This is a genomic window from Acetobacter sp., from assembly GCF_052102375.1.
GTDB lineage: Bacteria > Pseudomonadota > Alphaproteobacteria > Acetobacterales > Acetobacteraceae > Acetobacter.
This window is the reverse complement of sequence record NZ_JBQDXI010000008.1, coordinates 1-57,671: the sequence shown is the minus strand read 5'-3', so window position 1 is coordinate 57,671 and position 57,671 is coordinate 1. Positions and strand designations below refer to the sequence as shown.

Here is a 57,671-nt window from a genome sequence, read left to right as displayed (position 1 = left end):
GCAACGGTGCGTAGTTATTTTTACTTTCAAACTGTGGCACAAAAAGCATTATAAAAAGGCGGTAGAAAAAAACTGAACCAGAAATACCTAAAAAGGCTGCCTGCGTTTTTACGCAATGCAGCCGTTTTGTTTGTTCTTTAATAGCGATGGTGTGTTAATTAATTTTTGCTTGATCATAGGGACGGGCTATCAGGCTTGCACTCAGGCCAAAAACTGCCGCAACAGCAAGCCACGCGCCGGGAATGGCATTATTCCCGGTTGTATGGATCAACCATGTGCAGAGTGTGGGGGTGAAGCCCCCAACACAGGTTGCCAAACTATAGGCAAGCGCAAAACCTGTTGTGCGGATACGTGGCGGTACAATTTCAGTCAGGTAAACCACCGCAGCACCATTATAGAGGCTGTAAATTATAGCCAACCACAATTCTACCACGAGCAGGCGCAGGAAAGAGGGTTCGGTTACCAGCCACAGCATGGCGGGATAGGCGGTTAAAATTGCCAATACTGTTGCTGAAACAAGCAGTTTTTTGCGGCCAACTTTATCTGAGAGTGCGCCAAAAACAGGAATGAGCAGAAAGTTGCACATCCCCACGCATAACGTAACAACAAGGCTGCTTATTTTTGAAAGATGAAGAACAGAACTGCCGAATGACGGCGTATAGGCGGTAATGACATAAAAGGATGTTGTGGTCATGATAACCATGCACAGCCCAGTGGAAATAATCCGCCATTCTTTACAAACAGTTTGAAGAATTTCCCGGAACTTTGGCGGGGTGTGCTGCTTTTCAAAAGCTTCTGTTTCTTGCAGGTTGCGGCGCAGAAAAAACAGAACTGGCACAATAAGACAGCCAATCAGCAAAGGAATACGCCACCCCCAGGCGACCATTTGCTCGGGAGACAGCATAGACGCCATAAAAACGCCAAGTGCCGCGGCGCCCATCACAGCGACCTGTTGTGAGGCTGACTGGAAGGAGACGATAAACCCCTTGTTATGAGGTTTAGCAATTTCTGCCAGATACACAGAGGTTGAACCGAGCTCCACCCCTGCGGAAAAACCCTGTAGCAACCTACCGGCAAGGACCATAAGCGGTGCCAGAATGCCTATCGTTGCGTAGCTGGGTGTCAGGGTAAGAGCCAGCGTGCCGAGCGCCATGAGAGAGAGGGTTAGAATTAACCCTTTGCGGCGACCAATACGGTCTACATATGCGCCAAGGATTAAAGCCCCAAGGGGACGCATGAGGAAACCGGCGCCAAAGGTAGCAAAAGACAGCAAGAGTTCTGCATAAGGATCTGATGATGGGAAAAATGCATGCCCAATGGCAGAGGCGTAGTAGCCAAATACCATAAAGTCATACATTTCCAGCATATTACCGCTGGCAACCTGCATGGCTGCTTTCATACGCTGGCCCGTTGTCTGCGGAGAGCCAGTTGGTGCATGTGTCTCTACATTTTCTCTCAACGCGCTAACCTCGGGGCTGATAGTATTTCTGCTGCTGTTTATCATGGCGTATTATTCTTACTTCTTTTTGCATGAAGCTTTTACTGCACGACACTGTACGAACAGCAACGTCTTCCACCCTTATCATGGTATGTAACCCGGCATAGAGAGCAGATGGTCAAAATGAAGTGAGATCAATGCGTTTGTTAAATAAAAGGAAGCCAAATAGGCTCTTTTGGGTTTATGGAATGGTTTTGGTGCGAATATCTTTAGAAAAACTATTTCCCGGCACGGCATTTGCAGGGCGGTAAAGACGACTTGCCTGCTTGAGAGCCGGGAAGCTCAGGCCATGTGTCTGGAGCAACCCAAGATCATAAGCAAGAGAAGCCGTGTAACCACTCAGCAGAACCCGCCAGTCTAGCCGGTAACGCCATTTGGCTTGCGCACGGGTAAGAATGCCCGTGGTGCAGTTGTCTGTAAGCGTATTGTACCATGCTGGCTGAAGAGTCAGACGATGGATTTCTGCCAGATAGCTCAGGAGCAACCGCTCACGAGCCTGAGGAGACAAAGTAAGGGTGTAGAGGTAAACACGCTCTTTACGAATATCGGTTCGGACACCAATCAAATCCCGCTCATCAGCAGCGACATAAAATGTCTCATAATGGTGGAAAAAACCGGCAATGGCAGAATAGGCAAACGTTTTTTGTCTGCGCGTTTCTATGGAAAGGGCTAAATGCCTACCATCTTTGAAGCCAAAGCTCAGAAAGACATGCGCGATCGTTTCTCCAGCCCAATAGGATGTGACTAAATCTAGTGAACTGAGATCATCCAGATTATAATCTGCATCATAATAATGGGGCGTGTAATCTTCGGTGGTACGGTAGGTAAAATTTCTGACGTGCTCGATATGCGCCACGCGTCCATTGAGTGTTGCGTTGGCGGGTAGAGCATATTCGCCTGCCCAATCGCGGTCATTGCGTGGTGGATCTGTTAAATACCAACCCCAGAAAATAATAAATATCGTTGCAAGAGATGCTGGAGCAAGGATGTAACGACGTCCTAAAAATGCAGCTAAAATACTTGTTGGACATAAAACAGTAAGTGAAATGCGTAGGGCCGCTGGCTCCACTGTAGAATAAAATAGGGCGGCCGTGGCAAAAGCTGTCATGAGGACAAGAAAAAACCAACCGATGCCATGCAGGAGACGTTTCATACTCATTGTGCAGCCTCTGCCTGTTGTGTGTGTTCAGGCTGCTGGTACAGGCCGCCCATCGTGCTGATATCCTGCTTTGTTAAGGTTTCTGTGGTGGAGTTGTTCTGTAAATTTTCAAGTAAAATACGACGAACTTCTGCAATGGTGATTGGATTTGACTGCGTTGAGTGACCGGAATGTGGCACCACAAGTTCAGACTTAACATACGGCACATGTGCGCTTTTATAAGTCACAACGCCATCATCAGCTTTTTCAAGGTTCTGGCCGGCGCCCGTAACAGGAATAATGGAGTGGGCTGTAATGTCGGGCGTGACCGGAATGGGAGATAAGGAGCGAATAAAGGCACTGCGGGGTGACATGCCGTACACGCTACCAACTCGCCATGGGCGCATGTTTAACCGGCGTAGTGCGGGGTCACTGGCAAGCACGGCCCGAGTTGCTTCTGTCACTGTCAGGGGGAAGGACACCATGCGTCCCACCATGTGTGCAAGAGAAAAGCCAGCCAGATAACTGCCGCGCTGCGGGGTGGAGATAAATACAACGCTTTTAATCTGCGGTAGCGGTGAGGGGAAAAGAGTTTCATGAAGAAATTGTTTGTATTTATCAGATATTTTTAGAGAATTTAAAGGCTTTGGCACCATGCTGTTCCATAATTTGTCTTCGGCTTGGATAGCTAAAAGTTTTATGAGTAATCCCCCCTGACTATGACCAATCAGGGTCATCTCTCCCAAGGCGGGGTCTGCTTGTGTGCCGCCAAGCTGTTGGATGGTATGCAAAAGGGACTGCCGTAACTGTAGTGCAGAGTAGGGAATAGGGTTTCCTGTTGCATAAGAAAAAAACCAGAATTCGTAATTTTGTCGAATAATCGGGTCTTCCATCAAGTCATTGACCATACTGGCCCAGCGTGCCGCACTGGAGGCTGTGCCGTGTACGAGAATAACCGGTCTGTGCCCATATTGGTGGGGTTCAATGGCAAAAAGCTGCGCTGCGTTTGTTTGATCAAATAAACGGCCATCCAGAAAGCCTTTATATTCTAAAGACCAGTCCATGGTTTCGTCCAGACTGACAGCCCGCGCAGCTGTCTGATCATATTGCAGCGGGTTCGGTGCGTTGGGTGGCTTTGCCTCGTCCATAGCTGTTAGCGCAAGATGACCCTGAAGCGTATTTGAGAGAATTTGCGTGCGTGGAGAAGGCAGGAGCACTTGTAGATTGAGGGGTACCCGGAGCTTGTCTGAAATTGTGAAGGAGTGGTCTTCCGCATTGCTTAGACGGGGCAGGCCACCCACGGGTTCGCCCAGACCTGCTTGAGAATAGATATTTTCAATTCCTGTAATAGATAAACGCGCCAAGGGGCGTAAATCAGTCAGGTTATGCCCGTGCCACTGGTAAGAGCTAGGAACGCCGTCTAGGTTTAACGTACCAAAAGGCAGCGTCCAATGTTGTGACGAAACATGAACAGGAGAGCCTAAAGCCTCTGTCAGGCTTAGCATGTAAATGTCGCACGCTTGCCGGAAGTGTTGGCTGAAGGGGCTAGGGCGCTCATTAGCCGGAGCTTGCGGGTTAAGGTAAGCATAGGCGTAAAGCGCCGCCGCCATAAAGTAAGCTTTGTCGTGCGTTTTGCGGGCGTACAGATAACTAAGCTCGGACAATGTAAAAAGCTGATCTGCCAGATTTTGTGCGTAAAACTGGCGCTGTGTCATACTACGCAGACGGTTTATGGCGTCCGGCGGGCTCTGCCGCCATGTGCCCAGTAGATTTTGCCGCCGTAGCTTTGTCTGGCTGGTTGTGCTCAGCGTATTGCTCATCAATGCACTCTGGTTGCGTGCCTTGTAAGCCTGCGTAAGGGAGCGCTCCGTTACCGTGATAGGCGCTGCACATCCAGACAGAAAAACCAAAATGCCTGAACAAAGAAAGATTTTGCGTGGGAAGAGAGATTTTGGGGGCACAGGCACAATCAATAGCATTATGGTTTCTGGCTGGACGTTGATGTGTCTTTAGACGCGCTTGAAAAAGACACCCACTTAGCCTTTTAGGAGGATTGAGTTTAGCATGCTCTAACGCAGAATGAAATAATTGACACATGTGACAATATTTCTAATTTGAAAAAAAGATCTAAGCGAACTTTTGACAGCCAAATGAGCGCGTAAACATCTTGACCCTTATGTTTTGCAGAAATGGGTAATGGAGGTCGGTCCTGTAACTGGCTGTATCGCTCAGTAACAGCATCTATGTTTGGAATGTCTATAAAGTCTTCATAATGGCGTAGAGGGCTGCGCGTGATCATCCAGTCGGTAGTAATCTGTATGGCGTCACAACAATACTCCAGTCGAAATAAGCGAAAATTTAACGTGGGACATCTCGTGGTGTTATCGTGTTTTGTGGCATAGACAGATGGCTCTCTTGAAGCGGAAGAGAGGTTTTCAGAATATGCATTCTCGCAAGGCATCGTTTCCCACATGGTTTTTAAATTGTTCCGGATTAATAATGTCCTGTCCACGGTAGGGTGTGCAACTCTCGCTCTGTTGTCTGGCTGCACAAACACAGGGAGTGAGGGAAAGGCCCAGCCGGTCAATCTTGAGCAGTTCACAACGGGTGCGGACCGTTTTGCCGTCATGAGCACGGTTGGCCAACCGGAGGGACAGGTGCAGCATGACAACCGACAATGCGATATTTATAAGCTTTATACATCGGGTTTTGGCGTTGGTGGGAAAGCTGCTGTAGCTGCTGCGGAAATGCTGACAGGTATGAGCACCTTTGGCTTATCAGAGGCTCTATGGGCACCCGTTAAGGCAGGGATGAACCCCAACTTGCACACAGTGCTGTTTTGCTACGCCAAAAATGAACAGCTTGTTGATATATATGATAAAAACCCTACCAGTCTCTCGTTGGCTGAACATCGCATTGTGAATGCACAACTCTACGCAGCTTCTCTTGTTGCGCCGACCGGAGCTACTCAAAATAGTAAAGCTGCTGACATTCCCGGTCAGGTTGCCGCCCCTGTTACAAAACCAGCGGGAACGTCTGAACCAGTGTCTGCAACAGGGGTGGTGACTGGGGCGCAGACATCTACGCCAGTGGTACCTACCCTTAAGAGTACAGCAGATGAATTGAATAACTTGAGCCATCAGGCGCTTCAGGCGATGGGTAAGGCGGCTATAGATCGGATTACTGCTGTGCCACCGGTTCCCGTTACACAGCCGGATGTGCTTGATGCGGTGCACCCGGTTGCACAATAGCAAAACTCCGGCTGTCGGGTTGGCGACAGCCGGAGTTTTTTCGTTTCTTGGTCGAGAGGCTGGGGCGTTTTAGGCGGAGAAGCGGCCTGTAATGCCAGCTATCCGCTGCCCATAAGCGACTGCGGTATCCAGATGGCCTTGTGGAATTTCATCCACGCTGGCATCTGCCGGGCTTTGTACAATCAGGCCCACCGAGCCACCCAGAGTGTTGGGGTCAGTCGGCTGAGCCGCTTTGGTGTTGCTGGGTAGCTGGCCGAGACTGACCCAGATACCGCCATGCTGGGAGGCCAGAGTTTGGAGGGCAGCAAGCGTTGTGCCCTTATCCCCAACCGGGCTGGCGCTATTGGTAAAGCCGCCAAAAATTTTGTCCTGCCAGCCGCGATTGTACCAGATACGGGACGTGGCATCCGTAAATTTCTTAAACTGCCAGCTTACATTGCCCATATAGGTTGGTGTGCCAAAAATAATGGCTTTGGCGGCATTAAGCTTTTCCCACTCTGCTTCAGTCAGGTCACCTGTTTCTGAAATGGCAATAAGGTCTGCATTTGCGCCTTGAGCAACATGCTCTGCCACTTTGCGGGTGTGGCCAAAGCCTGAATGGTAAACAACAACAATATCAGCCATGGCTTTTTCTCCATAGAAGCGTGGAATGGCAGCTTAAGAGGGCACTGCCATAATGTATGAGGCAGAATGGCTAGTGGATGCCCGTATGATAATCAGCTTTATTGAAAAATCATTTCATACTCATGGTGTGAGATTGCGGCAGCGCTGAGTGTGCTTTGTAGAAATTTAGTGTCGAGACCACGCAGGTCCGTGCATGATGGCTCTAGACCACGAAAGACATAGAGGTAGACCATGAAGAACAGGCGTTTCACACCCAAAAAGCAAAGCGTGTATGCGATTGGCTTTGCAGCAGCATGTGCCGTTATGCCGTTATCCGGCTTTATGGCTCACCCCGCGCTGGCCGCGTTGGCGGAGAACGCGCAGGCCCCGGCCTTTACGGCGCATGGTGCGCTGGACGGTAAAGCTATTTCGTTTTCATTACAGGAGGCCCTCAAGAAAGGGCCTGTAGTGCTGTATTTCTTTCCGGCAGCCTTTACCCCCGGCTGCACGCTGGAAGCCCATGCCTTTGCTGATGCAACAGATGACTTTGCAAAGCTGAAGGCAACTGTTGTGGGTATTACAGCCGGGAATGTTGACCGTGTGGCGGCATTTTCCAAAGAAGAATGCCGGGGCAAATTTGCTGTGCTGGCAGACCCGGATGCCAAAGTGGCCTCCCTTTACAAAACCAGCAGCACACATGGTAATTTTTTGCTTTCTGACCGGACATCCTATGTCATTGCGCCAGATGGCAAAATACTTTTGGCTTTCACAAGTTCATACCCACAGGCGCATGTTCATCGCACAATGGCAGCCGTTACGGCGTGGTATGCTATGCACTCCTAAGAGCGCCATGCTGTAAGGCTGCCGTGAAGGCCTGCCAGTCTGTGTGGGTCTGTGCAGCATAGGCTACGGAAAATTCTGCAATAGCTTTGGCAAAGGCTGGTCCTTTGCCAACGTAGCCCGCAATAAGGCTGGTATTACCAGAGCGCGCGTGGGCACGGGCCAATGTGATACCGCATAAGGTTGCGTAGTCTGTGAGGCCGTCCTGTGCGACATCACTGCCCACGGCGGCCAACCTGCTGTCTTTCAGGCGGCGGACATAGAACTGGCGGCCAGACCCCGTAAGGTCAGGCGTATCTGCGGTATTGGCGGCGCTGGTATGGGTCCACCCCAAAAAGGTATCTGATACAGCCTGCATAATCCGTTGCCCCGTAACAACCCGCTCCCCTTGGTTTGCAAAGGGGGAGGGACCTGCCGCAGGTGCTAGAATAGAGGGTTGTGCCTCCTTGATTTGCAGAAGCAAAGGTTCGCCATCCGCTGTGGTAAAGAGGCCGATGGCGCAAAAAGTCCCAACACTGCCGATACCAACAACTTTGAAAATGACATCCTGCAAGCGGTAATGTTGCAGCAGGATTGCGCGTTCAGGCGGCTGGGTTGCTACATAGCGGGCAAAAGCGGTTCTGACAGCGCTTTCCTGTTCAGGAATACGCATAATCAACGGTGGTTTTTCTTTAAAACGCGGTGTGGTCTGGTCATCTGCCACAAGGCCGAAATGTGTTTTTGCAGATTCCAGCCTTTGCGCCAGCAGTTTCTCTGTTTGGCTGCGCACTTTGGTATTTTTGAAGTTGGCCAGAGCTGCTGTCAGATCAATTTTACTGGCCCATATCTGTAACGGGCTAAGGGTCGAAAGCTGCGTAATTTGGCGGCAATAGGCCAGAGTCATGCTTTCTGCCAGTTGATGAGCTGCCTTGTTGGAAAAACCCCCTTCCAAACCGGCCAGCACCAACGACGTGCCAAGTCTTTTGATGTCCCATTCAAATGGAGCATCCAGCGTTTCATCAAAATCGTTAATGTCAAAAACGGGCACACCTTCGGGGGAGGCGTAGCTGCCAAAATTGGCAAGGTGGCAATCGCCACAAGATTGCACCCTGATGCCGGACGTTGGCGTGCTGGCAAGGTCAGAAGCCATAACAACAGCCGCACCACGAAGGAACGTAAAGGGAGAGGCCTTCATGCGGTCATAGCGTACAGGCAGCAGCGCCTGAATACGGCTCAGACCTTGCGTGGCGAGTAGGGCAACGGGGTCAGCCCGATGTTCGGGCACGTTCCATGTAGCATGTGCTGCTCGTGGCACGGATTTGCGGCGTGTCGCACCCAGTTGCGCACTTTGTTTGCGTGTAGGGTATGGCGTAGTGTTCTGGGCAGGCATGGTAAGGACCACTCTGGCAGGTTGGGAAGCAACTTGATGCCAGTGTAGAAAGCCAATCAGATTTTTGTCGAGTGGAAACAGCTATGCCAAAAGGCCTGAGGGCAATAGTCGTGCCGTCAGGCCTGAGACATATCGTTAAATTTGCACAATTGTCGAAAAATCAAAATCCTGCCCTTTGGGGTTTTCCCCAAGCCGGATTGTGGTGGGTGTTGGCATAAAATAGGGCGGTACCGGCAGATTGTAGGGTGCCGGTGCGCCCTTGAACACGCGGCCAGCTAGGTCAAATTTGGAGCCGTGGCAGGGGCAGGCATAACCGCCCGGAGGTGTGGCTGTGCCCTCTGCTGTAGTAGGCGTACTGGCAGCCACTGCTGGCGCGTAAGACGGCACACAGCCCAGATGCGTACACACCCCGACATAGACGCCATATTCCGGCGTAAGGGAGCGGTGCCAGTTCTCAGCATATGCCGGTTGTTGATGGTCTTTGGAGTTGGGGTCCCGCAGTGTATCGGCCAAAGTGGCCTCCTGCAATTTTGCCATATCCTGCGGTGTGCGGCGCAGAATGAAAACAGGCTTACCCTGCCAGACCACAGTTGTCTGTTGCCCCGGTGCCAGTTTGGAGATGTCCACATCCACCGGGGCGTGGGCTGAGGCACTTTCCTGCGGGGTCAGGCTTTGTAGAAACGGAATGGCGCACGCCGCCGCACCCGTTACAACTCCTGCAGTCGTGACCATGCCCAGAAAATCCCGGCGCTGTGGATCCTGCCCTGTGGGGGGGGGCTCTGGTGTTTCAGGTGTCATGGGGGATGTCTTGTCCATGTGCGTTCAGGCTCCGTGCAGGCGTTTCCAGATCTTCTTCTTCCACGCGTAAGCCAGCAGAAGCAGAACAATCAGGTAAAGCACAACCCCTTTGCCAATATGGTGGCGTGCATTGCGGTGCGGGTCAGATGCCCAGACCAGAAATGTTGTAACATCTTTGGCCTGCTGCTCAACCGTGGCGGGTGTGCCATCTGGGAAGGTGACGGCACCGTTCATGAGCGGCGGGGGCATCCCCACAAGGTGGCCATCTGCCCACTCATTATAGAACTTGCCGGGCGCTGAGGGCGCGCCCGGCGGAGCAGGCATACGATACCCTGTCAGGAAAGCATAAAGCCAGTCCGCCCCGTGGGGTTTGATGAGCGCTAGACGGGACTGGTCGGGCGGGGCAACGCCTCCCATCATGGCGGCGGCTGCGGCGTCACTCGGGAAGGGGGACTTGAAATGATCATCCGGAGTGCCGGGGCGTGTTGTTGGCTGGCCATCTTCATCCAGCGGGCCCGGGAACTGCTTGCTGTGGGCCAGATCACCAATTGCTTTCTGGCTTAAGCCTATGCCTGCAAGGTCATTATAGGTCAGACTACGCATGCCGTGGCAGGTTGAGCAGATACGGTCATACACAACAAACCCACGCTGTAGGCTACCTTGGTCAAAAGTGCCCAGAGGGCCGTCAAAACGCCATGAGTGATGGGGGGGAGTGGCTGCGGGTTCTGCGGCACACACGGGTGTGGCCAGGCAGAGACCGGCCAGCATCGCAAAGTTTTTCAGTGTGGCGTGGTGAGGCATCAGCCCTCTCCCTGTGCGGCGGCAATGGAGGCGGGAAGAGGGCGTGTTTTTTCAATGCGGCTGGCAAGCGGCAGCAGCACAAGAAAATAGCAGTAATAGTAAAGCAGGGCGGCACGGCCAAGCAGCATCCAGCCACCGGCGGCATGGTGTTCCCCCACAACGCCGAGAAGCACAAAAGACACCACAAGCCCTATAAGACCAATCCGGCATAGCGGGCGGAAGCGGGCAGAGCGCACAGGGGAGCGGTCCAGCCAAGGGAGTGCGAATAGCACCAGCAGGGAGCCTGCGGCAGCAAGTAAGCCACCAAATTTGGACGGGATAGACTGCAACATGCCGTAAAACGGCAGGAAGTACCATTCGGGCTCAATATCCGCCGGGGTGTGCATGGGGTCAGCCGGTGCGTAGTTATCTGGCTCCATCAGCAAACCGGGCCAGAAGAAGAGCAGCAGCGCAAAAACCAGCGCAAAGAGCACAAGGCCAAACAGGTCCTTACTCGTAAAATATGGATGGAAGGGTACCGTGTCCTTGGGCGTTTTCGGCTCAATTCCCAACGGGTTATTAGAACCTGAGACATGCACCGTAGCAACATGCAGGCCAACGACCCCCACCACCAGAAACGCCAGAATGAAGTGCAGCACGAAAAAACGATGCAGGAAAATATCGCCCAGATACTCTCCCCCGGCCAGAATATGCTCTAGCGTCCCACCAATAACGGGCACAGCCCCCACAGCCTTACTGATGACATCTGCCCCCCAGTAGGACATTTGCCCCCACGGCAGAATATATCCCGCAAACGCGGTTGCCATGACCATGACCAGCAACAGCAGGCCTGTCAGCCACAAAAGCTCACGCGGGGCTTTGTAGGAGCCGTAATAAAGGCCGCGAAAAAGATGCACATACAGAGCTGCCAGAAACAGATTGGCTCCGACCATGTGCATGGCCCGTAATAGCCACCCCCCGGCAAGTTGCCTGTCTATGGCTTCAACGGACAAAAAGGCTTCAGCCGTTGTAGGGGTGTAGTGCATGGCCAAAAAAGTGCCGGTTGCCAGCATGAGCAGCAGCACAATGGTTAAAATGGCCCCAAAATTCCAAAGCCCGTTTAGATTACGGGGCATACGAAAATGAATGTATTCGGTCTTGAAAGCACTGATGATGGGTAGGCGCTGATCAATCCACCCAGAAAGTCCGGTGCTTTCTGGCGCAGGAGGGGCGGGCTTATGCCCCGGCGTAATGGGTTGGGTCATGGGTCTTCCATTGTGAGCGTCTCAAGGCCAGAAGCCGGTGCGCCATGCTAGCGGCATCAGTCAGGTGGAGCTAGCGCCGTAAACAACCTTTGGGAAGTCCTGCACAGACGCAAAGCAGCCTTTCGGAAAAACATAACCAAATCGAAACATTTTGCAAGCATCGAGAGGCTCACGTCTCGCCCAGTTTGGGGGAATAAGCGTACTGCGTCCTAAACGCAACAGGCTGGTAGTGTAACGGTGCAACAATTTATACAGAAAGCACTGTAAAATGCGGCTGAAGGGTTTCCTTTTTCGAGAATTTTTGCACTAAAGCACGGCCATTACGAACGCTTCTTTGTTGAGGAAAACGCACGTCAATGGTTCCCACAAAAACACAGCATGGTCGGTTTGTTGCCGCTATTCTCAGCAGCACCATCCTGTTCTGTGACTATGGTTATGCTGCAACACATAAACAGGCCAGCCGGAAAGGTGGGGTACCGGCCAACGTTCGCAAGACTTCTCAAAGTGTGGCGCCTCAGCGGGTGCGGCATCCGTCAGGCCCCCTTAAAAGCCGGGCCGGGGAAGAGATTATGGTTGCTGTCAGCCGTGCAGGCGGGGGAGGTATGATGCGGCATGAAACAGCCCCTCGGGCCGTGCAGACCGTGACCAAGCGTTACATTGCCATGCAAAACCCAACCAGCACGGCGCTGGATCTGGTCAAGAACTTACCGAGCGTGAGTGTCTCTGCTAACGATTCGTCCGGTATTCTGGGTGGCACCATGAACATCCGCAGCCTTACGGATTCCGACATGGGCATCCTCCTCAACGGTGTGCCCGTCGCTACGGCTTATTATCTGAACCAGAATGTAGATTCTGAAAATCTGGACCATGTGAGTGTTACGCCGGGTTCTGCCGCCATAAACCTGCCGGTAACAACAGCGGCCGCAGGCGTAATGGACGCAGGAACCATAACACCAGACCACAAATTTGGTGGCACGACAGACTTTTCCTATGGGTCCAACAACATGTCCCGCGAGTTCTTGCGGGTAAATAGTGGAGATATCGGGAGCAGTGGCGTGCGCGGCTATCTGTCCTTCTCACATGAGCATGCCCGGAACTGGATTGGCCCAGGCACCAATGAGCGCCGCCATCTCGATTTTGGAGCCCGCAAGGACTTTGATAACGGCTCCTATATTGACCTGTTCGCAAGCTGGAACCACCAGTTTACGTCCATGCCGCTTTACCCGACAGCCCAGCAGTTTCTGGATAAAAAGCACGGCAACGGAACATTCACCTATTCCTCACAATACAACTCTAACATGCCATCCCGTTATGTCGGGCTGGTTGGTAATATGTGGGACCAGTTCTTTATTACTGCTCCGGTGCATGTTGTGTTGCCAAGCCGCTTTAGTTTCGATTTCAAGCCCTACTACGTTTATAATGGTGGCTACTCGTATAACGGTTCACTGTTCAATGCAGACAAGGTGGCCGTAACACAGGGTGCCAACGGTGCGGCGTTAAGCGGGCAGGTGCCTGCAACATCCACCTATAGCGTTTATCGCCCGCATGCAGGGGCTGTGGCACAACTGAATTATCAGATAGACCGGCATAACACCGTGTCTCTTGGGTATTGGTTTGATTATCAGGATAATCAGGTCAACAACCTCTATTCAGTTGCGACGGAAGATGGCCGCAAAAATTACCCTTACGCAGAGGGTACCGGACTTTTCCAGAATGGCTCACGCTATATGCCGTATCAGGGAGATGCTGGCTGGTATAACCATTCCCTGTTCGTGCACGATGTAAGCCGGTATTTTGATAACCGCTTGCAGGTTGATGCAGGCTTTAAAGTGTCCATGATCAACCGCTATAGCCAGAACTACGCCAGTCGTGCGCCACACATGCAGGAAAACACGGTTGTACCGCTCCCGCAGCTGGGTATTGGCTACAAGATTGACGAGCATAACCAGATTTATATTAATGCTGAGGGGGACTATCGTATGCCAGACCCCGGCTCCCTCTCAGCGGTGTTTGATGCTCAAAGCGGCAGTTATGTTGGCAACCCTTACAACGCCAAACCGCAATATCTGATCAAGGAAGAGTTAGGGTGGCGCTTTAACAACAGCTACCTGATGGCTGATCTGAGCTTCTTTAACTACTCCATTACCAATCGGTTGGTCTCAACCAGTGTTTATGTGAACAATCAGGCTATCAGCACCACCATCAATGCCGGGAACCAGACGGCGCGTGGGTTTGATGCCATGGTGGCGGCACATCCCATCCACCATTTTAGTCCGTATGCGTCGATTGAATATCTCAACACGTCAATGGATTCTAACCTTCCCACCACCGGACATCTTAACGGTGCGATAGTGTCTGACCTGCTACCCACAAAAGGACGCCGGGCGGTGATGGCCCCCCATGTGCTGGCAAATATCGGCCTGACATATGATGACGGAAAGCTGTTTGGCAATTTTGCAGTGCATTATACGTCAGCCCAGTACACGACCTTTATGAATGACGAAAAAATGCCCGGCTATTTTACGGACTCCATCGCTGTGGGCTATCGTTTCCCGAGTTTTGGGTTTGTTAAAACACCTGTTTTCCGCATGAATTTTAACAACATAACGGGCAGTTTTGTTCGTACGGGTGCCTATGGGTTAACCAATAACGCCCATGCCACAACAGGCGTTTACGGCAGCGCTGTATCTGCCAGTGGTTCTCCTACTTATTATCTGTACCCACGCTTCAACATGACCGGAACACTCTCCGTTTCGTTCTGACCTTGATATGCGCCCCACTCTTTAGGGTGGGGGCTGCGGGCCTTCGGTAAGCCCATACGCAAAGGTGTGATGTGTTTCTCTCTTGCACTCCAGCGTGATTATACCCATAGTAACGGATGTATCCGTGGTTTAAGCGGGTACGACGTTCTCAGGGCAGGGTGTAACTCCCTACCGGCGGTAAGTGGTGCAAACCATAAGCCCGCGAGCGCCTGCCAATGGCAGGGTCAGCAGATCCGGTGCAATTCCGGGGCCGACGGTCATAGTCCGGATGAGAGAGAACGGTAGCATCATGGCTTTTTGCGCTGTTTGTGCAGCGTGGAGAGGCGTGAAAGCTTCCCTGTGCCCTAAGTTCGTCTGGTTTATGGCTGAGACAACCAAGGGGTTAGGGCGTTGCAAAACTCCCCCTTAACTACAGTGCCAGAGTTTGTGCCAGAGCAGGTGAAACGTGCGTTTCAGGCTGCTGTGGCCGAGGCTTTTCGTTTTGTTGGTCAGACCGCTCCTAACCCTGCGGTAGGGTGCGTCCTGCTTGGGGAAGAAGGCGAGGTACTGAGCCTTGCCGCCCACCACAAGGCGGGCCAGTTGCATGCAGAACGTCTGGCATGTGAACAGGCACGGGCTGCCGGTGTGCTGGACCGCGTCCGGACTGCCATCGTGACGTTGGAGCCCTGTAATCACACAGGCCGTACACCGCCCTGTACCGAGGCCCTGCTGGAAACACCAGTCAAGGATATCTGGATTGGGTCTGCGGACCCTAACCCCCATGTGGCAGGCGGTGGGGCTGAGGTTTTGGCCGCTGCCGGGCGTGCGGTGCACTGGCTGGAGCAGGCCCCTAATGGCGCAGCACTTTTTGCGCAGTGCAAGGCGTTGCTTGCGCCTTTTGTTCAGAAAACAACACAGGGCAGACCGTGGATAACGGTGAAGCAGGCCCTTAACAGTGCAGGCACTATGGTACCGCCCGCTGGCCAGACAACATTTACCACGCCGGAATCCCTTACGTTTGCCCATACCCTGCGCCGTGCGACAGATGGCATTATAACTGGCACAGGCACCATTGCTGCCGACCAGCCGGGTTTTACTGTGCGGCATGTGCCTGACCATGCAAACCGGCACCGGTTATTGGTTGTGTGCGGGCAAAAAGCCAATGTTGCTGCGCAGTGGGTAGCACAGGCCGAAAAACGGTTTGATGTGCTTTTTTGCCCTAACAGCGAAGCTCTGCCAGAGCTTCTGGCCCAGACTGATGCACTGTGGCTGATGGTAGAGGCAGGCCCAAAACTTCTCTCCGCCCTGCAAGAGCAGAACCTTTGGGATGACTGGCTGACTATTCGTCAGAAAGCTGCCGGGGTGGACCATTTTTCAGTTTCAACACGACAGGATGTAACCCCCCTTGCTCTGTTTCCGGAGTGGGTACGGTGTACGCAGGAGCAAGCATGTTTTCCGGAATAATTGAATCCCTCGGTCATGTTCTCAAGGCAGATGCGGGAGACCAGTCGCTCGTCATAGATGTTGATACTGGCCTGAAAGATATTGCTGAAGGGGAAAGCATTGCTGTCAATGGCGTGTGTTTGACCGCGGTAGAGCCTGCGGCCACAGGCCATGCCCGATTTTTCATCAGCAGTGAAACACTCGACCGTTCAACCTTGGGTGCATTAAAGGCAGGCAGCAGTGTTAACCTTGAGCGCGCCGTAACGCCTGCTACCCGCCTGTCGGGTCATATTGTGCAGGGCCATGTGGATGGCACGGCACGTTATGCAGCCTGCACACCATCCGGGGATGCGCGCCGTGTGGTGTTTGAGGTGCCAGAAACGCTGCGCCGCTACATGGTGGAAAAAGGCTCCATCACGCTGGATGGCATCAGCCTGACGCTGAACGAAATTGGGCCGGTGCAGAACGGGGTTTTCACCATTGCACTCATGATTATTCCGCACACATGGACGCACACCACACTTGGCACACTTGCGATTGGTGACGCCGTGAATGTTGAAGTGGACGTTATTGCCAAATACGTGGAGGTTCTATGCCAGACCAAGTGAACAAGGTGGCCAATGCTTCCCAGCCATCCGTAGCGCTGCTGAAAGCTGTCGCAGCGCTTCGTGCGGGCCGTATGGTTATTATGGTCGATGACGAAGACCGTGAGAACGAGGGTGATCTGGTCATGGCTGCGGAGTTCATGACTCCGCAAGCCATGAACTTCATGATTACCAATGCCCGTGGTCTGGTCTGCCTCCCGCTTACGCCTGCGCATGTGGACCGGCTTGGCCTGCCCATGATGGTCACCAACAACACGGCTCGCCACAGCACGGGCTTTACGGTCTCAATTGAAGCCAAAGAAGGCGTTACGACCGGTATTTCCGCAGCAGACCGTGCCCACACCATTCTGACAGCCATTGCCGATACCGCACAGCCGGCTGACCTTGCGACGCCCGGCCATATTTTCCCGCTGCGGGCCAAGCCGGGCGGTGTGCTGGAACGTATTGGCCACACGGAAGGCTCCATTGACCTTGTGCGTCTGGCCGGTTTGCAACCTGCAGCGGTTATCTGCGAAATTCTGAACGAGGACGGCACCATGGCGCGCCGCCCGCAACTGGAAGTGTATGGGGCCAGATACGACATGCCCATTATCTCCATTGCGGAGCTGGTGGAGTGGGTGAAAGAGCATGGTCTGGCGGCACTGCCTGATGCGACACCCCAAGCAGACGCAGTGCCGGATCAGGAAACCATTGCTGATCTGGCAGAAGCTGCCTTGCCAAGTGCCTATGGCGGGGAAGACCTGATGATCCATGCCTTCCGTGACCGTTTGGGTGTGGAGCATGTGGCACTGGTAAAAGGTAACCCGGCAGCGGCTGGCGCTGTGCCGGTTGTGCGTATGCATTCCGAATGTGTGACGGGGGATGCCCTTGGGTCTTTACGGTGTGACTGCGGAACCCAGCTTCATGCAGCGTTAAGGGCTATTGGGCAGGCAGAAAGCGGGGTGCTGGTTTATGTGCGTGGCCATGAAGGACGCGGCATAGGTCTGGCCAACAAAATCCGGGCCTACGAGTTGCAGGATGCAGGGCTGGATACGGTGGATGCCAACCATAAGCTGGGTTTTGCAACAGATGCGCGGGACTGGACAGCCGCCGCCGCTATCCTGCGGGAACTGGGCGTAGGCCAGTTAGATCTGCTGACCAACAATCCGGACAAAGTACGAGCCTTAGAAGCCCGTGGGTTTTTGGTGCGCCAGAGAATCGGTCTTGAAACACCGGTTAATCCTTTTAACCGTGCGTACCTGCATGCCAAGCGGCAGCGTATGGGGCACCGGTTGAGTAATTTTTCTGTGAGTGATGCCCCGGCCGGGGTATCTGCTTGATGCAAGCCTTTTAAGGAGAAGAATAACTTTATGAGCACACATCTTCCAGCGTCCCTGCCAGATCTCAAACTGGTGCCTGCGCCCCGTCTGGCAATTATCGTGAGCCGTTTTAACGAGGACGTGACAGGCGGCCTGCGGAACGGAGCTATTGAATGGCTGGGTGAGCACAATATTAGTGTCGCGGCCTCCGATATTTTTGCAGCTCCCGGCGCGTTTGAAATGCCATTACTGGCGCAAACCCTTGCAAAATCAGGCCGTTATGAAGGTGTTATCTGCCTTGGCTGCGTGATTAAGGGTGATACCGCACATTTCGAATTTATCAGCCTTGGTACTACGGTTGGCCTCATGCAGGCGTCTCTGGCCACAGAAGTGCCAATCGCGTTTGGCGTTCTGACAACATATACGGATGAGCAGGCGGAACTTCGGTCTCGTTCTGACATTCATAACAAAGGGCGTGAAGCTGCCGCCGCCTGCGTGGAGTCACTTGCTTTGCTGCGTCAGATCAAGATGTGATCTGATAAAGGCTGCACGGCAATGAAGGAGTGCAGCCTTGCAAGGTGAGGGAATGAATGAAGCGGGTTGCTGTCATTGCAGGTCTTTTAGGGCTGGGGCTGACTGTCTGGATGTTAGCCCAGTTCGGAGCTGGTGCCATTTTCTCGCTCGTCATGGCAGGTGGCTGGGGTATTCTGGCAGCAATAGTATTCCATACCGTGCAGGTTCTACTCTCCGCACAGGCATGGCGGGTTATTTCCGGCCCTAAGCCTGACAAACTGCCCCCGTCTACCCTGACCTTAAAAGACTACTTTGCCCTACGCTGTGTAAGAGAAGGGGTGAACAACCTTTTGCCTGTTGCACAGGTGGGGGGAGAGGTTTGCTCTACGCGTCTGCTTAACCGGCGAGGTCTGGGTGCAAAGCGCGCCGCAGCAGCAACGATATGCGACCTTACGCTTGAACTCCTCAGCCAGGTTCTGTTCACGGTGCTCGGGCTTATCGTTCTGCTCACACTGGTGCAACGGTCTGCCGTGACGGATGAATTGCTGGAGAGTGCTTTGGTTGCTCTTGCCATTGGTCTGGCTGTTTTTATCAGCCAATGGCTTGGTGCCGTGGCCCTTGTTGAAAAGCTTTTACTGAAAATAGCAGACAATCTTGGCTGGCGCGGTGCTGAAAGCATACGCGGGCTGCATCAGCAAGTATTGGCACTTTATATGGCCAAACGCGCTACGGTATGGGCTTTTACCTTACAATTTGTTGCTTGGGCGCTTGGAGCGGTTGAGGTCTGCCTTATCTTGCACTTTATGGGATATGACTGCTCGTTAGCCGTAGGATTTGTGATTGAAGGCGTGGGCGAGGCCGCAAAATCCGTTGGCTTTGCCGTGCCGGGTGCTCTGGGCGTTTCTGAAGGCGGATATGTTCTGGTTGGCGGGCTGTTTGGTGTCCCACCCCAGGTGGCAATGGCCCTGTCCCTTATTAAACGTGTACGCGAAATTGTGTGGGGTTTACCCTCCCTTATTCTCTGGCAGTGGCTGGAGCATGCATGGTGCCCGGAAAGCCCGGCACATGAGGGCGAATGTGCTCCAATGCTGTGCAAGAACTCAGTTTCTGACGTTCGTTTATGAAGGCAAAAACAGTCATTGCTATATCCCTGCTTGCATGAAGCAGGTGGGTTGGGCCAAACCAAAACAACTTTGAGCCTTCGATGGCCTAAAATTTATCAGGAACTGACAGCTCGCCATGCTTTCTGCCTTCATCGGTCGTTTCATCATGCTTTGCGCACGTCATGCTTATGCGGTCGTGGCAGTGTTTTTCATTCTCTCCGCTGGAGCAGTTTTTGCTGGGGTCAATTATCTGGGGGTCACCACAGATACGAGCAAAATGCTCTCGCCACGGCTTGAGTGGAAGCAACGTTCGGACGAGATGGCCCGTCTGTTCCCTCAAAAGGAAAACCTGCTGGTTGCCGTAATTGAAGCAGACCTGCCGGAAGAGGGACGCGAAACTGCTCGTCTGCTGGCAGAGCGCTTGGCCGCAGACCATAAAAATTTCAACTTTGCTGAGCGCCCGGACGCAGACCCGTACCTTGTACGCAATGGCCTGATGTTTCTGGACGCCAAACCGCTCGGGCAGTTACTGGATGACACAATAGCCGCCCAGCCGTTTCTGGGCGCTTTGGCGCAGGACCCCTCAGCGCGGGGCCTGTTCGGTGCTCTGTCACTTATTGCAGAAGGTGTGAAGCAGGGGCAGGCGGACCTGACAGGCTTTCAGCCAGCGCTAAAAGGTTTCGCTGATAATCTTGAGCAGGCACTGGCGGGCAAACCCCAGCCCCTGTCTTGGGAACGTCTGTTAGGTGGGCAGCTCACTGACCTTGCCGGGCGTTATCAGTTTGTTATCACCAAACCCAAACTGGACTATGGCTCCTTCCAGCCGGGGGGCGATGCGGCAAATGCCATGCGTCGTGCTGCGGATAGCATTGACTATGTCAGAACTGGCCACGCCAAGGTGCACATGACCGGGCAGGTGCAGCTTGATGATGAAGAATTTGCCACTGTTGCAGAAGGGATGGTGGCGGGCCTTCTGGGGTCTCTGGCTCTGGTGACCATCTGGCTTATGCTGGCTGTACGGTCCTGGCGTGTGGTGCTGCCTATTGTGGTAACGCTGGTTGTAGGCCTGCTGCTGACGACCGGTTTTGCCGCTGTGGCCGTTGGTACGCTTAATCTGATCTCCGTTGCCTTTGCTATCCTGTTTGTTGGCATTGCAGTGGATTTTGCCATCCAGTTCTCTGTGCGTTTCCGGGCCCAACATCAGGATAGCCAGAATGAGCAGGGTATCCTCGCAGCCTTGGCAGAAACCGGGGAGGAGACAGGCCATCAGATTTTGGTGGCGGCTCTGGCAACATCAGCGGGCTTTCTGGCATTTACGCCCACAGCCTTTCTGGGTGTGGCGCAGCTTGGGCTTATTGCCGGTATTGGCATGATGGTTGCATTCGTTTGCACCACAACTCTGTTGCCCGCCTTGTTGCGTATTTTTCATCCGCCGTTGGACTGCCCGAGCATGGGCTATGCCTTCATGCAGCCTGTGGATGTTAAAATCCGTCAGATGCGCAAGTCACTGCTGATTGTTTTTGGCCTTGTGGCTCTGGCAGGCCTTGTTCTGGTGCCGCGCCTCAATTTTGATGGCGACCCACTGCACACAAAAAATCCGAACTCCGAGGGCATGAAGGCCCTGCACCTGCTCATGACCAACCCGCAGTCTTCTCCCTATGGGGCAGAATTACTGGTGCCGTCTTTGGACGATGCCAAACGGGAGGCCGAGCGTCTGGCCAAAGTGCCTGGTGTGCATGACGCCATGTGGCTGGGGTCTTTTGTGCCGGAAAACCAGCCTGAAAAACTGGCGCTTATTCAGGATGCAGCCAATATTCTGCTGCCTACTCTTATTGTGCCAACCCCCAAGCCAGAACCCGATGCGCAGGCCCTGCGTGATGCCGCGCAGAGCACCGCAACCGCGCTGGGTGGGGTGATGGACAAGCTGAGTGCCACAGACCCACTGCGCCGTATTCAGGCAGCCCTTGCCAAAATGGCCTCAGCGCCGGACAACATTGTGGTGGATGCTAACCACGCTCTTGTTCGTTTTCTACCTGCTGAGCTGGACCAGCTTCGCACCATGTTACAGGCAACACCTGTCACGCTTAAGGATGTTCCGCAGTCTATAGCCAGAAACTATCTGCTGCCCGATGGTCGCGCCTTGGTGGAGGTCCATCCAAATGGCGTTATGTCCAACAGCAATGCTCTGCGCAGCTTTGTGACCTCCCTGCAAAAAATCGAACCAAAGATGGCAGGCAGTGCGGTTGATATTGTTGAAAGCGCACGCTCCATCGTCAAGGCATTTGAACAGGCTGCTGTTGCCGCTATTGGCATGATTGCGCTTATTCTGTTTCTGGCGCTGCGCCGCCGCCTGACAGACATGATGCTTGTTCTGGCGCCCCTGATGCTCTCAGCTCTCATGACCGTTATTCTGATTGTGCTGCTGCCTGAGACACTGAACTTTGCAAATATTATCGCTCTGCCGCTGCTGTTGGGCGTTGGGGTGTCCTTCAATATCTACTTCGTCATGAACTGGCGTGATGGTGTTAAGCACCCGCTGGCGTCCCCCACAGCGCGGGCGGTGCTGTTCTCTGCACTGACAACGGGTACGGCATTTGGCTCTCTGGCGTTGTCGCACCATCCGGGTACGGCCAGCATGGGGCGGCTCCTGCTGCTGTCTCTGGGGTGCACCTTGCTGGCAACGCTGGTTTTTGTGCCAGCTCTCCTGCCAAAGCGAGACATAGACGAAAACTGATCCCACGAAAAACGCCCCATAACGGGGCGTTTTTTTATTCAGCTCGGTTTTATAGAAATAGGGGGTTCAGGCTGGTTTGGCCCTTAAAACAGCCATAGCAATGCAGGCCAAAACCACACCTGTGCCAATAATGGCAAACGCGCCTCCGGCAGGAAGAACCAGCCCGCCTACCAAGGCTCCTGTCCCAATGCCAGCATTAAACCCGGTGACACAAAAGGATGCCGCAGCCTCGTGCTGGTTGGGGGCAAGTTCCAGTGCGTAGCTTTGCATGGCAAGATTTATCAGCGCCGCAATAATGCCCCAGAGCGCCAGCACCAGCCAGATGGCAGATGTGGCGTAGGTTGACCCAACAAGCAGGCCATAGCTCAGCACAAGGCCTACCAGTGACAGCCCGACAGTTCGCCCGGCTGAAAAGGGCAACCTGCCGCCAATCCAGTTGCCGATAACGCCAGCCCCACCAAACACCAGCAGCATGAGCGGAATTTGAGCATCAGGTGCCAGAACCAATTTCTTTAAAAGCGGTACAATGTAGGTGTAGGCCGTAAAATGGGCCGTTACCGCACAGGCTGTCAGAATGGCAATGTAGCGTAACACGGGCTGGCGCAGTAGATGGCGGATATCAATATGCCGGCGTACACCCGGCATGGGCGGGAGCAGGACCAGTACGCCAGCCAGAACACCAACCCCCAGAACCCCTGTAAGCGAAAATGCAGCCCGCCATCCGGCCCAGTGCCCTATGGCGGAAGCCAGAGGAATACCACCAGCAAAAGCTACGGCTACACCGGTAAACGCCATGCCCGTAACTCTGGCAATGGGCAGTTGTGGTGCAAGCCGCACCGCCAGACTGGAGAGGATGGACCAGAAAACCCCATGCCCCAGCGCCAATGCCACCCGCAGTAAAGCCATGACTGTGTAATTAGGTGTCAGGGCAGAGAGCAGATTGACACTTCCTACCAAAGCCATAAGGGCCGCCACCAGAATGCGCCGGTCTACGCCGGAGCAGGCAATGGTGAGGGGAATGGCTGTCAGGGCTACAAGCCACGCATACCCGGTTACCAAAAGGCCAATTTGAGATTCAGACACATTCAGCCCGTGGGCAATGTCGGTCAGGAGCCCGATTGGCAATATTTCAGTAACCTGCCAGACGAACGCGCCCAGAGACAAAATAAGAATACGAAAAATCATGCTTGGCCTCCCTGAACAGGCTGTTGCGGAGCCGGGCAGAAAGAGCGAGAGCAAAAATGGAGCGTGTAGACGTTGGGTGTCTGGTGTTTCACGAGGCATCCCTGTGGCAAGAGGCAAAAATAAACCGGGCAGCAGGCCCACGGCGTCTAACCGGAAGCAGAGTTTACACTTCCGGCCTGCTAAGGTGCGGGCGAGACGCTAAGTACCGATAGCATAGCGCTACGGTGGTGTGTCCAATCCGAACTACAGGAAATAGAGGGATGGCGAAACGCTTTGGCAGCTAAGGCGCGGTACTTTTTGTAGCACTCAGCAAGGAGCCTGCGCTCTGTTTAAGCAGAAAAGGGGGATGAGGCCGCTACAGGCTATTTCTCTGGTTTGTCAGGAGCGTCTCTTGTTCACTGCCACATAGGCAGATCAGGAAAGCTAGGTGCAAGGAGGGGTAGTTGATTTCTGGTTCAATGTCCTGCAGGCAGAAAACATCTGTTCAACTAAAAACCCCCAGCCTTTTCCGGCTGGGGGTTTTTAGTTGAATTAGTCGTCGAGTATTGAAAAGTCAGGATTTAGACCATTCCGGGTGGTGCGGCACGGTAATATCCCGGCCTTTTAGCATCATGTCCCAATATACCCGTGGGAAGACTGTTGTTTTCAGGAACCATGCAAAGCGGCTTGGTTTGCGCTGGTCATAGGGGAAGCTGGGTGCGGGTTTGCCGCCATACAGGAATTCAGCCAGAACAATCTTACCGTAACCCACGGTCAGTGGGCAGGCCCCATAACCGTCATAAGCGCCACCGAATGGTTTGCCATCAAGGGACGCCAGCAGGTTGGCAACAACAACCGGGGTCTGGGCGCGGGCTGCTGCCATGGTTTTGGCGTTGGATGTGCCAATAACGTCCCCCAGCCCAAACACCAGCGGATATTGGGTGTGCTGGAGTGTTGCGGGATCTACGGCCAGCCATCCGCCTTCGTTCGCCAGCGGGCTTTGCTTGATAAAGTCTGGCGCGCTCTGGGGCGGGGTCACATGCAGCATGTCAAAGTCTTTGACAACATGCTCCGTTTTGCCTTCGGGATTGGTGACGGCAAATGTGGCTTTGCGTTCTGGGCCATTCACGGCAACCAGTGTGTGTTTATATTGCAGGTTAATGCCGTAGTAATCGACGGCTTCCTGCAAAGCTGGACGGAAATACGCCACACCAAACAGGGCGTCACCTGCCAGACAAAATTCTACATTCGTGCGGAATAGCGTTCCGTGCTTGCGCCAGTAGTCAGAGGCCAGATACGCAATTTTCTGGGGAGCGCCAGCGCATTTAATAGGCATGGGCGGCTGGGTAAACAGCGCTGTACCACCGGAAAGGGACTGGATGCAGGTCCAAGTATAATCGACCGTATCTTTGGAGTAATTGCTGCATACACCATTGCGGCCCAGCGTTTCCTTCAGGCCTTCAATCTTATCCCAATCCAGTTGCAGGCCGGGGCACACAACTAGGCGGTGGTAAGCAACAATACGGCCATCAGCAAGCGTTACGGTGTTATCATCTGGCTGAAATGTTGCCGCTGCTGCACGGATCCATGTGCAGCCTTTTGGAATAAGCCCGCCTTCCTGCCGGAGCGTGCTTTTAAGGGACATGGCACCTGCACCAACCAGTGTCCAGCCGGGTTGGTAGGCATGGGTGGTTGATGGTTCAATAAGGGCAACATCAAGGGAAGGCCGCTCATGCAGCAACCGTGCGGCAACGGCAATGCCAGCGGCACCACCCCCTACAATAACAACAGTGTAGCGGAGGTCCGGCGTCTTGCCGGGTTCTGGCTGGGCCATGTGCGGTCTCCCTTGAATGGTGCGTCAATAGTTAATGATTCAATCTAACACACCTCATCATTTAATGTAATTCGTTAATTGATGGGGTGCCCTGCGTTTATCAGGCTTCGTCTTTAACCCAAACTTCAACCGGGCCTTGAAGTTTCATGGTCAGGGGGTTGCCTTTACGGTCAACAGTTTTGCCAACGGCAACACGCACCCAGCCTTCGCTGATGCAATATTCTTCAACATTGGTTTTTTCTACGCCTTTGAAGCGTACACCAATGCCGCGCTCCAGCAGTTTTTCATCGTAAAAAGGGCTTTCCGGGTTAACGGACAGGCGGTCTGGCACTGTTGGGGTGTCTGACATGATAGGCTCCTGATCTCTGCACTGCCTGGAGGCAGTTTGATATGGTGTTCAGACTGTCCGGCATGGACCATGCCCTGCCGGACTGCTGCACTGCCTTTAGCCGTTTTTGCACGGAAACACCAATGCCCCGGCGGCTAGGTGCGCGGAAGAGGCTTGGCCCCTGTCATACGCCCAAAAAGCCGACCGATACGGCGTAGTGTGCGGCTAAACCAGGCACTCAGCCTATGCATGAGCAAATAAACCACGGGTGTGGAGTACAGTGTAAGCAACTGGCTGGTAGCCAGCCCGCCAATAACAGCGATACCGAGCGGGCGGCGCAGTTCCGCCCCATACCCATGCCCAAACACCAGAGGAACAGCGCCAAAGGCGGCGGCAAGAGTGGTCATCAGAATAGGGCGGAAGCGCGTCAGACATGCGGAGTAAATTGCGTCATACGGGGAGAGGCCCTGATCTCGCTCCACATGCAGGGCAAAATCAATCATCAGAATGGCATTTTTCTTCACAATACCAATTAGAAGAATAACGCCAATCATGGCAATCAGGGAGAAAGGTTGCCCGCAAACCCAAAGAGTCAGCATGGCACCTACCGCGGCAGACGGCAGGGTGGAGAGAATGGTGAGGGGCTGAATGTAGCTCTCGTACAGCACACCCAGCGTAACGTACATGGTCACCAGTGCCGCCACAAAAACCAGCAACTCGTTAATCAGGTTTTTCTTCATGTCGCCCGCCTGGCCGGTAAACCCGCCATGCAGCGCCAGAGGTGTGTGCAGAGAGACCATGACTTTCTGGATCTCTTTTTCTGCGTCATCCACAGTTTTTTTGTCGGCAAGGTCAAAGGAGATACTGCCGGAAATAAAGCCGTTCTCATGGCTGACTTCCAGCGGGGTAGGGGTTGTAACCAGCCGGGCAATTGTTGGTAGCGGCACCATTGTTTCGGACGAAGACGAGACGGCAGACCCGTTAGAGGCACCAGCACCTCCGCCCGCCAGCCTATTGGCAATGGCGTTACGGAAAGACTGCTCGCTCAGCGTTGTTGCGCGGGAGGCTGATGCCCCAGTAGGCATTTTCACCCGAACGGTGTTGGACGCTATCGCCCCGGAGGCTGTGCCCCCAGCCGTTGAAACCCAGAGTGTTTTGAGAATTTCCGGATTTTCACGGAAGGCTTTTTCCACTTCCATGACCACGTAATATGTTGTCAGCGGGGTGGAGATGGCAGAAGCTGTTCTCTGGCCGTATGCATCGTACAACGCATTGCCAATCAACTGCGGGGTTATCATGTAGCGGGCAGCCGTATCACGCTGGATCAGCACATGCATGGCTGCACCTTTGCTGGACAGGTGGCTGCTTACCCCAACAACGACAGGGTTTTTGCGGAGCGCCTCTGTAATACGGGGCACCCATGTATAAATGTCGTCATCATTATCGCTCTGAAACACATAGCTATATGTGCCTTCATGCTGGCGCTGTCCGCCCCCATTGATATCGCCCGAGTTAGAGATGCTGGCAGTAAGCCCCGGCACATCCTTGACGCGGTTGCGAACACGGGCCGCAATTTGCTCCGGTGTGGACGTGCGGGAGGCCTTGTCTGTCAGCTGTGCAAAAACCTGCGCATTGTTGGCGGCATCTTCCCCTGCAAACCCCAGAACGGCTTCCACATCCGGGTCCGCCATCATGGCGTCAATCACTTTGCGGGCTTTGCCTGATGTAGCGGTAAAGGAGCTGGTTTGGTCTGTGCTTAAAAAACTTTCAATCAGCGAGATATCTTCAGCCGGAAGAATGGTTTTTGGCATAATGACCAGAATGGCAATGGTCGCAAAAAAGCTGAGCGGAAGAGTGGAAAGCGTGATCCATGGATGGCGCAGGGCCCAGCGTAGCGAGCACCTGTAACCGCGCAAGACCCATTCAAGGCCTGCATCTGTTGCATCTGCCAACCCGTGCGCGGCGCGCACCATAATATTGGCGCGGGCAGGCTCTGCGGCCGCCTCTGCGCCTTCATGATGCACGGTGAGCATATAGGCGCACATCATAGGCGTGAGGGAGATAGACAGAAAAAACGACACAGACACAGCGGTTGTCAGCGTCATGGCAAATTCAAAAAAGATCTTACCCGGTACCCCACCCAGCAGCAGAAGCGGGAGAAAGACGGCAATAAGCGAAATGGTGATGGACAGAATGGTAAATGCAATCTCGCGCGAGCCAAGAAGCGTCGCTTCCATCCGGCCCATGCCTTGCTCCATGTGGCGGGCAATATTTTCCACCACCACAATGGCATCATCCACCACAAAGCCTGTGGCAATAGTCAGCGCCATAAGAGACAGCGTGTCGAGTGAGAACCCCATGAGATGCATGATGGCGAGAGAGCCCGCCAGAGAAATGGGCACCGTAATGGCGGGAATAAGAGTAGAGCGCCAACTGCGGAGGAACGCCAACACCACCACAACTACCAGCAGGACGGAGATAAGCAGCGTATATTGCGTATCTTCCAGTGCTCCACGAATGGAGACTGACCGGTCAGAAACCAGTTTGAAACTGACATCGGAGGGTAGGGCATTACTAAGAAGTACTGCGCGAGCACGGATGGCATCCGTCACTTCAATGACATTTGCGCCGGGTTGCGGGCGAATGACGGTAATGATGGCGGGTTTTGTATCGTACCACCCGGCCTTCCGTTCGTCCTGCGGGCCATCCCGTATTGTGGCCACGTCGGTTAATCGGACGGGGCGGCCATTGCGGTAACCAATCACCAGTTCACGGTATTGCTCGGCTGTCCGCGCCTGATCATTCGTGTCCAGTGTAAAACGCTGCCCGCCGGATTCAATAAACCCTTTGGGGGTGTTGGCATTGGCAGATGCCAATGCAGAGCGGACGTCTTCAAACCCAATACCGTACTTATACAGCATGGCCGGGTTCATTTCCACGCGCACGGCGGGTTTGGATGCCCCCACAAGCTCAACCCAACCAACCCCTTTAACCCCGGCCAACAGGGGTTTCAGGCGTGTTTCCGCAAGGTCTCTCAAGGCTGTGGGAGAGCGTGTGTCGGATGTCATGGCTGCCAGCATGATGGGGCTGTCAGACGGGTTGGCCTTGAAATATTGCGGTGTCATAAGCAACGTGTTGGGCATATCCCGTCGGGCGGCCTGCAAGGCGGCCTCAACGTCACGTGCGGCACCGTTAATATCCCGGCTGTCATCAAAAAACAGCAAGACAAAGGAGTCTTTGTCTGTCGACTCAGAGCGCATGCTGCTCAGGCCCGCTATCTGGCCAAGGTGGCGTTCCAGCGGTGTGGTAAGGGAACTTGCCATTTGCTGCGGAGAGCTACCGGGCTGGGTGGCCACAACATAGATAACCGGCACGGAAATGTTGGGCAGGTCAGCAACCGGCATGGCCCTGTAAGCAAAAACCCCTGCCAATACAAAGGCCATAGCCATAAGAATGGTGCCGACGGGGCGCATGATGAAAAGCCGGCAAAGAGACAAGCCTGAGTTTCCTTGGATAGAAAAAAAGCCACCCCACAAGGCGCAGCACAAAACACCCCATGTAAGGTTATGGGGCGGTCTGCGCTTATCTCACACTCTGCCTAATGTTGTCATTCAGGAACAATAAAAACGTGGCCGCCGTGCTAAAAACACCACATGGCCAATAGCTTACTGCGGTGCCGGAATAACCGTAACATGCGTGGAGCGCGCAGGTGGCGGAGGGGCGGCGGCATCAGGAATAATCTTGCCGCTTCCGTCCCGCTGTGTCGCCAGTGTGTCTCCCACTTTGTCCACAATAATATTGCCGCTGGACATAATGTGGAACACGCCAACATCTGTCTCACCATGCATCACGGCATCTCCCGTGCTGTCGGAGGTAATTTCCAGTGCCTGTAGGTGGCCTGCCTGTCCGTCAAATGTAGCGGAGCCCCCCAAATAGAGGGCAATGGCAGGTGCCGTGATTTTCCTGATTGTAACTGGTGCGGCTTTTTCTGAGCGAATGCGAGCGGAGTCAGAAAGGGTACGGATGGTCAGTGGGCCTGTGGAGGCTGAAACTAGCCCCAATTCTCCAGCCTTACCCATTTCAACAGGCCCGGAGCCTGCACGGATAAAAACGGTTCCGGTTCGGTCGTCCAGCAGAACAGCGGAGCGACCTGCCTCTGCTATGGTCAGGGGTAGGTCGGGGTGCGTGGTGATGGTCAGACTGCTGGTGAGGGGGGCTGTTGCCGTGCAGCCATTCTGGGAGACGGTGATTGTGCCATCCTGTCCCGCAGTCGCGCTGATACCACGGGGCAGAGGCTGCTCAATCAGGACCGCTTCCGGTAGCGTATCTGAGGTTGTGATATGCAATTTGCTTAGACAGGGCGCGGTGATGACCAGTGCCCGGCCTTTAAGGTTGGTGGCGGCGTGAGCGGGCACGCTGAGCGCCAGTAGCATGGCTGCACTACACACCATCTGTGAGCCAGACCAGAAACGCGAAAATGAGCACATCATGACAGTCTCCGTGCCAGCCCCGTGCTGCATTGTCCAGAGGCTGCACCCCTCGTCATGCAGCCTAGTTATGGAGCAGCGGGTTAATTCCTGTTGCCGCTGCCTCCGGTGCCACCCAGCAATGTGTCATGCAGGCGGTCAAAGACTTCGGTCAGGGTATCGTGCGCGCGTTTACCTTTGCTGCCAACTACGGTCACGGTGGTGGTCATGCCTGCGGCTAGCTGGGTGCCGGGGGGAATGCTGTCTATATGCACCCGGACAGGAATACGTTGTGCCAGCCGGACCCAAGTGTACACAGGGTCAACCGAGGGCAACCCCTGAGTAGAGGGTGTGGCGTTAGGTGTTGCAATGCCGCGGGTGATACTGACCACATGGCCCCACATAGGGGCACGATAGCCCATCAGGTCCATACGCACCCGATCACCAATGTGAATGGCCCGTATTTTTGTTTCTTCAAAATAGCCGTCCACCCAGTAGGAGGAGGCATCAATCACCTGCACGTTGGGTTTGCCTGCGGTTGCAAAGTCACCCACCCGCATAATCAGGTTGTTCACATAGCCCGTAACGGTGCTGCGTACTTCCGTACGATCAAGGTTGATCTTGGCTTGGGACAGCGCTGCCATGGCATCCGCATATTGGGCCTTGGCCATATCGGCTGTGGCCTGAAAAACCTGCTTTTCCTCGCGGGAGGCTGCAACTTCGGTCAGTCTGTCACGGCGGTTTTGCTGGGCGTCTTTCAGCACCATGTCTGCCTGCCGCTCATTCACTTTGGCTGTGGCTGTGGCAACGGCTACCTTGAAGTCGAACGGGTCAATTTCATACAGAATGTCACCAGCGTGAACAAACTGGTTATCCTTCACACGTACGGCAATAATCTGGCCAGACACACGGGGGGCAATATCCGCCACCTGTACGCGCACCTGCCCGTTACGGGTCCAGGGGGCAGCGGTATAGTAGTCCCATAAAACAAGGCCAACAATGGCAGCTACAGCAAGGATTGTCCCGGTCGTAACAAATTGCAGGGCGCGGCGGGCGCGTTCAAACACGGTCGGAAAATCCTCTCACAAGACAAGCGTATAAAAGCCGATCAGGCACACAAGCAGCCCGAATTCAGCCAAAGGCACATTCCAGATCACCCGCCGTGCCCCTACTTTGGCCAGCAGGGGGTTGAGCACCAGCAGCGTGACAATAGCCAGCCCGGCATGCACCACAAAAGACGAGACAAGCAGCCCCCCGATATCCAGAACAGGTCTCAGACTGTCTTCCATTAGAAGGCTTTCCAGCGTTGGTCAGGCACAGGGAGCAGGTCATACAGATGTATGGCCGAGCGATTGTGTTCCAGCAGACGAATGGCCCCCACCATGGCCGATACGGCAGCAAGGGCTGTAGCCATTTGCCCATGTGGCAGGTCAATGCTGTGGTCCAGCAGCAGCCGCGCCTTGTGGCGCATACGGTAGAGCGCTGCATCAATATTGTAGATGACGGTTGAGCGATACGCGGCCTCCGCGTCAGCACGGATGGCGGGAATAGTGGCAGCACGCTGAAGGTGGCGGCGTGCCCGTGCGATCTCCACATTCAATTCGTCAAGGCTGGAGAGGCGTGTGAAAACGCGGGTTTTTGCGGCATTGGAGGGGAGGTAGCTGTTCCATTCCAGAATACGGCAAAGGCGATGATAATGGCGGCTGATCAGGGCGGAGCCAGCCTGCTCTCCCTGGCCCTCAAACTGTTTGCGCAGATCATGCCCGATTGTGATGGCCACCCGGAAGCGCCGCTTGTTGGCGGAAGGGGGCAGCAGCAACACGAGAGCAATAAAGATGACAATGGCTGAAAACAGATAGAGCACATTGCGGTCAATAAAGCTGGCGGGTTCGTAGTTCTGCTCGTTGGCAATGCCGAGAATAACAAAAAAGAATACCCCGGCATTAAAGCCTACCGTTGCGGTTTTAGGGTTCATCATCAACAGGCAACCACCGAAAATAACGGGAATGATGGCCATAGCCAGAAACGGCATATCCGCTCCGTGCGGCAGCACGGCAAAGTTCAGGACTGCGGCTACGGCAATTGCCAGCGGGGTACCAATAAGAGCCCCCATGCCATAACCCCGCGCATTGTAGGTGGTTGCCGCGAGCGTGAGGATAATTGCGACCTGAGAGAGCGCAGTGAACGTGCTGGGAATGTTAGAAATAATGCACAGCCCTGCTGCAACACTAAACCCTACCAGAGTGCGTAATCCCGCCAGAAGCCCAGCTATCACGTCCTGATGCTGCTCAATCTTGAGGTCAGGGGCTGTCGTGCGGGCACGGCGGCCATTTTCAAAAGCATCAATGCCATCCACTGCCCAGCGCGTGTCAGACAGCAGTGCCATGGAGCGTTCAATCAGCCAGGCCTCATCCAGCGTGGGGCCACGGGCGCCTTCAGTGGCGTGCGCTTCCCGTGCCAGATCCTCAAGGTCTCTGACCGCCTGACGGGTGGAGGTGGTTGGTGTACCATCACCATACGCCGTGCGGATATGGTTCAGCACCGGGCCGGAAATTTCTCCGCTCCGCAGCACGTAGGCAATAGCTCGGCTACAGCTTAACATTTCCAACAGGGCCACCATGGCGGAGCGGGCACCTGCAAGCCTTATGTTGGCGTCCGGCAGTTCTGTCTTGGCGTAGGAGACCTGAGTGGTCAGGGCAATAATTTCCCCGGCCAGCCCGGCACAGGCGGCTTCGTCCGGTATGCCGTGGCCAGCTATGGCCTCCTGCGCAATACGGCGGACCATGCTGGCGGTACGGTTAAGGTTTGCTGCCAGCTTTTCCCACGCCGTTGGGGAGCCGAAAAAGTCATTCACGGCAGCCGTGGCAGCAATGCCCACAATAATGGCGGACACACGGTTAATGGTAATGTCAAAAGCATTTTGTGGGCTGTCTATGCAACTAATAGCCACAATGGCTACCGTGTAGCCGGACAGCATGGCAGCGTAAGCCCGGAAGTCTTTTTCCAAGGTGCCTACAATAGTGCAGAAGGCCAGCCATAGCCCCACGCCACCCAACAGCACGCCCCGTTCCTGATTAAAGCAGGCGGTGAGAAACAGCGCCACAAATGCCCCGACAAATGTGCCAACCAGCCGATAGACGGCTTTAGAGAGGACCTGCCCACGGAGTGGTTGCGCCAAAATCATGACCGTTACAGCAGCAGAGCCGGGCGAGGAGAGTTGTAGCCAGAACGCTGTGGCCAGAGCGAGCACCACAGAAAGCCATGTCCGCAGGCAAAACTGAAACCAGCCGGGAGGAAAAATACCGCGCGGCAGGCGCATGCCCACACCATTCCAGAAGCCGACTGTTGATGCGGCTGGGTGTCGTATTGTCATCCTCTCCCCGCCCGTACCGCTTGCAGTGGCATGATCTGTAAAAACAGCCTGCCATGTGCCCTCTGCTCAGCAAAGGATGCCGAATCCATGAAAGGTCTTAACTTCTTAAAATAAAATATAATGTTCTGCGTGTCGTATCTGGTGCGTGGCTGCCTTGCAATGGTTGCAAGGGACCACAGTCCTGATTGTCTGCAAAGGGCGGTGGAGTGGGCCTGCGGCCTGCCTTGTGCCATGCAGTTTGGGATATGCCCGCATGGCCTTTGTCCTGAAAATGTGATGTTTCTGATAGGCTTAGGCAGCAGCAGGACACAGGGCATGAAGTTTGTTCACACCTCAGACTGGCAGATTGGCCGTACGTTTCGCTTTGTGGATGATGAAACACAGGGAGCACTTCAGGCCCAACGTGTGGATGTTATCCGAAGGCTTGGTCTGCTGGCCCGTGCGCAGGGGGCTGCGCATGTTCTGGTTGCGGGTGATATTTACGAACATGAAACACCGACTGAACGCACACTGTACCAGCCGATGGAACGGATGCGTGATTTTGCAGACCTGCACTGGCACCTGATACCGGGCAACCATGATGCCCATACCCCGGATGGCGTGTGGCACCGTCTGATGCGGGATGGGGGTGTGCCTGAGAACGTGACAGTTCATTGCCAGCCCGGTGCTGTGCAAATTGATAGTGCTGAAAATGTATGGTTGCTGCCCGCGGTGCTAGAGCGCCGCCATGTGCTGACAGACCTTACGGCTTATATGAATGACGCCCCGACCCCGCCCGGTGCCGTCCGTATTGGTCTGGCGCACGGTTCCGTTACGGGTTTTGGGAATGGGGAGGAAGAACAGCATAACCCCTTGGCAGTGGACCGCGCAAAGCAGGCCGGGCTGGCTTATCTGGGACTAGGGGACTGGCATGGCTTCCGCCAGATTGATGCCCGAACCTGTTACGCCGGGACTCCTGAGACAGACCGCTTTACAACTGGGGGTGGTGGTGGCGGTGAGGCTCTGGTCGTGACCGTACAGGGGGCACACGCGGTGCCAGACATTCAACGGCATCGTACCGGACATTATATCTGGAAAAAACTTGATGCGGTCACTCTGACAACAGCGGAAGATATTCAGGCGCTGGAAGCCCGCGTGCGGAGCATAGCGCCGGATAATCCCGGTGCCGTATTAGCGTGGCTTACAGTGACGGGCCTGCTGAGGGTGGACGATCTGGCACTGTATGAAAGTGCTATTACGCGCAGACTGCGCGCAGCCGTTGCATGCCTGCGGGTTGCGGGTACACCCCAACTCTCAGCTGGGTTGGATGATCTGGACCGTTTTGGCACATCCGGGGCGATACGAAGTGCCGCCCAGACGTTGCTGAAACAGGCCGAGGGCGGAGGGGAGGAGGGGGCAATTGCAGCAGATGCCCTGCAACGTCTTTTCCTGCTCTGGAATGACGGGAAAGGAGCAGCAGCATGATTCTGACCGAATTACAGGTTGAAGGCTTCCGTCGTTTTACAGCTCCGGTCACCCTCGCGGGCCTGAAGCCCGGCCTGAATGTATTGGCAGCCCCCAACGAGGCCGGAAAATCCACCCTGCTTATGGCGCTTCGTGCTGCTTTGACGCTGCGCCATACTTCCAAAAGCCAACCTATTAAGGACTTGGCCAGTTATGGCGGGAGCGCCCCGCACGTTCTGGTACGTTTCACATGGAACGGTGTGCCTTGTGCCCTTGAAAAACGCTTCATAACCAAAAGCTGTATGCGGCTGACACGCGGGCCGGACCATTATGAGGGGGATGAGGCGGAGGAGCAGCTTCGCCTCATGCTGGGGCTGAATGAAGCAGGCCGCGGTGAGGCTGCCGGGCTATGGAATGCTCTGCTTGTCGGGCAGGGCGAAAGTTTTGCGCTGCCAGCGTTGAGTGAGGCCGGACATGCCAGTATCCGGTCCTGCCTGTCGCAAGGGATAGATGTTGTAACCGGGGGCGCTGCGGCCTCTGCCGTACTGGGAAGGGTCAGGGAGCAGCTTGGTCTTTTGCAAACGGCCACGGGCCGTCCGACAGGTCTTTATAAAAAAGCGATGGAGCAGGAAGCAGAGGCGGAAAACCTGCTTGCGCAACTTAAAACCCGCAAAAACAGGTTGGAAGAAGACCTTGTCGCTTTGGCACAGGCGCGCCGTCTTTTGCAGGAGCATGCGAACCCTGACCGGAAAATGCAGGACGAGGCTGCTTTGGCGGCGCTCCGTGTAGAGCGCGACAAAGCCACCAAACTTGAAGCAGAGGAACAGGCTGCCCGCGCCACGGTCAATGTAGTTCAGGTTCACTCCACTAATCTGAAACAGGAGCAGCAGAGCCGCCAAGAAAACAGGGAGCGCATACAACACCTGATTAAAAGCCAGGCTGCGGCGCAAGAGGCGCTTAATGCGCTGGAACCGCGTATGCAGCAGGCCCAGCAGCGTATGGAACAGGCGCGTCTGACGCGGGAAGCTGCGGAGGCTGCTCACGAACTGGCCCGCAAGCAGCGAGCCCTGTCAGCCCAGCAAGCGGGGCTTGCTCAGAAACAGCAGCGCTTGAGTCAGGAGCAGGCTTCCTTGCGCCGGGTTGAGGCTGCGTACCTACAGCTTGAACAGGCAGAAGCCGTGTTAGCTGCCCTGCGCTGCGTTGACGATGCCAGTATGGACCGTCTGCACAAAGCGGACCGTGTGTGTGCTCAGTTGCAGGCGCAGAGGGAGGCTCAAGCCCCTACGCTCACGCTCAACTTGCTACCAGAGGCCGCCGGGCAGGTTACAATTAACGGGGCTCCTTGTAAGGGAAACTCCCATCAGCTCTTGCAGGAAACCGTGCTGCAAATAGCCGGGATAGGGACAGTAACTATCAGTCCGGCCCAGCAGGACCAGAGCGGGCTTGCTAGTAAATGGGAGCAGGCAGACACACAGAGAACTCTGCTGTTACAGCAAATGGGCTGCCAGACCATGGCAGATGCGGCAACGCATCATGCCCGCTATAGGCAGGCCCAAACGCGTGTGACCGAGGCGCGCGCAACATATCATGCCAGTTTGCCGCATGGGCAGGCAGGCAAAGAGCAGGGGGCTGCTTATCTGGTTGGCTTTCGCAAAGCAGTGGCGGAACAGGAGGCCCAGTTTGCACTGGTTGAGCAGACTGTAGCTGCACAGCAGGTCTCCGGTTTGTCACAGACTGTGGTGAGTCCAGATGCGGCAGCGGAGGCGGAAGATCAGGCTGCGCATCAGGCAGAGGCGGCACGGCAGGCAGAGCGGCAGGCGCAGACGGCCTTTAGTGCAGCGCAAACGCAGCAGCAGGCGGCTCTTGTTACTGTGCGGGAAGTGGCTCAGGCGCTTCAGCAGGCACAGCGTGAAGAAAGCGTTTATCTCAGCCATAAGACAGACGAAGCCTTGGCTGCTGACCTAACGCAGGCCCGGGAAGATCTGGCTGTTGCAACAGCCAGATTGGAGCAGTTTGAGCAACACCGTGCAGAGGCCAGACCGCTGGCAACACTAGAAAGTGGTATTGCTCGGTACGAGCAGAAATTGGAAGCCAACCGTACCCGCATCAGCCAGTTGCAGATTGATATTCGGGAGCGAGAAGCACATGTGCGCTTTGCCGAAGGTGAAGGGCTGGATGAGCAGATAGCGGCAACGGAGCGGACGGTAGAGCGGCTCAAACATGACCGTGAGGGGTATGAGCGTAGCCGCGCGGCGTTGGCTTTGCTTCAGCAAACGGTCAGTGTGGCAGAGCAGGAACAAACGGAACGGTATCTTGCGCCGCTGGTCAAAACCATGCAGCCCGCATTTAGCAGTCTGTTCCCCGGTGGGGCTTTGACCCTGAACACGCAGTTTGGGGTGCAGGCCATTACGCGGCGGCAGACGGAAGAGTTTTCAAAACTATCTGACGGCACGCGTGAACAGATTGCCGTTCTGGTCAGGCTGGGCTTTGCGGAACTGCTGCAAAGCCAAACTGGCAACAGCCTGCTTGTGTTGGATGATGCTCTGAGTTTTTCAGATTCTCAAAGGCTGGAGCGGCTGTTTGATGTGCTGACAGATGCAGCCAGCCGTTTCCAGATTCTGGTTCTGACCTGTCACGCAGAAAGCTTTGCAGCGCTTGGGGGTAACCCCCTAAGCCTGCAACCGCTGGAAAATTTTACAGAACTACGTTGAGCTGAAGCGCCATCACTGCCGCATCATGGAAGGTAGTGGTGGCACCGGGGCGGTTGATGTACTGAAAGTCTGGCTGGAGTGTCAGGCCGTTGGCAACATGAGCATTATAGAAAATTTCGTAAATGGACTCATGCGTCTGAATACCCCAGGCGGTTCCCCACTGGTTGCTCTGAAATGGCAGGCCTGCGGCAAGAGAGGCCTCCTGCTGCAAGGCGACGGTGCGGCTCATTTTCAGCCACTGATACATGACACCAATACTGTCCAGCGGGCGGCCCCACACGGCTCCGGTTTCCAGAAAACCACCCCAGATATGGTGAGACATGGCTGTGGTACGGCCATCGGTCCACATATAACCAGCATGAGCAATCAGGCCGTTGGTCGGTCCCTCACCATTTCGGACAAGCATTTGGTCTGCATGAACCCAGGCGCTGGAGCGGCCTGCATGATAACGGGCGGGTTGGCCACTAGTGACCCATGGGTCACCATTCTTGTCAGAGTACAGGTTAATATATTTGGAGTTATCGTAGCTATAGCCAGCCTTGTAATGGCCTACGAGGTGATTTTTGCCAAAAGAGGGCATCCATCCCACTTCAACAGGGGAGGAAAACTTGCCCAAGCCATCCTGTGCCCAGGCCCACCCGGAAATACCGCCGTTAAAAGCATGAGGGGAGACGGCAAAAAGGCCACCCATAATATAGGTTTCATTAGTGGGCATGACCCGCACAACGGCCCCAAGGTTTCCTGATGGCCAGTCGCGGTTGCCTTCCGTGTATTTGTTAGGGGCCGGGTTACCGCACACGGCTACGTTCATATACATGCAGTACAGGGGAGAAGCTGCAAAGAAGCTGCCAACCGGTATCCAGCCTGCACTGACGTCAACATGGTTGTTCAGCAGCGCTTTTTCACCATACAGATAAACAAGATGCGCCACCACGTTGCCACGTGCACCGTAAATCTGCTGTACCCCGCCCAGTGAGTCTCCAATATAGTCGGTACTCAGGTTGCGGCCGTGCCCGTTCACCACCATCATGTGGCTCCAGAAGCCTTGCATAAAGCTGGTGCGTGTCAGTTTGCCCCAGTCCACATCCAGTTCCACACCAACCTGACCGGCATTGGTAACACCTTGCCTGCGGCCCCCGCGGAAGTTGCCCGCTAACTCTTCATGAACATCGGCTAGAACGTGAATGCCGTGGTCTAGCAGCCACGGCTGGGCGCCCCACCAGTCACCAAAAAAATGGTTATGCCCGTAGGGAGCCGAAAATAATGGGCCAGGATCTTCTACCGGGTTTGCTTCATTATTCGCCTCCAGACTGGGCCACAGCCCTGCGGCGCTATTGCCACCAACCAGTAACTGGGCATGGGCTTGAGTTGAAAAGCCGGCAGCCAGCAGGCAGGCAAGAGGCAGAGAGCGGAATAAAGAAAAGCCGGGAGAAGATGTGTGCATGATCTCTGTATTGGTTCTAGTGATATCTGAATAACGGAAAGGTGTAGGGGGCGAGTATAAGAATATTAAAACATTTTTATGTCACCTGGTTCCGTAAAGAGACGTTTTCATAGTGATTTTGTAGCCTTACCCTGTATTTTAATAAAAGAGTGATGCCTCAAAGCATCAGGAAACGAGGTAGTAAAAGCGTTCCATGAGCAAAATAGATACAAACCGCCCTTTTCTGCCCGTGCGTATTGCCGTGATGACTGTATCAGACACACGCACACTGGAGACGGATACGTCTGGTCAGGCGTTGGTGTCTCGCCTTGAGAGTGCTGGGCACATTCTGGCTGACAGGGCCATTGTGTCAGATGATGTGGCCAAGATTGCCGCCAAGCTGAAGAGCTGGATTGCCGACCCAACAGTTGACGTTGTTATAACCAGTGGTGGGACCGGGGTGACAGGCCGCGATGTTACCCCCGAGGCATTCGATACCGTTTTGGAAAAACGGATTGAAGGCTTTGGTGAACTCTTCCGGATGCTGTCCTACAAGAAAATAGGCACATCCACAATCCAGTCACGGGCTTTGGCTGGTGTTGCACAGGGAACCTACCTGTTTGCGCTGCCAGGCTCAACCGGGGCTGTAAAAGATGGCTGGGACGACATTTTGCTCTTCCAGCTTGATAGCCGCCACCGGCCCTGCAATTTTGTTGAACTCATGCCCCGCCTGCGTGAAGGGCTGAAGGAAGGAGGTCACCATGACTGAAGATGTCAAACTGCTGATGCTGGCAGGTGATTACGTTGAAGATTACGAAATTATGGTGCCGTATCAGGCATTGCTGATGCTGGGATACAAGATTGACGTTGTAAGCCCCGGTAAAAAAGCAGGTGATACGGTTATTACCGCTATTCATGACTTTGAAGGCGCGCAGACATACAGCGAAAAACGGGGTCATAATTTTACGCTGAATGCCACGTTTGAAGACATTGATACGGACGACTATATCGGCCTGATTATCCCCGGCGGCCGTGCGCCGGAGCATTTGAGCATGCATAAGCGTGTGATCGAGATTGTGCAGGCGTTTGCTGACCGGCCCTTGGCGGCAATTTGTCATGGTGCTCAACTGCTTGCCGCAGCCAATATCATCAAGGGACGCAAGGTCTCAGCATATCCGGCCTGTCGGGCGGAAGTTGAACTTGCAGGCGCGACTTATGCGGATATTGCAGTAGATGCTGCCATAACGGATGGTGAGTTGGTAACAGCGCCTGCATGGCCTGCTCACCCGGCGTGGCTGGCTCAGTTTTTGAGCGTTCTGGGGGCGACGGTCTCTATTTAAGGCATTGGCCTTAGGCGTCCTGTTGTGCATCATGTGGGTGATGTTCAACAGGATGGAACCGTTTTATGCGTCAACACCTCTTCTGCACCGTGCTTGGGTTTGCTCTCCTAGGGAGTAGCGTTACGGCGCAGGCACAAGTGCCGACGTCCGTTCCGCCTTCTGATGCACCAACACAAACACCGGGTAATGTTGCTGCTAAACCCTTTGAGCCCGTTTCTGCTCCTTTGAAAATTGAAAGCCTGACCCTTACGGGTAACCAGCGTATTGCAACGGCCACGCTGCTGGCGGCTGTACCGTTCAAGGTAGGGGATAAGGTGCCGCAGGCCCGTATTACGGAGGGCCTGCAAGCAATTATGAAAGTTTATCAACAGCATCACCTAACGGGTGATGTGCATCAGCAATTATCTCTCAATGGTCAGTCCGTGAAGGTGACATGGCAGATCAAAGAGGCGGCGGCAGATGCGGCTGAGCAACAGCTTGTGCTGGATAGTGTGTCGTTTGACGGGAATTTGCATGTCTCTAAAACAGCACTTCATGACGCAACACGTTTGCGGCCAGGCCAGACGGTAACGCCCGTGGCTATGCTTGCGGATGAAAAAGCCATGCAATTGCTTTACACCAAAAAGAATATTGGCATTAGCATCAAGCCGGAAGTTACCCATCCTCATCACGATAATCGCGTAAACATTATCTATCATCTGGATGAAAAAGCGTCTGACTAAAGCTTATTTCAGTCAGAATGTCCCGAGGCTCGAAAGAGGCAAAAGCCTATGGTGGGAACAGTACAAATTTTCACTTAAATGGTAGTTTTGGGGAGGGTGCCAGGAGGGGATATACTCCTCACAGATATGCGGAGTATAATTTCTCCTGATATAAAAAATGTTCTTGTGGTCAAGAATTATCCCATAAAGGGTAGAATTATTTTGCAGGATATTGAGGCCGTCTGGCCTTTGTGTATCTGCCCGAAACTATGCGTTGGTTTTGTGGGGTATTCTGTGTTTGATCCGCTAGTATCTGGCGCGATCAATAAAATATTTGTTGAAATGAGGATGTGTTAGGACAGGGCTGGGCAGTAGTGAAAATGGCATGGTTTGCGGCACAATTTTATGTGCGCGCCTTATTTTTGTATAGCCGAGTTCAAATTTTCTGCATCAGATCTGGTGTGTAAGGACTAGCATTGTCAGCAGCACACGCAGTCTGACAGTTAACGCTCTCAAAAGCAGTAGTCTGGTGTTTTGCAGCCGGTGGTATAACCGGCTGCAAAACTACATTACACGCCGCAGGCGGAGGGGCGGTTGAGCAGGGCCAGAAGTTCCTGACGTGTGTCAGAGTTATCGCGGAATACACCCAGCATGGTGCTTGTCACCATAGATACACCGGGGCGGTGTACACCGCGTGTTGTCATGCATTCATGGGCGGACTCAATCAGAACCGCTACCCCTTTTGGCTTCAGCACGTCATTAATTGTGTTGGCAATCTGGGCTGTCAGGCGTTCCTGAATTTGCAAGCGGCGGGCGTAAGCGTCCACCACGCGCGCCAGCTTGGAAATTCCGACCACCCGTTTGCTGGGCAGGTAAGCCACATGGGCACGCCCGATAATGGGGGCTAGGTGGTGCTCGCAATGGCTTTCAAAACGAATGTCCCGCAACAGAACAATTTCGTCATAGCCTTCAACTTCAGAGAAGGTGCGTTGCAGCAGGGTATGGGGGTCCGTGTTGTAACCTTCAAAAAACTCTTCATAAGCACGTACCACGCGTGCTGGTGTGTCCTGTAGGCCTTCACGGTCCGGGCTGTCACCGGCCCAGCGAAGCAGGGTGCGTACCGCACGTTCTGCATCCTGACGGGAGGGGCGGTCGGTGTTGTCGGGCAGAGGGTCTTTGCTCATGCCATTCTCCTGCGTGGGCTGATCGTCAAGTAGTTCAGTGGATCTGTCTGATCTGGAAAGGGCTGTCCAGACTGAAAGCGGGAATAGCAATGTCAAACCGGCGGCCGGTTTTGAAGTCCCGCATCTGGTAAGAACCGGACATGAAGCCGCTGGCCGTTGTAAGGGAGACGCCCGATGTATAGTCAAACCCGGACTGGGGGCGGATTACGGGCAGTTCACCCACTACGCCTTCACCATGCACATATTCCGTGCGGCCGCCAGCATCCGTAATGTGCCACGTCCGCTCCATGAGCTGCACAGTGGCTGGACCGGCATTCTCAATGCGGATGCGGTAGACCCAGCAATAGATATTATCATCAGGTTCGGATTGGTCAGGAAGCCAGAACACCTGCACCATGACGCGCACACCATCGGTCTCGGCTTCATACGCCGGAACAGAGGCAAACAGTTCGTTCAGTGCATCTTCCGGGTCCTGAGACATGGGCGGAGAAGCCGACCAATCGGGCATAAGGCGCTCGTGCTCCTGCATGATGGAAACTGTGTTGCTGCACAGGGAAAAGTCAGTGTGTGCAAACACAATGGGCAGTTGGACCCTAGCCCCTATCATGAAGTGGAAAGCCAGAAAAGCCGTCCGTACCCTTTCTACCATCCCAGCGTGGCAGAAAGGGCACGAAAAAACGGTTTAGCGCTGCGGCAGCGCTGCAATGCCTCGCGCTAGGTCATCAATCAGGTCAGCGCTGTCTTCCAGCCCGACTGAGAAGCGGATGGCCCCATCAGAAATGCCAAGGCGCGCACGCTCTTCTGCACCAATTTTCATGTGGGTCGTGGTGGCAGGATGAGTCACCAGAGAGCGTGCATCCCCCAGATTATTGGAAATTGCAATCAGTTGCAGAGCGTTCATGAAAGCGAATGCGCCTTCCTGCCCGCCAGCTACTTCAAAGGCAATCATGCTGCTGCCACCGCTCATCTGCTTCTGGGCCAGTTCATATTGCGGGTGATCTTTGCGGCCCGGGTAACGCACGCTGATAATACCCGGAGCCTCTGCCAGATAATCAGCAACCATTGCCGCATTGCGGGCCATGGCATCTACGCGCAGGGAAAGGGTTTCAAGCCCTTTTAGCATGACCCATGCATTGAAAGGGGAGAGCGCATTGCCGGTATTGCGGGTAAAGGGCTGGAGTGTTTCCGTAATCCAGTCCTTGCGGCCCAATACGGCCCCGCCAAGCACGCGGCCCTGTCCGTCAATGTGCTTGGTACAGGAGTACACAACAACGTCTGCGCCCAGTTCCAGTGGTTTCTGATAAAGCGGAGAGGCAAAAACGTTATCAACCACAACCAGCGCACCCGCCTTATGGGCCAGATCGGAAATGGCCTGAAGGTCCAGCACATCCAGCATGGGGTTGGATGGGCTTTCCAGCAGTACTGCCGCGGTGGGTTTGGAGAGGGCTTCAGCCCAGGCGTTCAGGTCTCCGCCATCCACAAATACAGTTTCTACGCCATATTGGGGGAGCAGGTTGGCAACAATCCAGTGGCATGAGCCAAAGAGAGCACGGGATGCAACAACGCGCTGACCAGCCCGAACATGGGAAAGGAGCGCGGAGGAAACAGCGCCCATGCCCGTGGAGGTCGCAACGCAGGCCTCTGCCCCTTCAAGGTCAGCAAGGCGGCGTTCAAGGGCAGTCACGGTAGGGTTGGCAAAGCGGCTGTACTGATAATGCTCAACTTCGCCGGTAAAGGTTTTAGCTGCCTGTTCGGCGTTGTCATAAACAAAGCCAGAGGTCAGAAAGAGGGCCTCGCTGGTTTCACCAAACTCGGTGCGTTCCAGCCCAGCATGGAGCAGGCGGGTGGCGGGGCGCCATGCGGAAGGTGTTTTATGGTCGCTCATAACGAAATATCCGGTTCTTTCCTGCGCATAACGGGCTGAAGAGAGACACGGAGGGGCTGTGTTTCCGCTTCAGTCATTATGCTCACCTGACCGTGGAAACAATGGACAGAATACTGCTGCCCAAAGCCTCTTTAGCGCGCTTTTTTAACCTCGCCGCAAGCCGGCCTTACAAATCACGAGGGCTGGGTGCAGAAAATTCAAAGCACCAAACTGAACTGTTTATGCGAAAGCGGCCCTGTTTCGTCAAGAGTGGATTATGCCTCGTCTGCTGTGCTTGAGATGCAGGACCAAAGTGCTTGCGGTCAGTTGTCCAATAGGAAGCGCATTTTAAAGATGTGAGCCAGATGAGGCGGGAGAGAGGCGTCCGATGCTGGCGGCTTCACCTTATCACTCTCTAAATACGTTACGACTGAAAGCGCAAAATCCTGGCCGCCAATTGTCTTGGTGGCCTTGCAGTGCCACGTTTTGTCTGTGGGATTAAGAAACTGGCATGAGACGGAAACAAGCCCTTCACGCCCATCCTGAAGTGCTGCGAACGGGTAGAGATGTTGATTGCCGCTGACGCGCAGGAAGTCCATCATATTTTCTGTTTTAACAGGGTAGGCGAGTTTGTTTTTGCCATAAAACTCTGCGTCGTCCTTTGCTTCAGCCTGAAGCAGCCACGCGCGGAAGAGTTTTATGCGTTGGCGCAGGCTCTCGGTTGTAAAGGGGACGGTGTAAGGCGCATGCCCCGGAGATGTAATCTGAAAACTGAAAGTGGGTTTTCGGGCGAGGGTATAACCATCGTCAAAAGAAACAAACAGAGGGTTTACTGCCGGAAAAGGGGGATAGATGAGAGTGGAGTTATTATTTTTTCCGGCAGGCAGAAAAGCAAGTGTCTCTTCTTTTTGTCGTGCTGGCGTGTCCGTGTTGGTTGCTGAAAAAACCAGACGATTAAAGAGAAGGGAGTTCACGGCAATAGCGCTTTCCCGCCCAGCGCCTGTTTCCGGCACATGAATGGCAGACACAGAAAGTTTGTAGCGCGATACGGCAACAAACCCTGAAGGCAGGGCTGTTGCCTCAAACGTCATGGCAGTGGCTTCAGGCAGGTCAGGTGGAAGCTGAAGGTTAAGCTGTGCAAACAAGGTTTCAAGTTTTGCACGTGGATAGGGAGCAACTGTAGCGGGGGCATTCCATGTTGAGGATTGGTTGCCGTATAAGGCCCGTTCTGTTGAGTCAGGCAGTTTGCATGCACTCAGCAGTAGCAGGGGTAAGAGAAGGCGATAATATGCAGTCATGAAAAAATCTTGGTTGAACTGGTGTTATAAAAAGAGCCTAGGCGGAAAATATTCTGACGAAACTGTTTTACAGCAGTTCCTGCAACAGTGGCACAAAAGGCAGGTCTGCATCTGGCATGGGATAGTTGCGTAATTCGCTGGTTGGCACCCACGCCAGTTCCTGCCCTTCACGCCCGGTAGGGGTGCCGGTCCAGCGGCGGCATAGGTACAGGGGCATTAAAAGGTCAAACGTGGCGTAGCTGTGCGATGCAAACGTGAACGGCGCAAGGCAGGAGCGGGAAATATCCACCCCAAGTTCTTCCTCCAACTCCCGAATAAGAGCGGCTTCTGGAGATTCTCCGGGCTCAATTTTGCCACCGGGAAACTCCCATAATCCGGCAAGGCTTTTACCTTCCGGCCGGCGGGCCAGCAGAATACGACCATCCTTATCCACCAAAGCGGCAGCAGAGACGAGCACCAGCTTGCGGGTAGGGGCGGAGGATGCGGGTAAGTCCGTTTCTGCGCGTGTCATTTCAAAAACCTTGACTGGATGGTCCGTGCCACGAGCAACAAACATCTGACGGTCTGTGCCAATGGGTTTGAAGCCTGCATGTTCCAGCACACGGGCGGAAGCATGATTATCTTCAGCCACAATCCCGCGCAGACAGGTGATATCCAGATTGGCTAAGGCCCACCGTGCCAGGCGGGATGCGGCCTTGGTAGCAATACCTTGCCCCCAGTAAGCACGACCAACCCAGTAGCCAAGCAGGCCGATGCGGCCTGTTTGTGGTTTATCTTCCACACGCAGGCCCACGCAGCCTACAAACTGGCCCGCAGCATCCAGAATGGCAAAATGGTAGCCCTGCTTGGCTCGATGCATGGTGATGGTGGCGGCAATCCAGTCATCAGCCAGATCACGCGGGTATGGGAAGGGGAGGCGGCTGAGCATACGCACCACTTCCCAGTCATTCACCAGATTGTGGAGAATTGCGGCGTCGTCGGGTAACAGGGGACGCAGCCGGTAAGGGGCTGCGTCCAGAACCAGCGTTGTCAGTTCAGGCATTTTTGGCAGGAGCAGGCGGTACGCCACATTCTGCTAACAGGCCGCGCAGCGCGTTAATGACTGGGAACACTTCCACATTGTGGTCTCCGCCCAGTTCACGCCATGCTTTTTGCTCCAGTTCCACAATCTCGCGGTCTTCGGCAAAAATCCGCTCGGTAAAGGCGACAAGGAAAGGCCATGCCAGTTCCAGAACGCCAGGAATTTTGGGGCGCTTAACCGAGAGCAGGCCAAAGGTGCGGTTCGTGAGTTCTGCTTCGTCCTGCGGCGTATAGACAATCCATAAATCCATCACAGGGTCTTCATCCCCTGTCTGGATGCGGAGTGTCTGGTAGGGATATTCCGTCCGGATGGTCATGACATCCCGATGCTGGAATTTTTCGGAAGCGTCTCGGCGTTCGCCAAAAATCAGGGCTTCACCCAGCGGCTGCTTGCCGCTTGTGCGCGCAAAGGAATAGCGCGCTTCCACCAATCCGGCTTCCCGTTTCTGGCCCAGAAAACGCGGGCGCATCTGGCCCATCTGCTTCATGTGCATGAACTGATGGTTCATATCCATCAGGTTCTCGTGCATGAAGCTGTAATGGCAGCCAACTTCCTGCCCGAAGGAACGGGTTTTGTAAGCGGGGTCTCCCACACGAGCCAGACGGGGCGGCAAAGGCGTTGTATCAGCCTTGTCGGGATCTCCGGGGAAAACGAAAATCAGGCCATCCTGCTCCCGGCACGGATAGGTACGCACACCGTTAGGGAGCTTTCCCTTGCCCAGATAAGGCACATCAATACAGCGGCCAGAGCGGCCATAAGCCCAGCCATGGTAGCAGCATTGTACTGCGTGGCCGGTTACCTTGCCTTTGCTCAGAGGGACCTGACGATGCGCACAACGGTCTTCCAGCGCAAAAACAGACCCTTCTTCTGGGCGTACAAGCGCTATGGGCTGGCCAGCATAACGGGTGCCAATGGTCTTGCCGGGCTTCAGTTCCTTGGACCAAGCGACAGGGTACCAGAAATCCGGGTTAGACCTGACGCGCCGCAAGTCAACCTTGGGTGGCACCGCGTCTGACGGGTGCGTCTGGGCTTGGGTGTCAGTCTGCGTCTGGTCCATCTCGCCTCGATTGCTCTACCTGCCTGAGGTGCGCCACGCCGGCACACCATTAATGAAAGCTATGCAACCCTATATTAAGGAAAGAGGCAAGGCGCAGGCAAAAGGAAGGCGTGCTCAAACGCCCTTTGGCATGGGACGGGGCAGCGGACCTTCACGTTTGAGGCCGTGCCAGGAAATAAGGCTATCTCCCAAAAACAGGGCCAATGCACCGACTGTGCAACTAAGCGCCAGGCCAAACATGACAACCAGCCAGGTGGCTACGGAAGAATCGCGCACACTTCCCAAAAACAGCACAAAAGCCGCACCGCAGGAGGACGCGCCGCCAAGGCCCCCTGCCAGAATGGCAGCATCAAGCATGAGTGTGCGCCGGTGTAGCCGGACAAGGTGGCGCTCAAGCGTTTTGTTGCGTGCCACGTCATCATTATCGTCGGTCAGCAGAGCATTGGCCTGTTCAATATGGTCAGAGACCCGCGCCAGACGCGTGTTGAAGAGGTTTAGTAATGTCCCGATACCTGACAGCATGAAGACAGGCGTGAGAGCGATTTGGATGATGTGAGCGACACTATCAACTGGTTCACCAGAAATGCCTCCAAAAATGGGGAGGGCCATAAGCAAAAAGTCCTTAGTCAGTGTTTAAAGTGGGGAGACATCAAAGTTATCGGCTTTGGGCGAGCTGGGCGGTCAGGTCTTCAATGAATTGAAAAGCAACACGCCCTGAGCGGCTGCCACGCGTGATAGCCCACGTATTGGCGCGCGCCGTTAACTCTGCATCTGTCAGGGGCAGGGCGCGCTCTTTCGCGTAGGTGCGTACCATATCAAGAAACACGTCTTGCGGGCAGGCATGAAAGCCAAGCCAGAGCCCAAAACGGTCTGAAAGAGAGACTTTTTCTTCTGTGGCTTCAGACGGATTGATGGCTGAGGCGCGTTCGTTCTCTATCATGTCACGCGGCATCAGGTGCCTGCGGTTAGATGTGGCGTAAAACAGAACATTCTCTGGCCGACCTGCAATGCCACCATCCAGCACAGATTTGAGGGCTTTGTAGTCTCGGTCCTCTTTTTCAAAAGAGAGGTCATCACAGAAAATAATAAACCGGCGTGGGCTTTCGCGCAGCAGAGCCAGTAGTTCTGGCAGCGTGGCAAGGTCTTCGCGCTGAATTTCGAGCAGAACAACACGCCCATGGCCGGGTTGGCAGGCTTTGCCGTCACTCTGGTTGACAAGAGCATGCGCCCCTTTGACCAGTGACGACTTACCCATGCCGCGTGCGCCCCATAGCATGGCATTATTGGCGGGCAGGCCGCGGGCAAAATTCTCTGTATTGTCCAGCAGGGTCTGGCGCTGGTGGTCCACACCTTGCAATAGGCTGGCCTCTACATGCGCAACATGGGGTACAGGCAGCAGGCGGCCTTGCTCGGGCAGCCATACAAAAGCATCAGCCTTGTCCACTCCGTTTAGGGTGGGGGCAGGGGGTGAGAGGCGTTCAAGGGCTGCGGCAATGCGGTCCAGCACAGAAAGTTCTGTTGGGTCTGTTACCATGAAACATTGCTCCTGCTGGCTGTTTTGCTGGGTAGGGATGCGAAAACTAAACCAGATGGCAGCCAGAAGAAAGGGCTGGACAACAGACAGGCGCTTGACGCACCTGTAGCTAAAATTATGGTCAGCCCGTTTGCTGGTGCAACCAGCGTTAGTTTGAAAGCCGTTTCCATGTCCGACGTTATGTCATTTTTGCCATTTGTTGGCGTTTTCGCCATCATGTATTTTCTGCTTATCCGCCCGCAGCAGCAGCGCCAGAAGCAACTGCGGAACGAGCTGAAATCCCTTCGCCGGGGTGACCGTATTGTCACAGCAGGCGGTATTATTGGCGTTGTGCAGAAAAGCCGCGAAGACACGAACGAAGTGGAAGTGGAAATTGCCCCCAACGTGCGGGTCATGGTCCTGCGTGACACCATTACAACCGTTCTGACCAGCACGGCAAAACCGGCTAACGATGTAGAAAAAGCCAAAAAATAAGAGTGTCGCTCTACGGCTCTGCTCTGCAACCAGTTTGACACCCAAGAGAAGGAGCCAGACTGGCTCCTTTTTTTATACTGGCAGTACAGTTCAGCCGTTACAGGAACGAGATTGGGTCTATATCCACATCTATGCGCACAGTCCTGCCGGGTTTAACCATCCCAAGCCAGCGCCGAAGGATAGGTTGTACGGCAATAGTGCGCACGGTGCGTAATAACAGACGGCGGCGGTGCCTGTTGCGGAGCACGGCGATAGGGGCTGGAACGGGGCCGAGAACCTGTATCCCCTCACCATAGGGGGCAACACGGGCTAACGCTGCGGCTGTGGCGTCAGCCTCCTTGGCATCATCAGCACTGATAATCAGAGCTGCCAGTCTGCCATAAGGGGGCCAGAAACCGGGGCGACGTTGTTCGGCCTCCTGCGCCATGAAGGCATCAAAATCACCAGAAACAAGGGCCTGCATGACCGGGTGCATGGGTGTGTAGCTTTGCAGTAACACGCGCCCCGGTGTACTGGCGCGCCCCGCACGGCCTGCAACCTGATGCAGAAGTTGGATGGTGCGCTCGCCTGCGCGCAGGTCTGCGCCCCCGAGGCCCAGATCAGCATCCACAATACCAACAAGAGTCAGGTGCGGAAAATGCCAGCCTTTGGCTACAACTTGCGTGCCGATAATCAGGTCAACCTCGCGGCGGGAAATTTTGGCGACTGCTTCTGCCGTGGCAGCGGGGCCACCCAAGGTGTCGCTGGCCATGACCAGAATACGGGCATCAGGGAAAAGGTGTCTGGCTTCTTCGGTAATACGTTCAATGCCGGGGCCAATAGCCGTCAGGCTGTCGTCTGCCCCACAGGTGGGGCAGGCTGCGGGCATGGGTTCTGTATGGTCGCAATAATGGCAGGAGAGAAGTTTTTTGGCCCTATGTTCAACCAGCCATGCGGTGCAGTGTGGGCACTCCATCCGGTGCCCGCAGGTGCGGCAAAGGGTCAAAGGGGCATAGCCTCTCCGGTTCAGGAACAGCATGGCCTGCTCCTGCCGCGCAAAGGTGGCTGTCAATTCTTCTGTCAGGACAGGAGATAAAAACAGGCCGCGCGGGGGGGGGTGCTCGCGCATGTCCAAAATTTGTGTGTCTGGCAGGGATGCCCCCCCGTGGCGGGAGGGAAGTGTCAGGTGCCGGTAACGGCCCGCTTCGGCATTGGCCAGCGTTTCCAGACTGGGCGTGGCAGAGACCAGCGCCATGGGAAAGCCTGAAAGCCTTGCCCGTACCACGGCCATGTCCCGCGCGTTGTAAATGACACCTTCTTCCTGCTTGAACAGGCTTTCGTGCTCCTCATCCACAATAATAAGGCCAAGATTGGCAAAGGGTAGAAAGAGAGCAGAGCGTGCGCCGACCACAACAGTCGCACTACCATTGGCTGTGCTGTGCCACGTCAGCCGGCGGGCACGCTGCCCGATTTCCGAGTGCCAGACGGCAGGTTCTGCCCCAAAGCGGCGTACAAAGCGCTGCATCCATTGGGCAGAAAGAGCAATTTCCGGCAACAGCACCAAAGCCTGTTTGCCCTGCTCAAGGCAGGCGGCAATGGCTTCCAGATAAATTTCTGTTTTGCCGGAGCCTGTTACCCCTTCCAGCAACGTGACGGAAAAACCCCCATCGCGCACGGTCTGGCGTAATGCTGCGGTTGCAGTTTCCTGCTCGCCTTCCAGAACGGGCGGGTTATGGTGTGGGTCTGGTGCTGCAAATATCCGCTCGGGACCAAGTTTGACGCTTTGTAGGGCCTTGGCATCAGCCAGTCCCTTCACAACACCGGGGCCAACCCCTGCGGCAGAGGCAAGGTCCGTTGTGGTACGGGCAATGCCATCTTTTAAACGATCGAGAATTTTCTGGCGGGCAGGAGTAATGCGGAGTGTTGGTGGCAGAGGGTCGGCCAGTAGCCAGCCCATACTGGGTACTGGTACGCCACGCATATGCAGCCGCAGGGTCATGGCCAGCACCATGCCGGGCGGTGAGAGCGTATAGGCTGCTACCCAGTCAATAAAGTACCGCAATTCTGCAGAAAGAGGCGGGAGGTCCAGCAGTTCCGCCACCGGCCGCAGGCGGGCTGCCTCTACGGTCCGTTGCGGGGGAGGGGCAAAATCAGCCGGAAGAGAGGGGCTACTTTCCCACACCACACCGGTTTCCTGCCTGCGGCCAAGGGGCACCACCACAATATCGCCCGGCTGCAAGGGCATGTCAGCAGGTGCTGCATAGTCAAACGGGCCGGGGAAAGGCATTGGCAGCAGCACTGCCACACGTCGCCGCGCCTGCTTTGTGGCAGACGGCGGGGGCGCATCATCATGCAGGAGGGATGAGAATGAGGCTGGCTCCATACCCCTCTTTCTAAGCGGGTGAGGCCTTAAAGAACAGTGCTTGCGTATTCAGAAAAACTCTGAACAACTAAAGCACTGCTCATGGTAGGTAACCAGCAGAAAGTGAGTGGGAGAAAGAGCATGACGGCGGAGCAGGCAGTTCAGGCCTTTCTGGCATGGATGACCGCTGAGCGCAGGGCTTCCCCGCTGACTATAGAGGCTTATCAGCATGATCTGGCCCGCTTTATGGCGTTTATGAGCGAGCATCTGGGTGGCCTGCCAGATATGGCAGGGCTGGCCAAGATAAGCCTGCGGGATATGCGGGCATGGCTTGCGCATGAGCAAACATGGGCCATGAGCACCACCGTCCGTAAAACTACACCGGACCGTGCAGCCCGTACGCGCTCCCGCCGTGTCTCTGCTGTGCGGTCATTTTTCCGGTATCTGGCGCGGCGGCAGGGGGTGGAAAATGCCGCTGTGAGCCTGTTGGCAACACCACGCACAAAAAAACCGCTCCCAAGGCCTTTAAGTGTACCAGATGCCAAAGCCGTGCCGCAGGACATAGGGGATGTTGCCCATACTGAAATGGCACGCAGGCGGGATGCCGCCCTGTTTCTGCTTTTATACGGATGTGGGCTACGTATTTCTGAGGCCTTGAACCTGAATGTGGCTGATCTTGCCACCATGCGTGGCAGTGGTGTGCTGCGGATTAAAGGAAAAGGAAATAAAGAGCGTTTGGTGCCGGTTCTGCCGCAGGTGCAGCAGGGGCTGGAGAACTGGCTCAAGCACCATCCGTCCCCCCATGCGGCTGACCCTTTGTTCCCCGGTGTGCGTGGCAAGCGCTTGCAGGCCGGGGTGGCACAAAAAGCCATGCGAGAGTGGCGGGCGTTGGCCGGGTTGCCAGAGACCGCAACACCCCATTCTCTTCGCCATTCCTTCGCAACGCACTTGATGGAGGGCGGCGCAGACCTGCGTGTTATTCAGGAGTTGTTAGGTCACGCAAGTTTGTCCACCACCCAGCGTTACACCTTGGCGGATGAAGCACGCTTGCTGGACGTATGGGCGCGGGCCCACCCACGGGCCCAAGGCGGCAGCAAACCTTAATTTTGCATATTATAGAAAGGAGCACGCCCTATGTCTTTTCCTTACCGTGACCCATGGCCAGCCATTCAGCCTTACGCCTATGGATACCTTGATACCGGAGAAGGGCATCAGGTTTACTGGGAGGAATGTGGTAACCCGGATGGTATTCCAGTCGTGTTTCTGCACGGCGGGCCGGGCGGCGGGTGCAATCCTGCGCAGCGGCGGCTGTTTAACCCGTCTCTTTACCGCATTGTTCTGTTCGACCAGCGCGGATGTGGGCGCTCCAAACCGCATGCATCTTTGGAAAACAATACGACATGGCATCTGGTTGCCGATATTGAGCGGCTGCGCGTACAGCGCGGTGTAGAGCAATGGGCTGTATTTGGTGGGTCATGGGGGTCCACTCTAGCCTTGGCTTATGCTCAATCCCATCCGGATCGTGTGACTGCCCTTATGTTACGTGGTATTTTCACGCTGCGGCGGGCAGAACTGCTCTGGTATTATCAGGAAGGCGCATCATGGCTCTTTCCGGACAAATGGGAGGAGTTTTTGGCCCCCATTCCGGTGGAAGAGCGGGGGGACCTTATGGCAGCCTACCGCAAACGCCTGACCTCTGAGGACAAAGAGGTTCAGCATGAGGCGGCGGTGGCATGGAGCTTGTGGGAAGGCCGGACCCTGACGCTCTTGCCTGCCCCGGAAATTGAAAGCCAGCATGAGGAGGCGGGATATGCCCTCGCGTTCTCACGTATTGAAAACCATTATTTTGTAAATGCTGGCTGGCTGGAAGAAGGGCAGCTTATCCGCAATGTGGACAGTATCAGGCACATTCCAACCGTTATCGTGCAAGGCCGGTACGATATGGCAACGCCCGTACGGACCGCATGGGACCTGCACAAGGCGTGGCCTGAAGCAGAATTTCATATTATCGATGCCGCAGGTCATGCCCTGTTTGAACCCGGTATTCTTGCAGCCCTGCTTGCTACAACAGACCGCTTTGCGCGTGAGTTAGGGTAAGCCATGCGCCTTATACGCCTGATGCAGGCTGCCGGACTGCTGGCGGGTGCTTTGATGGTGCCAGTAGCAGGGTATGCAGCGGAGGGCGTATGTGAGCGCCAACTTCTGGCACATATCCCCCTGCGAAATGACGCGGGATTTTTGAGTAGCCCGGTGCAACTGAATGGTCATGCTGCCAGCATGATTATAGATACCGGTTCCGAAGGAAGCCTGATTTCCCCTGAAGGCGCAGATGCCTTTGGCCTGCCCCTAGACCCTGCAAGGCATACTGTGGTGCAGGGTACAGGCGGGAATGGGCGATTGGTCCCCAATGTTCTGGTCAGATCATTTGTTATGGGTGGCGTAGAAAACGGCCCGGTGTCAGTGCCCGTTGGGTATCTACCCAGCAAACCACCCGTGCATCCCCCTATTGAGGGCCTAGTTGGGGGAGATCTGCTGTCCCGTTACGATGTGGAGTTTAACGTGGCGGAGGGGTGGCTCAATTTCTGGGCGCCCGATACAGATACAGCGTCACCCGGATGTGCTGGGCCACAAAACTGGCATGTCATCTATCGTGCACTACCCATGCAGTTTGATGGGCGGCGTGTGTCCATTCAGGTGGAGTTGGACGGACACCCTCTCAAAGCCCTTGTGGATAGCGGTGCGCGTTCCCGTATTGTGTCAGAATCTGCCGTAAAACGGCTTGGGGTGTCTGCCGCAACACTGGCAGCGGACCCCGGAGGTGTCACCAGCGGTTTGGATGGGCGCGGGCAGGTGTACCATTGGCACAAATTTGAGACGCTAAAATATGGTCTGGAAGAAGAAAAACAGCCAGTTCTGACCGTGGTCAGTATTCATGACGCGGCAGATATGCTGTTGGGGGCAGACTGGTTTGCATCCCATAGGGTCTGGATTTCTTATCGTACGGGCAAGCTGTATGTCATGCCATCCGCTGTGCGTTTGAAAAAACCGGAGCACCCGTAAGGGCACTCCGTAAAAATACGGTGTATTTTATTCGCTTTTAAGACGTGTATTGCACTGGCTGTAGTAGCCGCCGCCTTTCTGAATCCATTTCAGAGACCCGTTGCCGCCTTTTTCCTTGTTGGCATTATACTGGTCCAGACAGGTTTTCATGCGGGCTTTACCGGCTGACAGTTTTGAATACTGGTCAGCAACCGCGCTGGGGAACACTACGCCAGCAGTAGAGGCAGCGGCGGCAGCAGATTTGGGTGCTGTGGCCGGTGTTGTAGCAGCAGGGGTGCTAGCAACAGTTGGTTTTTCGGTTTTTGGCGCAGTGGCTGGAGTGTCCGCAGCGGGGGCTTTGGTGGCTGCATCAGTCGTGGCGGCAGCCGTGTCACAGCTTGCTGCTTTGTATTCTTTGTAGCTCTGGCCAGTTACCGTGCCCGCTTTGCGTGCAGCGGTATAGTTCTGATGGCATTCTTTAGATGTCAGAGCATGGGCGGCAGGTGCTGAAAGAGCGGTTGCACAGCTAAGGGCCAGAGTGGCCAGCATAATGCGAGTAGAAGAGATCATACTCATAATACCTTGTTGCGTATCAGGCTATTCGGGCGGCCCCATGCCGCCATAACCTGCTACATAGTTCTTAAATCATAAGCCTATGCCTGTAGATGGAAAAGGGGAGAAAGAAAATTAAGATTTAAAGTATTATAGACGGCCTAACAAACAAGAAAAAACAAGAATTGCGGCTGTATAAACACCAATATTAGCCCAGGCAAAATGATGCCCTAGCAGAAAACCACCTAAAGCTGTCATACGGACATGGTCCAAAGCGGGCGTGTGCAGAAGTTTAAGGCCTTCTGTCAGCGCGGCACACAGGCAGGCTAACACTGCAATAAACCATCGAGGCTTTGCAGGCATACAAAAAGCAAAACAGCACCAGATCATGCTGCCCCATAACGCAGAGCCACCCCATTTGGTCACGAAGAACGGTAGCCCCAGCGGTATTTTCCGTAGAACAACACCCGCCAGAATGCAGCCGATCAACCAGAGCAGAAGCTTCAGGCGTGAGGTCGGGCGCAAAAGCTGCGTCATGCGTTTGTCTGCCCGGTTTGTAAAAGAGCCAGAAAAGCCTGAGCGGTACGGGTGTGGTAACGTTCTCGGTGGCGGAGGCTCTGAAAAAAACGGGGTGCCAGAGGCACATCAAGCGCCACGACCTGCCCGGCAGCCAAAGATGTCCGCACAACGTATTCAGATAATCCTGCAAGACCTACGCCGTTTTGTGTGGCGTTTAAAACAGCCTCGTTAGAAGGGAGGGTCATGCCAACATTCAGGCTGGCGGCGCAACATCCAGCCTGCTCAAGAGCGTCTTCAAAGCTGGAGCGTGTCCCGGATCCTTTTTCACGCATTACCCAGACTGCCTGTGAAAGATCCTCTGCTGTAACAGGGGTTTTATGCACCAGAGGGTGGGTGGGATATGCAATGATAGTCAGGCGGTCTTGCCCGATACTCTCCTGTTGCAGGAGCGGGTGAGAAACAACGCCTTCTACTAGTCCCACTTCACACTGGCCCTGAATAACGGCCTCTGAAACCTCGTGCGAGTTGCCAATCTGCACATCCAGCGTAATCGCGGGATAGAGCAGGCGGAACTGGGCTAGCCGTTCTGGCAGCCAGTAGCTGGCAATTGTCTGGCTGGCATAAATGCTCAAATGTCCCGTTTTGAGTGTACCAAGGTCGGCAAGCATGGCCTCTGCCTGACCTGCACGCGCCATAACGGCACGTGCTTCCACCAGAAACAACCGCCCATATTCGTTCAGGACGATGCCTCTTCCCACGCGGTCAAACAGCTTCAGGCCGTAGCGCTCTTCCAATGCCGCAATGGCGTTACTGACAGCAGACTGCGTGAGGTTAAGGGCCTGACTTGCCGCAGTGACATGCTGCCGCTCAGCGACAGCAATAAAAATACGGAGTTGCTCAAGGGTCATGTAATCAATCTCAAAACCGGATTATTTCCATAGATATAATCCGTTGGAATTATCAATACTAAAAATTCAGTGTGCTGCCAGCGTCAGGAGGCGAGGCAGCATGAACATCCCCAACCAGTTTTGTACATCCTTCACCCGACAGGGCCGCAGACTAGTAAGCTGTGGCGGAAGGTTTATTCACGGCGTTACACTGTGCCTTGGAGTGACATTACTGGCTGTTATTGGTGCGTGGGCGCAACGTGCTGCATTTGGTACAGTCTGGCTGGAAGAACTGGTGCTGGCAATTCTATTGGGCATAGGTTTGCGAGCACTGTACGAACCGACCGCTACCATGCTGGTCGGTATTCGTTTTTGTGCCAAGCAAGTGCTGGATGTTGCAGTGATGTTGCTGGGGCTTTCCATCAGCACACATATGCTGTTTGGCAAAGGGGTAGCGTTACCGCTAGGCATTGCCCTGTTTGTTGCCATCGCTATCGCCACGTCTTACGCTATTGGCAGACTATTTGGGCTTCCGCACCGTATGGCAACCTTGATTGCCTGTGGGAATGCCATTTGCGGAGACTCTGCCATTGCCGCCATTGCTCCCGTTATTGACGCAGAGGGGGAGGATGTCGCCGCTTCCATCTCTTTTACGGCATTGTTGGGCGTAGCGCTGGTTCTGCTTTTGCCACTGTCTGTTACTCTTCTGCATATGCAGGCGCTGCAATACGGGGCGTTGGCCGGTTTAACGGTGTATGCCGTGCCACAAGTATTGGCCGCCACAGCCCCTGCAGGGGCTAGCGCTGTTCAGTTCGGGACGTTGATCAAACTGACACGTGTTTTCATGCTGGGGCCTGTTGTTATTTTTCTTGCCTGTATTGTACGCAAAACAGCTAAAAACAGGTCTGGCGCTATAAGTGTACCACGCACTGACGCAGATTTTGCGGTAAAAAACGCCATGCTGCATCAGTGTCTGCCGTGGTTTATCCTTGGTTTTCTGGGTTTGGCCGTGCTGCGGTCTGTGTGAGGTGGTCCCGTCCGTTCGGACAGTTTTGCGGGCTTGATAAGCTATACCCGGT

Annotated in this window: 48 protein-coding genes and 2 riboswitches; of the genes, 19 read left to right on the top strand and 29 right to left on the bottom strand. The window is 54.7% G+C overall.

Annotation, left to right across the window (positions count from 1 at the left end; all coding sequences use genetic code 11):
• Positions 1-154: 154 nt before the first annotated feature.
• The 3 genes from ACTIDN_RS05245 to ACTIDN_RS05235 form a co-directional block, all read right to left on the bottom strand.
• A complete protein-coding gene (locus ACTIDN_RS05245) occupies positions 155-1,504 on the bottom strand; it encodes an MFS transporter (RefSeq protein ID WP_441376237.1) in 1,350 nt (449 codons plus the stop codon).
• 175 nt (positions 1,505-1,679) lie between these two features.
• Positions 1,680-2,657 (bottom strand): Lnb N-terminal periplasmic domain-containing protein, encoded by a 978-nt coding sequence (locus tag ACTIDN_RS05240; protein WP_441376236.1) that lies wholly within the window; start codon positions 2,655-2,657, stop codon positions 1,680-1,682.
• A complete protein-coding gene (locus ACTIDN_RS05235) occupies positions 2,654-4,456 on the bottom strand; it encodes an esterase/lipase family protein (protein ID WP_441376277.1) in 1,803 nt (600 codons plus the stop codon). The genes ACTIDN_RS05240 and ACTIDN_RS05235 overlap by 4 nt, the downstream gene beginning before the upstream one ends.
• 651 nt (positions 4,457-5,107) lie before the next feature.
• Here ACTIDN_RS05235 and ACTIDN_RS05230 point away from each other — a divergent pair.
• Entirely contained in the window at positions 5,108-5,887 is a 780-nt protein-coding gene (locus ACTIDN_RS05230) for a hypothetical protein (RefSeq protein ID WP_441376235.1), read from the top strand.
• A gap of 69 nt (positions 5,888-5,956) precedes the next feature.
• On the opposite strand, the gene ACTIDN_RS05225 is transcribed toward ACTIDN_RS05230, so the two are convergent.
• On the bottom strand, positions 5,957-6,511 hold the full coding sequence (locus tag ACTIDN_RS05225; protein ID WP_441376234.1) for a flavodoxin family protein: 555 nt from the start codon (positions 6,509-6,511) through the stop codon (positions 5,957-5,959).
• A 231-nt stretch (positions 6,512-6,742) separates the two neighbouring features.
• On the opposite strand from ACTIDN_RS05225, the gene ACTIDN_RS05220 reads away from it, so the two are divergent.
• Positions 6,743-7,333: a peroxiredoxin gene (locus ACTIDN_RS05220; protein ID WP_441376233.1), complete on the top strand. Its 591-nt coding sequence runs from the start codon at positions 6,743-6,745 to the stop codon at positions 7,331-7,333.
• Here ACTIDN_RS05220 and ACTIDN_RS05215 read toward each other — a convergent pair.
• The 4 genes from ACTIDN_RS05215 to ACTIDN_RS05200 all read right to left on the bottom strand — a co-directional run bounded on the left by ACTIDN_RS05215 (position 7,320) and on the right by ACTIDN_RS05200 (position 11,542).
• Positions 7,320-8,699, bottom strand: a complete 1,380-nt coding sequence (locus tag ACTIDN_RS05215) for a DUF2252 domain-containing protein (protein ID WP_441376232.1) — start codon at positions 8,697-8,699, stop codon at positions 7,320-7,322. The two genes, ACTIDN_RS05220 and ACTIDN_RS05215, sit on opposite strands and share 14 nt — an antisense overlap.
• A 135-nt stretch (positions 8,700-8,834) precedes the next feature.
• On the bottom strand, positions 8,835-9,497 hold the full coding sequence (petA, locus tag ACTIDN_RS05210; protein WP_441376276.1) for a ubiquinol-cytochrome c reductase iron-sulfur subunit: 663 nt from the start codon (positions 9,495-9,497) through the stop codon (positions 8,835-8,837).
• 24 nt (positions 9,498-9,521) lie between these two features.
• Positions 9,522-10,298, bottom strand: a complete 777-nt coding sequence (locus ACTIDN_RS05205; protein ID WP_415507340.1) for a cytochrome c1 — start codon at positions 10,296-10,298, stop codon at positions 9,522-9,524.
• A complete protein-coding gene (locus ACTIDN_RS05200) occupies positions 10,298-11,542 on the bottom strand; it encodes a cytochrome b (protein ID WP_441376231.1) in 1,245 nt (414 codons plus the stop codon). The genes ACTIDN_RS05205 and ACTIDN_RS05200 overlap by 1 nt, the downstream gene beginning before the upstream one ends.
• 356 nt (positions 11,543-11,898) lie before the next feature.
• On the opposite strand from ACTIDN_RS05200, the gene ACTIDN_RS05195 reads away from it, so the two are divergent.
• The 7 genes from ACTIDN_RS05195 (at position 11,899) to ACTIDN_RS05165 (ending at position 21,979) form a co-directional block, all read left to right on the top strand.
• The gene (locus ACTIDN_RS05195) at positions 11,899-14,304 is read left to right on the top strand and encodes a TonB-dependent receptor (protein WP_441376230.1); all 2,406 of its coding nucleotides are present in this window, start codon (positions 11,899-11,901) and stop codon (positions 14,302-14,304) included.
• Between the two features lie 140 nt (positions 14,305-14,444).
• Positions 14,445-14,588, top strand: a riboswitch (FMN riboswitch).
• A 106-nt stretch (positions 14,589-14,694) separates the two neighbouring features.
• Positions 14,695-15,747, top strand: a complete 1,053-nt coding sequence (ribD, locus tag ACTIDN_RS05190) for a bifunctional diaminohydroxyphosphoribosylaminopyrimidine deaminase/5-amino-6-(5-phosphoribosylamino)uracil reductase RibD (RefSeq protein WP_441376229.1) — start codon at positions 14,695-14,697, stop codon at positions 15,745-15,747.
• A complete protein-coding gene (locus ACTIDN_RS05185) occupies positions 15,732-16,334 on the top strand; it encodes a riboflavin synthase (protein ID WP_086651288.1) in 603 nt (200 codons plus the stop codon). Before ribD ends, ACTIDN_RS05185 begins: the two co-directional genes overlap by 16 nt.
• Positions 16,319-17,650, top strand: coding sequence for a 3,4-dihydroxy-2-butanone-4-phosphate synthase (gene ribB, locus ACTIDN_RS05180; RefSeq protein WP_441376228.1), 1,332 nt, complete (start codon positions 16,319-16,321; stop codon positions 17,648-17,650). The genes ACTIDN_RS05185 and ribB overlap by 16 nt, the downstream gene beginning before the upstream one ends.
• Positions 17,651-17,680: 30 nt before the next feature.
• Positions 17,681-18,163: a 6,7-dimethyl-8-ribityllumazine synthase gene (gene ribH, locus ACTIDN_RS05175; RefSeq protein ID WP_415507346.1), complete on the top strand. Its 483-nt coding sequence runs from the start codon at positions 17,681-17,683 to the stop codon at positions 18,161-18,163.
• Between the two features lie 56 nt (positions 18,164-18,219).
• On the top strand, positions 18,220-19,266 hold the full coding sequence (locus tag ACTIDN_RS05170; RefSeq protein ID WP_441376227.1) for a flippase-like domain-containing protein: 1,047 nt from the start codon (positions 18,220-18,222) through the stop codon (positions 19,264-19,266).
• Between the two features lie 115 nt (positions 19,267-19,381).
• Positions 19,382-21,979, top strand: coding sequence for an MMPL family transporter (locus ACTIDN_RS05165; RefSeq protein WP_441376226.1), 2,598 nt, complete (start codon positions 19,382-19,384; stop codon positions 21,977-21,979).
• Between the two features lie 66 nt (positions 21,980-22,045).
• On the opposite strand, the gene ACTIDN_RS05160 is transcribed toward ACTIDN_RS05165, so the two are convergent.
• The 8 genes from ACTIDN_RS05160 to ACTIDN_RS05125 all read right to left on the bottom strand — a co-directional run bounded on the left by ACTIDN_RS05160 (position 22,046) and on the right by ACTIDN_RS05125 (position 33,144).
• Complete coding sequence (locus tag ACTIDN_RS05160) at positions 22,046-23,164, bottom strand: MFS transporter (protein ID WP_441376225.1); 1,119 nt, start codon at positions 23,162-23,164, stop codon at positions 22,046-22,048.
• A 553-nt stretch (positions 23,165-23,717) separates the two neighbouring features.
• Positions 23,718-24,977, bottom strand: coding sequence for an NAD(P)/FAD-dependent oxidoreductase (locus ACTIDN_RS05155; protein ID WP_415507350.1), 1,260 nt, complete (start codon positions 24,975-24,977; stop codon positions 23,718-23,720).
• A gap of 100 nt (positions 24,978-25,077) precedes the next feature.
• Entirely contained in the window at positions 25,078-25,326 is a 249-nt protein-coding gene (locus ACTIDN_RS05150) for a DUF3297 family protein (RefSeq protein WP_415507351.1), read from the bottom strand.
• A gap of 134 nt (positions 25,327-25,460) precedes the next feature.
• Positions 25,461-28,802 carry an efflux RND transporter permease subunit gene (locus ACTIDN_RS05145; RefSeq protein ID WP_441376224.1) on the bottom strand — a complete coding sequence of 1,114 codons (3,342 nt, stop codon included), beginning with the start codon at positions 28,800-28,802 and terminating at the stop codon, positions 25,461-25,463.
• A 168-nt stretch (positions 28,803-28,970) separates the two neighbouring features.
• Positions 28,971-29,795 (bottom strand): hypothetical protein, encoded by an 825-nt coding sequence (locus ACTIDN_RS05140; RefSeq protein WP_441376223.1) that lies wholly within the window; start codon positions 29,793-29,795, stop codon positions 28,971-28,973.
• An 80-nt stretch (positions 29,796-29,875) separates the two neighbouring features.
• Positions 29,876-30,838: an efflux RND transporter periplasmic adaptor subunit gene (locus ACTIDN_RS05135; protein ID WP_441376222.1), complete on the bottom strand. Its 963-nt coding sequence runs from the start codon at positions 30,836-30,838 to the stop codon at positions 29,876-29,878.
• 15 nt (positions 30,839-30,853) lie between these two features.
• On the bottom strand, positions 30,854-31,060 hold the full coding sequence (locus tag ACTIDN_RS05130) for a DUF1656 domain-containing protein (protein WP_048838633.1): 207 nt from the start codon (positions 31,058-31,060) through the stop codon (positions 30,854-30,856).
• Positions 31,060-33,144: an FUSC family protein gene (locus ACTIDN_RS05125; protein ID WP_441376221.1), complete on the bottom strand. Its 2,085-nt coding sequence runs from the start codon at positions 33,142-33,144 to the stop codon at positions 31,060-31,062. The genes ACTIDN_RS05130 and ACTIDN_RS05125 overlap by 1 nt, the downstream gene beginning before the upstream one ends.
• Positions 33,145-33,459: 315 nt before the next feature.
• Here ACTIDN_RS05125 and ACTIDN_RS05120 point away from each other — a divergent pair, with 315 nt between their 5' ends.
• Both ACTIDN_RS05120 and ACTIDN_RS05115 read left to right on the top strand, forming a co-directional pair.
• The gene (locus ACTIDN_RS05120) at positions 33,460-34,608 is read left to right on the top strand and encodes a metallophosphoesterase family protein (protein ID WP_441376220.1); all 1,149 of its coding nucleotides are present in this window, start codon (positions 33,460-33,462) and stop codon (positions 34,606-34,608) included.
• Positions 34,605-37,298 (top strand): AAA family ATPase, encoded by a 2,694-nt coding sequence (locus ACTIDN_RS05115; RefSeq protein ID WP_441376219.1) that lies wholly within the window; start codon positions 34,605-34,607, stop codon positions 37,296-37,298. The genes ACTIDN_RS05120 and ACTIDN_RS05115 overlap by 4 nt, the downstream gene beginning before the upstream one ends.
• Here the strand turns inward: ACTIDN_RS05115 and ACTIDN_RS05110 are convergent.
• Positions 37,282-38,742: a carbohydrate porin gene (locus ACTIDN_RS05110; RefSeq protein WP_415507357.1), complete on the bottom strand. Its 1,461-nt coding sequence runs from the start codon at positions 38,740-38,742 to the stop codon at positions 37,282-37,284. The two genes, ACTIDN_RS05115 and ACTIDN_RS05110, sit on opposite strands and share 17 nt — an antisense overlap.
• Positions 38,743-38,935: 193 nt before the next feature.
• On the opposite strand from ACTIDN_RS05110, the gene moaB reads away from it, so the two are divergent.
• The 3 genes from moaB to ACTIDN_RS05095 all read left to right on the top strand — a co-directional run bounded on the left by moaB (position 38,936) and on the right by ACTIDN_RS05095 (position 40,783).
• Positions 38,936-39,490: a molybdenum cofactor biosynthesis protein B gene (gene moaB, locus ACTIDN_RS05105; RefSeq protein ID WP_415507358.1), complete on the top strand. Its 555-nt coding sequence runs from the start codon at positions 38,936-38,938 to the stop codon at positions 39,488-39,490.
• Entirely contained in the window at positions 39,483-40,061 is a 579-nt protein-coding gene (locus ACTIDN_RS05100; RefSeq protein WP_415507359.1) for a DJ-1/PfpI family protein, read from the top strand. The genes moaB and ACTIDN_RS05100 overlap by 8 nt, the downstream gene beginning before the upstream one ends.
• A 65-nt stretch (positions 40,062-40,126) precedes the next feature.
• Entirely contained in the window at positions 40,127-40,783 is a 657-nt protein-coding gene (locus ACTIDN_RS05095) for a POTRA domain-containing protein (RefSeq protein WP_441376218.1), read from the top strand.
• A 548-nt stretch (positions 40,784-41,331) separates the two neighbouring features.
• Here the strand turns inward: ACTIDN_RS05095 and folE are convergent.
• From folE to ACTIDN_RS05055, 8 genes are all read right to left on the bottom strand, one after another.
• Positions 41,332-41,946, bottom strand: coding sequence for a GTP cyclohydrolase I FolE (folE, locus tag ACTIDN_RS05090; RefSeq protein WP_441376217.1), 615 nt, complete (start codon positions 41,944-41,946; stop codon positions 41,332-41,334).
• A 34-nt stretch (positions 41,947-41,980) separates the two neighbouring features.
• A complete protein-coding gene (gene apaG, locus ACTIDN_RS05085) occupies positions 41,981-42,454 on the bottom strand; it encodes a Co2+/Mg2+ efflux protein ApaG (protein WP_048838625.1) in 474 nt (157 codons plus the stop codon).
• A 174-nt stretch (positions 42,455-42,628) separates the two neighbouring features.
• Complete coding sequence (gene metZ, locus ACTIDN_RS05080) at positions 42,629-43,831, bottom strand: O-succinylhomoserine sulfhydrylase (protein ID WP_441376216.1); 1,203 nt, start codon at positions 43,829-43,831, stop codon at positions 42,629-42,631.
• Positions 43,832-43,941: 110 nt separating this feature from the next.
• A riboswitch (SAM riboswitch) is annotated at positions 43,942-44,021 on the bottom strand.
• 112 nt (positions 44,022-44,133) lie between these two features.
• Complete coding sequence (locus tag ACTIDN_RS05075; protein WP_441376215.1) at positions 44,134-45,108, bottom strand: hypothetical protein; 975 nt, start codon at positions 45,106-45,108, stop codon at positions 44,134-44,136.
• A gap of 67 nt (positions 45,109-45,175) precedes the next feature.
• Complete coding sequence (locus ACTIDN_RS05070) at positions 45,176-46,150, bottom strand: bifunctional GNAT family N-acetyltransferase/(deoxy)nucleoside triphosphate pyrophosphohydrolase (RefSeq protein WP_415507364.1); 975 nt, start codon at positions 46,148-46,150, stop codon at positions 45,176-45,178.
• Entirely contained in the window at positions 46,143-47,246 is a 1,104-nt protein-coding gene (locus tag ACTIDN_RS05065) for a Rieske 2Fe-2S domain-containing protein (protein ID WP_415507365.1), read from the bottom strand. The genes ACTIDN_RS05070 and ACTIDN_RS05065 overlap by 8 nt, the downstream gene beginning before the upstream one ends.
• Before the next feature lie 114 nt (positions 47,247-47,360).
• Positions 47,361-47,855: a DUF2721 domain-containing protein gene (locus ACTIDN_RS05060; RefSeq protein WP_415507366.1), complete on the bottom strand. Its 495-nt coding sequence runs from the start codon at positions 47,853-47,855 to the stop codon at positions 47,361-47,363.
• Between the two features lie 46 nt (positions 47,856-47,901).
• Positions 47,902-48,780, bottom strand: coding sequence for an ATP-binding protein (locus tag ACTIDN_RS05055; RefSeq protein WP_415507367.1), 879 nt, complete (start codon positions 48,778-48,780; stop codon positions 47,902-47,904).
• Between the two features lie 168 nt (positions 48,781-48,948).
• Here ACTIDN_RS05055 and yajC point away from each other — a divergent pair, with 168 nt between their 5' ends.
• Complete coding sequence (gene yajC / locus ACTIDN_RS05050; protein WP_415507391.1) at positions 48,949-49,254, top strand: preprotein translocase subunit YajC; 306 nt, start codon at positions 48,949-48,951, stop codon at positions 49,252-49,254.
• Positions 49,255-49,351: 97 nt separating this feature from the next.
• Here yajC and ACTIDN_RS05045 read toward each other — a convergent pair whose 3' ends face one another.
• A complete protein-coding gene (locus ACTIDN_RS05045) occupies positions 49,352-51,616 on the bottom strand; it encodes a primosomal protein N' (RefSeq protein ID WP_441376214.1) in 2,265 nt (754 codons plus the stop codon).
• A 120-nt stretch (positions 51,617-51,736) separates the two neighbouring features.
• Between ACTIDN_RS05045 and ACTIDN_RS05040 the strand changes: the two genes are divergently transcribed.
• The 3 genes from ACTIDN_RS05040 to ACTIDN_RS05030 are packed head-to-tail and all read left to right on the top strand — an operon-like array spanning position 51,737 to position 54,655.
• Entirely contained in the window at positions 51,737-52,699 is a 963-nt protein-coding gene (locus tag ACTIDN_RS05040) for a tyrosine recombinase XerC (protein WP_441376213.1), read from the top strand.
• A gap of 30 nt (positions 52,700-52,729) precedes the next feature.
• Positions 52,730-53,692, top strand: a complete 963-nt coding sequence (pip, locus tag ACTIDN_RS05035) for a prolyl aminopeptidase (protein ID WP_441376212.1) — start codon at positions 52,730-52,732, stop codon at positions 53,690-53,692.
• A 3-nt stretch (positions 53,693-53,695) separates the two neighbouring features.
• The gene (locus ACTIDN_RS05030) at positions 53,696-54,655 is read left to right on the top strand and encodes a retroviral-like aspartic protease family protein (RefSeq protein ID WP_441376211.1); all 960 of its coding nucleotides are present in this window, start codon (positions 53,696-53,698) and stop codon (positions 54,653-54,655) included.
• Positions 54,656-54,682: 27 nt separating this feature from the next.
• On the opposite strand, the gene ACTIDN_RS05025 is transcribed toward ACTIDN_RS05030, so the two are convergent.
• The 3 genes from ACTIDN_RS05025 to ACTIDN_RS05015 form a co-directional block, all read right to left on the bottom strand.
• Positions 54,683-55,204, bottom strand: coding sequence for a hypothetical protein (locus ACTIDN_RS05025; protein WP_441376210.1), 522 nt, complete (start codon positions 55,202-55,204; stop codon positions 54,683-54,685).
• 132 nt (positions 55,205-55,336) lie between these two features.
• Positions 55,337-55,723: a DUF2809 domain-containing protein gene (locus ACTIDN_RS05020; RefSeq protein WP_441376209.1), complete on the bottom strand. Its 387-nt coding sequence runs from the start codon at positions 55,721-55,723 to the stop codon at positions 55,337-55,339.
• A complete protein-coding gene (locus tag ACTIDN_RS05015) occupies positions 55,720-56,613 on the bottom strand; it encodes a LysR family transcriptional regulator (protein WP_441376208.1) in 894 nt (297 codons plus the stop codon). Before ACTIDN_RS05015 ends, ACTIDN_RS05020 begins: the two co-directional genes overlap by 4 nt.
• A 100-nt stretch (positions 56,614-56,713) precedes the next feature.
• Between ACTIDN_RS05015 and ACTIDN_RS05010 the strand changes: the two genes are divergently transcribed.
• Positions 56,714-57,619 carry a YeiH family protein gene (locus ACTIDN_RS05010; RefSeq protein WP_441376207.1) on the top strand — a complete coding sequence of 302 codons (906 nt, stop codon included), beginning with the start codon at positions 56,714-56,716 and terminating at the stop codon, positions 57,617-57,619.
• Positions 57,620-57,671: the final 52 nt, after the last annotated feature.

Coding starts and splice junctions, on each gene's coding strand:
- ACTIDN_RS05245 (WP_441376237.1), bottom strand. CDS start 1,504: ATGATAAACAGCAGCAGAAATACTATCAGCCCCGAGGTTAGCGCGTTG.
- ACTIDN_RS05240 (WP_441376236.1), bottom strand. CDS start 2,657: ATGAGTATGAAACGTCTCCTGCATGGCATCGGTTGGTTTTTTCTTGTC.
- ACTIDN_RS05235 (WP_441376277.1), bottom strand. CDS start 4,456: ATGAGCAATACGCTGAGCACAACCAGCCAGACAAAGCTACGGCGGCAA.
- ACTIDN_RS05230 (WP_441376235.1), top strand. CDS start 5,108: ATGGTTTTTAAATTGTTCCGGATTAATAATGTCCTGTCCACGGTAGGG.
- ACTIDN_RS05225 (WP_441376234.1), bottom strand. CDS start 6,511: ATGGCTGATATTGTTGTTGTTTACCATTCAGGCTTTGGCCACACCCGC.
- ACTIDN_RS05220 (WP_441376233.1), top strand. CDS start 6,743: ATGAAGAACAGGCGTTTCACACCCAAAAAGCAAAGCGTGTATGCGATT.
- ACTIDN_RS05215 (WP_441376232.1), bottom strand. CDS start 8,699: ATGCCTGCCCAGAACACTACGCCATACCCTACACGCAAACAAAGTGCG.
- petA (WP_441376276.1), bottom strand. CDS start 9,497: ATGACACCTGAAACACCAGAGCCCCCCCCCACAGGGCAGGATCCACAG.
- ACTIDN_RS05205 (WP_415507340.1), bottom strand. CDS start 10,298: ATGCCTCACCACGCCACACTGAAAAACTTTGCGATGCTGGCCGGTCTC.
- ACTIDN_RS05200 (WP_441376231.1), bottom strand. CDS start 11,542: ATGACCCAACCCATTACGCCGGGGCATAAGCCCGCCCCTCCTGCGCCA.
- ACTIDN_RS05195 (WP_441376230.1), top strand. CDS start 11,899: ATGGTTCCCACAAAAACACAGCATGGTCGGTTTGTTGCCGCTATTCTC.
- ACTIDN_RS05185 (WP_086651288.1), top strand. CDS start 15,732: ATGTTTTCCGGAATAATTGAATCCCTCGGTCATGTTCTCAAGGCAGAT.
- ribB (WP_441376228.1), top strand. CDS start 16,319: ATGCCAGACCAAGTGAACAAGGTGGCCAATGCTTCCCAGCCATCCGTA.
- ribH (WP_415507346.1), top strand. CDS start 17,681: ATGAGCACACATCTTCCAGCGTCCCTGCCAGATCTCAAACTGGTGCCT.
- ACTIDN_RS05170 (WP_441376227.1), top strand. CDS start 18,220: ATGAAGCGGGTTGCTGTCATTGCAGGTCTTTTAGGGCTGGGGCTGACT.
- ACTIDN_RS05165 (WP_441376226.1), top strand. CDS start 19,382: ATGCTTTCTGCCTTCATCGGTCGTTTCATCATGCTTTGCGCACGTCAT.
- ACTIDN_RS05160 (WP_441376225.1), bottom strand. CDS start 23,164: ATGATTTTTCGTATTCTTATTTTGTCTCTGGGCGCGTTCGTCTGGCAG.
- ACTIDN_RS05155 (WP_415507350.1), bottom strand. CDS start 24,977: ATGGCCCAGCCAGAACCCGGCAAGACGCCGGACCTCCGCTACACTGTT.
- ACTIDN_RS05150 (WP_415507351.1), bottom strand. CDS start 25,326: ATGTCAGACACCCCAACAGTGCCAGACCGCCTGTCCGTTAACCCGGAA.
- ACTIDN_RS05140 (WP_441376223.1), bottom strand. CDS start 29,795: ATGATGTGCTCATTTTCGCGTTTCTGGTCTGGCTCACAGATGGTGTGT.
- ACTIDN_RS05130 (WP_048838633.1), bottom strand. CDS start 31,060: ATGGAAGACAGTCTGAGACCTGTTCTGGATATCGGGGGGCTGCTTGTC.
- ACTIDN_RS05125 (WP_441376221.1), bottom strand. CDS start 33,144: ATGACAATACGACACCCAGCCGCATCAACAGTCGGCTTCTGGAATGGT.
- ACTIDN_RS05120 (WP_441376220.1), top strand. CDS start 33,460: ATGAAGTTTGTTCACACCTCAGACTGGCAGATTGGCCGTACGTTTCGC.
- ACTIDN_RS05115 (WP_441376219.1), top strand. CDS start 34,605: ATGATTCTGACCGAATTACAGGTTGAAGGCTTCCGTCGTTTTACAGCT.
- ACTIDN_RS05110 (WP_415507357.1), bottom strand. CDS start 38,742: ATGCACACATCTTCTCCCGGCTTTTCTTTATTCCGCTCTCTGCCTCTT.
- moaB (WP_415507358.1), top strand. CDS start 38,936: ATGAGCAAAATAGATACAAACCGCCCTTTTCTGCCCGTGCGTATTGCC.
- ACTIDN_RS05100 (WP_415507359.1), top strand. CDS start 39,483: ATGACTGAAGATGTCAAACTGCTGATGCTGGCAGGTGATTACGTTGAA.
- ACTIDN_RS05095 (WP_441376218.1), top strand. CDS start 40,127: ATGCGTCAACACCTCTTCTGCACCGTGCTTGGGTTTGCTCTCCTAGGG.
- folE (WP_441376217.1), bottom strand. CDS start 41,946: ATGAGCAAAGACCCTCTGCCCGACAACACCGACCGCCCCTCCCGTCAG.
- apaG (WP_048838625.1), bottom strand. CDS start 42,454: ATGCCCGATTGGTCGGCTTCTCCGCCCATGTCTCAGGACCCGGAAGAT.
- metZ (WP_441376216.1), bottom strand. CDS start 43,831: ATGAGCGACCATAAAACACCTTCCGCATGGCGCCCCGCCACCCGCCTG.
- ACTIDN_RS05075 (WP_441376215.1), bottom strand. CDS start 45,108: ATGACTGCATATTATCGCCTTCTCTTACCCCTGCTACTGCTGAGTGCA.
- ACTIDN_RS05070 (WP_415507364.1), bottom strand. CDS start 46,150: ATGCCTGAACTGACAACGCTGGTTCTGGACGCAGCCCCTTACCGGCTG.
- ACTIDN_RS05065 (WP_415507365.1), bottom strand. CDS start 47,246: ATGGACCAGACGCAGACTGACACCCAAGCCCAGACGCACCCGTCAGAC.
- ACTIDN_RS05060 (WP_415507366.1), bottom strand. CDS start 47,855: ATGGCCCTCCCCATTTTTGGAGGCATTTCTGGTGAACCAGTTGATAGT.
- ACTIDN_RS05055 (WP_415507367.1), bottom strand. CDS start 48,780: ATGGTAACAGACCCAACAGAACTTTCTGTGCTGGACCGCATTGCCGCA.
- yajC (WP_415507391.1), top strand. CDS start 48,949: ATGTCCGACGTTATGTCATTTTTGCCATTTGTTGGCGTTTTCGCCATC.
- ACTIDN_RS05045 (WP_441376214.1), bottom strand. CDS start 51,616: ATGGAGCCAGCCTCATTCTCATCCCTCCTGCATGATGATGCGCCCCCG.
- ACTIDN_RS05040 (WP_441376213.1), top strand. CDS start 51,737: ATGACGGCGGAGCAGGCAGTTCAGGCCTTTCTGGCATGGATGACCGCT.
- pip (WP_441376212.1), top strand. CDS start 52,730: ATGTCTTTTCCTTACCGTGACCCATGGCCAGCCATTCAGCCTTACGCC.
- ACTIDN_RS05030 (WP_441376211.1), top strand. CDS start 53,696: ATGCGCCTTATACGCCTGATGCAGGCTGCCGGACTGCTGGCGGGTGCT.
- ACTIDN_RS05025 (WP_441376210.1), bottom strand. CDS start 55,204: ATGATCTCTTCTACTCGCATTATGCTGGCCACTCTGGCCCTTAGCTGT.
- ACTIDN_RS05020 (WP_441376209.1), bottom strand. CDS start 55,723: ATGACGCAGCTTTTGCGCCCGACCTCACGCCTGAAGCTTCTGCTCTGG.
- ACTIDN_RS05015 (WP_441376208.1), bottom strand. CDS start 56,613: ATGACCCTTGAGCAACTCCGTATTTTTATTGCTGTCGCTGAGCGGCAG.
- ACTIDN_RS05010 (WP_441376207.1), top strand. CDS start 56,714: ATGAACATCCCCAACCAGTTTTGTACATCCTTCACCCGACAGGGCCGC.